General features: G+C 71.1%; 56 protein-coding genes and 1 pseudogene (2 of these 57 running past the window's edge). 24 read left to right on the top strand and 33 right to left on the bottom strand.

Going from position 1 to position 56,187, the window contains the following annotated elements; all coding sequences use genetic code 11:
* The 6 genes from IG99_RS29245 to IG99_RS29270 all read right to left on the bottom strand — a co-directional run.
* Positions 1-1,169, bottom strand: partial view of a cytochrome P450 gene (locus tag IG99_RS29245; RefSeq protein ID WP_037679001.1) — the 5' portion only. It extends 199 nt beyond the left edge of the window; only the first 1,169 of its 1,368 coding nucleotides appear in the window; its start codon is at positions 1,167-1,169; its stop codon lies beyond the left edge, outside the window.
* Positions 1,170-1,203: 34 nt separating this feature from the next.
* Complete coding sequence (locus IG99_RS29250; RefSeq protein ID WP_234311998.1) at positions 1,204-1,404, bottom strand: ferredoxin; 201 nt, start codon at positions 1,402-1,404, stop codon at positions 1,204-1,206.
* Between the two features lie 12 nt (positions 1,405-1,416).
* Positions 1,417-2,790, bottom strand: a complete 1,374-nt coding sequence (locus IG99_RS29255; RefSeq protein ID WP_037679002.1) for an ABC transporter substrate-binding protein — start codon at positions 2,788-2,790, stop codon at positions 1,417-1,419.
* Positions 2,791-2,890: 100 nt separating this feature from the next.
* On the bottom strand, positions 2,891-4,096 hold the full coding sequence (locus IG99_RS29260; protein WP_037679005.1) for a CaiB/BaiF CoA transferase family protein: 1,206 nt from the start codon (positions 4,094-4,096) through the stop codon (positions 2,891-2,893).
* Entirely contained in the window at positions 4,093-5,559 is a 1,467-nt protein-coding gene (locus tag IG99_RS29265; RefSeq protein WP_199815620.1) for an aldehyde dehydrogenase family protein, read from the bottom strand. The genes IG99_RS29260 and IG99_RS29265 overlap by 4 nt, the downstream gene beginning before the upstream one ends.
* Positions 5,556-6,287 (bottom strand): SDR family oxidoreductase, encoded by a 732-nt coding sequence (locus IG99_RS29270; protein WP_037679008.1) that lies wholly within the window; start codon positions 6,285-6,287, stop codon positions 5,556-5,558. Before IG99_RS29270 ends, IG99_RS29265 begins: the two co-directional genes overlap by 4 nt.
* Positions 6,288-6,467: 180 nt before the next feature.
* On the opposite strand from IG99_RS29270, the gene IG99_RS29275 reads away from it, so the two are divergent.
* The 4 genes from IG99_RS29275 to IG99_RS29290 are packed head-to-tail and all read left to right on the top strand — an operon-like array spanning position 6,468 to position 9,592.
* Entirely contained in the window at positions 6,468-7,274 is an 807-nt protein-coding gene (locus tag IG99_RS29275; RefSeq protein WP_037679011.1) for a TauD/TfdA dioxygenase family protein, read from the top strand.
* A complete protein-coding gene (locus tag IG99_RS29280) occupies positions 7,271-7,990 on the top strand; it encodes an SDR family NAD(P)-dependent oxidoreductase (RefSeq protein ID WP_037679013.1) in 720 nt (239 codons plus the stop codon). The genes IG99_RS29275 and IG99_RS29280 overlap by 4 nt, the downstream gene beginning before the upstream one ends.
* On the top strand, positions 7,987-8,523 hold the full coding sequence (locus tag IG99_RS29285) for a carboxymuconolactone decarboxylase family protein (RefSeq protein ID WP_037679016.1): 537 nt from the start codon (positions 7,987-7,989) through the stop codon (positions 8,521-8,523). The genes IG99_RS29280 and IG99_RS29285 overlap by 4 nt, the downstream gene beginning before the upstream one ends.
* 13 nt (positions 8,524-8,536) lie before the next feature.
* The gene (locus IG99_RS29290; RefSeq protein WP_107056050.1) at positions 8,537-9,592 is read left to right on the top strand and encodes an NAD(P)H-dependent amine dehydrogenase family protein; all 1,056 of its coding nucleotides are present in this window, start codon (positions 8,537-8,539) and stop codon (positions 9,590-9,592) included.
* A gap of 18 nt (positions 9,593-9,610) precedes the next feature.
* Here the strand turns inward: IG99_RS29290 and IG99_RS29295 are convergent, their stop codons facing one another.
* The 3 genes from IG99_RS29295 to IG99_RS29305 are packed head-to-tail and all read right to left on the bottom strand — an operon-like array spanning position 9,611 to position 12,464.
* Positions 9,611-10,402: an enoyl-CoA hydratase gene (locus tag IG99_RS29295; protein ID WP_037679021.1), complete on the bottom strand. Its 792-nt coding sequence runs from the start codon at positions 10,400-10,402 to the stop codon at positions 9,611-9,613.
* Positions 10,403-10,455: 53 nt separating this feature from the next.
* Complete coding sequence (locus IG99_RS29300; protein ID WP_037679024.1) at positions 10,456-11,613, bottom strand: acyl-CoA dehydrogenase family protein; 1,158 nt, start codon at positions 11,611-11,613, stop codon at positions 10,456-10,458.
* Positions 11,613-12,464, bottom strand: a complete 852-nt coding sequence (locus tag IG99_RS29305; RefSeq protein ID WP_037679026.1) for an acyl-CoA dehydrogenase family protein — start codon at positions 12,462-12,464, stop codon at positions 11,613-11,615. Before IG99_RS29305 ends, IG99_RS29300 begins: the two co-directional genes overlap by 1 nt.
* Before the next feature lie 166 nt (positions 12,465-12,630).
* On the opposite strand from IG99_RS29305, the gene IG99_RS29310 reads away from it, so the two are divergent.
* Positions 12,631-13,452 (top strand): TetR/AcrR family transcriptional regulator, encoded by an 822-nt coding sequence (locus IG99_RS29310; protein ID WP_037679029.1) that lies wholly within the window; start codon positions 12,631-12,633, stop codon positions 13,450-13,452.
* Between the two features lie 180 nt (positions 13,453-13,632).
* Here IG99_RS29310 and IG99_RS49040 read toward each other — a convergent pair whose 3' ends face one another.
* A complete protein-coding gene (locus tag IG99_RS49040; RefSeq protein WP_158973262.1) occupies positions 13,633-13,779 on the bottom strand; it encodes a hypothetical protein in 147 nt (48 codons plus the stop codon).
* A 307-nt stretch (positions 13,780-14,086) separates the two neighbouring features.
* On the opposite strand from IG99_RS49040, the gene IG99_RS29315 reads away from it, so the two are divergent.
* From IG99_RS29315 to IG99_RS29370, 12 genes are all read left to right on the top strand, one after another.
* Positions 14,087-15,253 (top strand): acyl-CoA dehydrogenase family protein, encoded by a 1,167-nt coding sequence (locus IG99_RS29315; protein ID WP_037679031.1) that lies wholly within the window; start codon positions 14,087-14,089, stop codon positions 15,251-15,253.
* Between the two features lie 10 nt (positions 15,254-15,263).
* Entirely contained in the window at positions 15,264-16,031 is a 768-nt protein-coding gene (locus IG99_RS29320) for an SDR family NAD(P)-dependent oxidoreductase (protein WP_037679032.1), read from the top strand.
* Between the two features lie 65 nt (positions 16,032-16,096).
* Entirely contained in the window at positions 16,097-16,864 is a 768-nt protein-coding gene (locus tag IG99_RS29325) for a FadR/GntR family transcriptional regulator (protein WP_051866035.1), read from the top strand.
* An 89-nt stretch (positions 16,865-16,953) separates the two neighbouring features.
* Complete coding sequence (locus IG99_RS29330) at positions 16,954-17,754, top strand: enoyl-CoA hydratase/isomerase family protein (RefSeq protein ID WP_037679034.1); 801 nt, start codon at positions 16,954-16,956, stop codon at positions 17,752-17,754.
* Between the two features lie 2 nt (positions 17,755-17,756).
* Positions 17,757-18,737, top strand: coding sequence for an acyl-CoA dehydrogenase family protein (locus tag IG99_RS29335; protein WP_037679036.1), 981 nt, complete (start codon positions 17,757-17,759; stop codon positions 18,735-18,737).
* Positions 18,734-19,882, top strand: a complete 1,149-nt coding sequence (locus IG99_RS29340) for an acyl-CoA dehydrogenase family protein (RefSeq protein WP_037679039.1) — start codon at positions 18,734-18,736, stop codon at positions 19,880-19,882. The genes IG99_RS29335 and IG99_RS29340 overlap by 4 nt, the downstream gene beginning before the upstream one ends.
* Before the next feature lie 14 nt (positions 19,883-19,896).
* Positions 19,897-21,471, top strand: a complete 1,575-nt coding sequence (locus IG99_RS29345) for a FadD3 family acyl-CoA ligase (protein WP_037679040.1) — start codon at positions 19,897-19,899, stop codon at positions 21,469-21,471.
* 4 nt (positions 21,472-21,475) lie between these two features.
* Positions 21,476-22,654, top strand: a complete 1,179-nt coding sequence (locus tag IG99_RS29350) for a CaiB/BaiF CoA transferase family protein (protein ID WP_037679043.1) — start codon at positions 21,476-21,478, stop codon at positions 22,652-22,654.
* On the top strand, positions 22,651-23,451 hold the full coding sequence (locus IG99_RS29355) for an enoyl-CoA hydratase/isomerase family protein (RefSeq protein ID WP_037679045.1): 801 nt from the start codon (positions 22,651-22,653) through the stop codon (positions 23,449-23,451). The genes IG99_RS29350 and IG99_RS29355 overlap by 4 nt, the downstream gene beginning before the upstream one ends.
* Positions 23,451-24,587, top strand: coding sequence for a thiolase family protein (locus tag IG99_RS29360; RefSeq protein WP_037679117.1), 1,137 nt, complete (start codon positions 23,451-23,453; stop codon positions 24,585-24,587). Before IG99_RS29355 ends, IG99_RS29360 begins: the two co-directional genes overlap by 1 nt.
* Positions 24,588-24,601: 14 nt before the next feature.
* The gene (locus tag IG99_RS29365; protein ID WP_037679047.1) at positions 24,602-25,750 is read left to right on the top strand and encodes an acyl-CoA dehydrogenase family protein; all 1,149 of its coding nucleotides are present in this window, start codon (positions 24,602-24,604) and stop codon (positions 25,748-25,750) included.
* Positions 25,751-25,759: 9 nt separating this feature from the next.
* A complete protein-coding gene (locus IG99_RS29370; protein WP_051866036.1) occupies positions 25,760-26,518 on the top strand; it encodes an SDR family NAD(P)-dependent oxidoreductase in 759 nt (252 codons plus the stop codon).
* Positions 26,519-26,586: 68 nt separating this feature from the next.
* On the opposite strand, the gene IG99_RS29375 is transcribed toward IG99_RS29370, so the two are convergent.
* Genes IG99_RS29375 through IG99_RS29385 form a run of 3 tightly spaced genes read right to left on the bottom strand, consistent with a single transcriptional unit; the run spans position 26,587 to position 30,886 of the window.
* Positions 26,587-28,605 carry a PKD domain-containing protein gene (locus IG99_RS29375; RefSeq protein ID WP_037679049.1) on the bottom strand — a complete coding sequence of 673 codons (2,019 nt, stop codon included), beginning with the start codon at positions 28,603-28,605 and terminating at the stop codon, positions 26,587-26,589.
* Positions 28,602-29,876 (bottom strand): amidohydrolase family protein, encoded by a 1,275-nt coding sequence (locus IG99_RS29380; RefSeq protein WP_037679119.1) that lies wholly within the window; start codon positions 29,874-29,876, stop codon positions 28,602-28,604. The genes IG99_RS29375 and IG99_RS29380 overlap by 4 nt, the downstream gene beginning before the upstream one ends.
* Entirely contained in the window at positions 29,870-30,886 is a 1,017-nt protein-coding gene (locus IG99_RS29385) for a CoA transferase (RefSeq protein ID WP_234311999.1), read from the bottom strand. The genes IG99_RS29380 and IG99_RS29385 overlap by 7 nt, the downstream gene beginning before the upstream one ends.
* 52 nt (positions 30,887-30,938) lie before the next feature.
* Between IG99_RS29385 and IG99_RS29390 the strand changes: the two genes are divergently transcribed.
* From IG99_RS29390 to IG99_RS29400, 3 genes are read left to right on the top strand one after another with little or no spacing between them, the layout of a single operon-like run.
* A complete protein-coding gene (locus IG99_RS29390) occupies positions 30,939-31,913 on the top strand; it encodes an enoyl-CoA hydratase/isomerase family protein (RefSeq protein WP_051866026.1) in 975 nt (324 codons plus the stop codon).
* A 54-nt stretch (positions 31,914-31,967) separates the two neighbouring features.
* The gene (locus tag IG99_RS29395) at positions 31,968-33,278 is read left to right on the top strand and encodes a cytochrome P450 (protein WP_037679052.1); all 1,311 of its coding nucleotides are present in this window, start codon (positions 31,968-31,970) and stop codon (positions 33,276-33,278) included.
* Positions 33,275-33,463 (top strand): ferredoxin, encoded by a 189-nt coding sequence (locus IG99_RS29400; protein ID WP_037679055.1) that lies wholly within the window; start codon positions 33,275-33,277, stop codon positions 33,461-33,463. The genes IG99_RS29395 and IG99_RS29400 overlap by 4 nt, the downstream gene beginning before the upstream one ends.
* A gap of 6 nt (positions 33,464-33,469) precedes the next feature.
* Here the strand turns inward: IG99_RS29400 and IG99_RS29405 are convergent, their stop codons facing one another.
* The gene (locus IG99_RS29405) at positions 33,470-33,781 is read right to left on the bottom strand and encodes a DUF1330 domain-containing protein (RefSeq protein WP_037679057.1); all 312 of its coding nucleotides are present in this window, start codon (positions 33,779-33,781) and stop codon (positions 33,470-33,472) included.
* Positions 33,782-33,947: 166 nt separating this feature from the next.
* Here IG99_RS29405 and IG99_RS29410 point away from each other — a divergent pair, with 166 nt between their 5' ends.
* Positions 33,948-34,934: an LLM class flavin-dependent oxidoreductase gene (locus IG99_RS29410; protein ID WP_037679060.1), complete on the top strand. Its 987-nt coding sequence runs from the start codon at positions 33,948-33,950 to the stop codon at positions 34,932-34,934.
* A gap of 54 nt (positions 34,935-34,988) precedes the next feature.
* Positions 34,989-35,825: a FadR/GntR family transcriptional regulator gene (locus IG99_RS46125; protein ID WP_234312000.1), complete on the top strand. Its 837-nt coding sequence runs from the start codon at positions 34,989-34,991 to the stop codon at positions 35,823-35,825.
* Between the two features lie 550 nt (positions 35,826-36,375).
* Here IG99_RS46125 and IG99_RS29420 read toward each other — a convergent pair.
* From IG99_RS29420 to IG99_RS29435, 4 genes are all read right to left on the bottom strand, one after another.
* Positions 36,376-37,941, bottom strand: coding sequence for a hypothetical protein (locus IG99_RS29420; protein ID WP_158973263.1), 1,566 nt, complete (start codon positions 37,939-37,941; stop codon positions 36,376-36,378).
* 316 nt (positions 37,942-38,257) lie between these two features.
* Positions 38,258-38,671, bottom strand: coding sequence for an ATP-binding cassette domain-containing protein (locus tag IG99_RS47920; RefSeq protein ID WP_051866027.1), 414 nt, complete (start codon positions 38,669-38,671; stop codon positions 38,258-38,260).
* Positions 38,658-39,188: an oligopeptide/dipeptide ABC transporter ATP-binding protein gene (locus IG99_RS44335; RefSeq protein WP_078947966.1), complete on the bottom strand. Its 531-nt coding sequence runs from the start codon at positions 39,186-39,188 to the stop codon at positions 38,658-38,660. Before IG99_RS44335 ends, IG99_RS47920 begins: the two co-directional genes overlap by 14 nt.
* A gap of 572 nt (positions 39,189-39,760) precedes the next feature.
* Complete coding sequence (locus IG99_RS29435; RefSeq protein WP_037679123.1) at positions 39,761-40,729, bottom strand: Lrp/AsnC family transcriptional regulator; 969 nt, start codon at positions 40,727-40,729, stop codon at positions 39,761-39,763.
* 141 nt (positions 40,730-40,870) lie between these two features.
* Between IG99_RS29435 and IG99_RS29440 the strand changes: the two genes are divergently transcribed.
* The gene (locus IG99_RS29440) at positions 40,871-42,490 is read left to right on the top strand and encodes an amidohydrolase (RefSeq protein ID WP_037679124.1); all 1,620 of its coding nucleotides are present in this window, start codon (positions 40,871-40,873) and stop codon (positions 42,488-42,490) included.
* A 215-nt stretch (positions 42,491-42,705) separates the two neighbouring features.
* Here the strand turns inward: IG99_RS29440 and IG99_RS51710 are convergent, their stop codons facing one another.
* Positions 42,706-43,422, bottom strand: coding sequence for an ArsR/SmtB family transcription factor (locus IG99_RS51710; RefSeq protein WP_324606141.1), 717 nt, complete (start codon positions 43,420-43,422; stop codon positions 42,706-42,708).
* 59 nt (positions 43,423-43,481) lie between these two features.
* Here IG99_RS51710 and IG99_RS51715 point away from each other — a divergent pair, with 59 nt between their 5' ends.
* The gene (locus IG99_RS51715) at positions 43,482-43,637 is read left to right on the top strand and encodes a hypothetical protein (protein ID WP_324606142.1); all 156 of its coding nucleotides are present in this window, start codon (positions 43,482-43,484) and stop codon (positions 43,635-43,637) included.
* Between the two features lie 23 nt (positions 43,638-43,660).
* Here the strand turns inward: IG99_RS51715 and IG99_RS51720 are convergent.
* The 14 genes and pseudogenes from IG99_RS51720 to IG99_RS29510 all read right to left on the bottom strand — a co-directional run.
* Positions 43,661-43,840: pseudogene (locus IG99_RS51720) on the bottom strand (DUF5937 family protein); the annotation flags it as partial.
* Positions 43,837-45,093 (bottom strand): PucR family transcriptional regulator, encoded by a 1,257-nt coding sequence (locus tag IG99_RS29450; protein WP_037679066.1) that lies wholly within the window; start codon positions 45,091-45,093, stop codon positions 43,837-43,839. The pseudogene IG99_RS51720 and the gene IG99_RS29450, both read right to left, overlap by 4 nt.
* 38 nt (positions 45,094-45,131) lie before the next feature.
* Entirely contained in the window at positions 45,132-46,175 is a 1,044-nt protein-coding gene (locus tag IG99_RS29455; RefSeq protein ID WP_234312001.1) for an amidohydrolase family protein, read from the bottom strand.
* 3 nt (positions 46,176-46,178) lie between these two features.
* On the bottom strand, positions 46,179-46,700 hold the full coding sequence (locus IG99_RS29460) for a 3-hydroxyanthranilate 3,4-dioxygenase (protein ID WP_037679069.1): 522 nt from the start codon (positions 46,698-46,700) through the stop codon (positions 46,179-46,181).
* 26 nt (positions 46,701-46,726) lie between these two features.
* Positions 46,727-47,155: a RidA family protein gene (locus IG99_RS29465; RefSeq protein WP_037679073.1), complete on the bottom strand. Its 429-nt coding sequence runs from the start codon at positions 47,153-47,155 to the stop codon at positions 46,727-46,729.
* Positions 47,155-47,916, bottom strand: a complete 762-nt coding sequence (locus tag IG99_RS29470) for a 2-keto-4-pentenoate hydratase (RefSeq protein ID WP_037679076.1) — start codon at positions 47,914-47,916, stop codon at positions 47,155-47,157. The genes IG99_RS29465 and IG99_RS29470 overlap by 1 nt, the downstream gene beginning before the upstream one ends.
* Positions 47,913-48,959 (bottom strand): 4-hydroxy-2-oxovalerate aldolase, encoded by a 1,047-nt coding sequence (dmpG, locus tag IG99_RS29475; RefSeq protein ID WP_051866038.1) that lies wholly within the window; start codon positions 48,957-48,959, stop codon positions 47,913-47,915. Before dmpG ends, IG99_RS29470 begins: the two co-directional genes overlap by 4 nt.
* On the bottom strand, positions 48,959-49,918 hold the full coding sequence (locus tag IG99_RS29480) for an acetaldehyde dehydrogenase (acetylating) (protein ID WP_037679079.1): 960 nt from the start codon (positions 49,916-49,918) through the stop codon (positions 48,959-48,961). Before IG99_RS29480 ends, dmpG begins: the two co-directional genes overlap by 1 nt.
* On the bottom strand, positions 49,915-50,760 hold the full coding sequence (locus IG99_RS29485) for a 2-keto-4-pentenoate hydratase (RefSeq protein WP_078947967.1): 846 nt from the start codon (positions 50,758-50,760) through the stop codon (positions 49,915-49,917). Before IG99_RS29485 ends, IG99_RS29480 begins: the two co-directional genes overlap by 4 nt.
* Positions 50,757-52,232: a 2-hydroxymuconic semialdehyde dehydrogenase gene (locus tag IG99_RS29490; protein WP_037679084.1), complete on the bottom strand. Its 1,476-nt coding sequence runs from the start codon at positions 52,230-52,232 to the stop codon at positions 50,757-50,759. Before IG99_RS29490 ends, IG99_RS29485 begins: the two co-directional genes overlap by 4 nt.
* 161 nt (positions 52,233-52,393) lie before the next feature.
* Positions 52,394-53,863, bottom strand: coding sequence for an amino acid permease (locus IG99_RS29495; RefSeq protein ID WP_051866030.1), 1,470 nt, complete (start codon positions 53,861-53,863; stop codon positions 52,394-52,396).
* Complete coding sequence (gene kynU / locus IG99_RS29500; protein ID WP_199815623.1) at positions 53,860-55,149, bottom strand: kynureninase; 1,290 nt, start codon at positions 55,147-55,149, stop codon at positions 53,860-53,862. The genes IG99_RS29495 and kynU overlap by 4 nt, the downstream gene beginning before the upstream one ends.
* Before the next feature lie 133 nt (positions 55,150-55,282).
* Positions 55,283-56,164, bottom strand: coding sequence for an alpha/beta hydrolase (locus IG99_RS29505; RefSeq protein ID WP_037679087.1), 882 nt, complete (start codon positions 56,162-56,164; stop codon positions 55,283-55,285).
* On the bottom strand, positions 56,161-56,187 hold the end of the coding sequence (locus IG99_RS29510) for an indoleamine 2,3-dioxygenase (protein WP_037679090.1). The gene runs 1,101 nt beyond the window's last position; the window shows 27 of its 1,128 coding nt (coding positions 1,102-1,128); its start codon lies off the right edge, out of view; it ends in the stop codon at positions 56,161-56,163. The genes IG99_RS29505 and IG99_RS29510 overlap by 4 nt, the downstream gene beginning before the upstream one ends.

Genomic DNA, 56,187 nt, shown 5'->3' on the forward strand with positions numbered 1-56,187 from the left:
ACGAAGTCGGGCATCCGGTCGAGGACCTGGAGGAGCATCCGTTTGAAGACGGTCCGCGCGACGTTGGAGCCGATGCAGCGGTGGATGCCCAGGCCGAAGGCGGTGTGGCGGTTGCCGCCTCGGGCCAGGTCGACCTGGTCGGGGTCGGTGAAGACCCGCGGGTCGCGGTTGGCCATCGCCCAGGACAGCCACAGCCGGTCGCCCTCCTTGAGCTCGGCGCCCGCGATCTCGCAGTCCTCGGCGACGGTGCGGCCGTCGCCGGGCGCGGGGGTGAAGTAGCGCAGGAACTCCTCCGTAGCGGTGTCCAGCAGGGTGTCGCGCTCCCGGCTCAGCCGGGTCCGCTCGCCGGGGTGCTGGGACAGCCACTCCAGGGAGTGGGCGGTGAGCGCGGTGGTGGTGTCGAAGCCGCCGCCGATGAGCAGGGCGAGGGCTCCGATCAGGTCCTCCTCGGGCGGTGCCTTGCCGTCGATCTGCAGACAGGCGAGTGCGTCGGCGAGGCCCGGCCGTGGGTGGGCGCGGACCTCCTGGAGCGTGGCGGCGATGTCCCGGATCATCGTCATGTGCCCCTCCACCACCCGTGCCATCTCCGGCGAGTCGGGCGGGGTGTAGACGCCTGCGTGGGCGGGTTCGTTGTACAGCTCCCACTTCTTCAGCGGGATGCCCATCATGGCGAGCGTGAAGACGGCCGGGACGATGTTGGCGAGGTCGTCGACGAAGTCGATCCGGCCCGTCTCGATCTTCTCGTCGATGCAGGCGCGGGCCACGTCGTCGATGAACGGGATCCACCGCTGGACGGCCGCCGGGGACAGGTAGGGGTTGAGGGCGGTGCGGTAGGCGCGCTGTTCGGGCGGGTCCATCTCCAGGAAACCGCCGCGCAGGCCCCGGCCGCGGGGCGGGGCCGGGATGCTGATCCCGCGGTAGCCGCGGCGCTCGCCGTGCACGTCGTGGTCGTTGGACAGCTTCTCACCGGCCCGGGCGAAGGCGAGCAGCTCACGGTTGCCGGCGGCCACCCAGTGGCCGTCGTAGGTGTCGGTCCAGGCGAGCGGGCAGCCCGAGTGGAACGCCCGGGTCTGCTCCTCGAACTGGTCGCGGTACTCCGGTGCGTGCCGGTCGAAGTGGACGCGGGGCTGTTTGCGGGCCTCGTCGCCGGTGGTGTCCGGTGCGGTCATGGGCTGTGCTTCCTCTCGGTCCGCCGGGTACGGCTCAGAACACGCCGATCGCGCGTTCGGGGCAGGAGCGGACGGCCTCGACCACGGCGTCCTCCTGGTCTCCGGGGACGTCCTCGGCGACCGGCGAGGAGTGTCCGTCGATCTCGCTGAGTTCGAAGACCTTGGGGGCGCGCATGGCGCACAGTGTGTGCCCCTGGCAGCGCTCGGGGTCGACGCGTACCTTCACGTCACTCACCTCCGGTTCATGTCAGGTCAGGTCGGCCAGGGACTTGCCGACGTCGGCGAGGGTGGCCGGTTTGCCGTAGTCGCCCTTGTACTTGTAGGTGGGGGCGTCACAGCGGTAGGCGCCGTGGTCGGGTTGGAAGTCGGCCGCCTGCCAGCCCTTGGCGGTCGCCTCGACGATGACGTAGCACTTGGGCGGCTCCTTCGAGGTGAGGTCGAAGGGGGCCTGCAGGCCACCGGCGGTGAAGGCGGTGTTCTTCATCGCGTTCTCGTACAGGCACTTGCGGGTGAGCTCGGCGCAGTCGCGGGCGGCGGTGGCGAACAGCAGCCAGGCGGAGAAGGCGCGCAGGGCCGGGTAGGTGACCTGCTTGCCGGGGGCGTACTTCTCGAACAGGTCGATCACCTGCTGGACGGCCGGGTTGTCCCCGGCGCTCTCCAGCGGGGCGGTGGCGAAGAGTTCGGCGTAGTTGTGCTGCTTGCCCAGGGCGGCGCCGGCCAGTTGCGGGAAGGCGGGGCCGTATGCGTTGCTGTTGGCGTCGATCCAGTCGGGGGTGTACCCGATGCCGGTGAGGGCCTGCTCCAGTTTGGCCAGGCTCGCGAAGTCGCCCAGGAAGACCAGCCCCTTGACGCCGTCCTTCTTGATCGACTGGGCGTAGGGCGTCCAGTCGGAGACTCCGGCCGCCGGGTACAGGTCGCTGTAGGAGACCGTGCCGCCGAGACCGGCGACGGCTTCCTTGAACTGGGCGGCCATGACCTTGGTGACGGGGGCGTCGCCCGCGATGACACCGACCTTGCTTGCCGAGTCCGGGTACTTGTCCTTCAGCAGCCAGGAGTAGTAGCCGGCGTACTGGAAGTACCCGGCGGTGGGTCCGGAGGCGAGGACCTGGAGGTCGGAGCCGATGGCGCCGATCTGGCTGGACTGGGCGGGGAAGTTGGGCAGCAGGCACTTCAGCCGGTCCTTGACACCGAGGCTGTCCAGTGCCGAGCCGCCGCCCACGAGCGCGAAGTCCGCCTTGCAGGCCTCCAGCACCCGCTGGCGGACCTCCATCAGCTTCGCGTCGCGGGTGACGGGGACGAGGTCGCGGCCGTTGATGCCACCCGCGTCGTTGCACCAGGACGTGAACGCCTTCGCTGCGTCCACGAACTCGGACCGTTTGGTGAAGCCGATGTCGGACATGACGCCGACCTGGATCTTGTCGTCGGTGACGCCCTGGACGGAGGAGGACTTGGCGGTGCCGGGGCCGCACACGTCCTTGAGCGTGCCGAAGTCGGAGCTCTTCTGGGCGGCGGGACTCGACCGCTGTGCGGAGTCGGTGCCGGGGCCGTCACCCGACCGGGTGGAGCAGCCGGCCAGCAGCAGCGCGACCACGGTGGCCGCGCCGATCAGCATCCTGCGCATGGTGCCTCCTCGGGGAGCTCGGACGCCGTCGTCCGAGGGAGGTGAGGGAGTGCGGGGGGGGTGGCGGGGGGTGGCGTGGGCCGGGCGCCCCGGCTGACGGTCAGGTGATCGCGCCGCTCGCCTTGAGGGCGAGGATGCGGTCCCAGTCGTAGCCGAGCTCGGCGAGGATCTCCTCGGTCTGGGCGGCGAACTCCGGGGCGGCTTGGAGGCGGGTGTCCTCGACGTCGAACTGGACGGGACTGGTGACCAGTTCGAGCTCGCCGGCCTGCCCGATGTAGCCGTTGGCGCGGACCTGCTGGTCGGCGGCGGCCTGGAGGGTGTCCTGGACGGGTGCCCAGGGTCCGTCGAGCGCGGCGAGGTCCTTGGACCACTCGGTCAGGGTGCGGCTCGCGATCACCTCGCGGAGGATCTTCACCGCGTCCTTCGTGTGTTCGGCGATGGCCTCGGCGGTGGCGAAGCGGGCGTCGTCGGCGAGTTCGGGCCGGCCGATGCAGCGGCACACGTCGGGCCAGAACTTGGCCGGCTGGAGCATGACGAAGGCGATGAACCGGTGGTCGGCGGTGCGGTAGAGCCCGGAGAGCGGGTTGGTGGGTGAGCCGTGGGCACTGGGCGTCACCCCCTCCCAGGGGCGGTCCAGGTGGACGGAGACGGCGATGGTGTGGCCGAGCGCCCACAGGCCGCTGCCGAGGAGGGAGACGTCCACGACGGGGGCCTCGCCGGTGCGCTCCCGGCGCAGCAGGGCGGCGGCGACGCCACCGGCGAGGTTGGTGCCGGAAACGGTGTCGCCGTAGGCGGGTCCGGGCGGGCTGATCATTCCGTCGCTGCCGGGCGGGGTGATGCTGGCGGCGGTGCCCGCGCGCGCCCAGAAGGCAGTCATGTCGTAGCCGCCCTTGTCCGCCTCGGGGCCGCGCGGGCCGAGGGCGGTGCCGCGGGCGTAGACGATGCGCGGGTTGACGGCGCGGATGTCGTCGACGTCGATGCCGAGGCGGGCGCGGGCGCCGGGCATGAGGCTGGTGAGGAAGACGTCGGAGTCCTTGACCAGTTCGTAGAGCACCTCGCGGCCCTCGGGCCGGGACATGTCCAGGCCCAGGGAGCGCTTGCCGCGGTTGGCGTGGGCGACGTTGGGGTTGGGGTCGCCCTCCACCCGGAACGAGCCGGTCTGGCGCAGTCCGCGCTGCGGGTCGCCGGTGACGGCGTGCTCGATCTTGACGACGTCGGCGCCCCAGTCGGCGAGCACGGCACCGGCCGAGGGCACGAAGCCGTACATGGCGACTTCGAGGACGCGGATGCCTTCGAGCGGCTTCATGCCACCTCCTCGGGCGGTACGACGCGGCCGAAGGCCTTCTCCTCCAGGAACTCCTCGAATCCGGCGCGCCCGCTCTCCCGGCCGATGCCGGACTGTTTGTATCCGCCGAACGGCACGTCGGCGGAGAAGTAGTTGCCGCCGTTGATCGAGAAGGTACCGGTGCGGATGCGGCGGGCGAGGCGGATGGCGCGCTCGTCGTCGGCGCTGTGGACGGCGCCGGACAGGCCGTACCTTGAGTGGTTGGCGATGCGGACGGCGTCGTCCTCGTCGTCGTAGGGGATGACCGCGAGGACGGGGCCGAAGACCTCCTCCTGGGCGATCTCGCTGTCGGGGTCGACACCGGCGAGGAGGGTGGGTTCGTAGAACCAGCCGGGATCGACGCGCTTGCCGCCGCGGACCAGTCTCGCCCCGGCCTCGACGGCGCGCCGCACCATGGCGTCGACCTTGTCGCGCTGCTGCTCGCTGATGAGCGGGCCCATGGCGGTCTCCGCGGCCCTCGGGTCGCCGACGCGGACGCGTTCCATGCCGGCCGCGACGAGCTGCACGATCCGGTCGTGGTCGGCCCGCGGGACGAGGAGGCGGGAGGTGAGGGCGCAGCCCTGGCCGGAGTGGGAGCAGATGGTGAAGGCGGCGAACATGGCGGCCTTGGTGTAGTCCGCGTCGTCCAGGACGATCATGGCGGACTTGCCGCCGAGTTCGAGGAAGACTCGTTTCACGGTGTCGGCCGCGGCGGCCATGATGGCCCGCCCGGTGGTGGTGGCGCCGGTGAAGGTGACCAGGTCCACGTCGGGGTGGGTGGTGAGCACCTCACCGGTCTCGGCGCGCGAGGAGCTGAGGATGTTGACGACGCCGGGCGGGATGTCGGTGTGCTCCGCGATGAGTTCGCCGAGCGCGAGGGTGGTCAGGGGCGTCTGCGGGGCGCCCTTGAGGACGACCGTGCAGCCGGCCGCGAGCGCGGGGGCCAGCTTGGCCAGAGCGAGCTGGTTGGGGAAGTTGTACGGCAGGATGGCGGCGACGACCCCCGCCGCCTCCTTCTCCACCCAGCGGTGGTGGCGCCGGCCGCGGCTTTCCTTCTCCCCGAGGTCCTCAGTGAACTCGTAGGTCTCCAGGAGGTCGGCGTAGTACGTCACAAGGCCGATGGGTTCGTCGAGCTGGGGACCGTGGGTGAGCTGGCGGGGTGCGCCGACCTCGGCGATGGTCAGCTCGCGCAGCTCCTCGCGGTGGTCGTCGAGTGCGGTGTGCAGCTGGCGCAGGCAGCGCAGTCGCAGTTCGGTGTCCGTGGCCCAGTCGGTGGTGTCGAAGGCGCGGCGGGCGGCGGCGATCGCGGCCTCGGCGTCGGCCTTCTTGGCGTCCGGAGCGTGTCCGAGCAGGTCACCGGTCGCGGGGTTGTACGAGGGGAACGTGCTGTCCGCGGCGACCAGCTTGCCGTCGATCAGCTGGGACTTGACGACGAGGCCGCTCACAGCCGCACCACCGATCCACCGTCGACGGCGATGACCTGTCCGGTGACCCAGGCGGCTTCGTCGGAGAGCAGGAACTTCAGGGCGCCCGCCTGGTCGGTGGGCGTGCCCATGCGCTTGAGGGCGAAGGACTGCACCATGGCAGTGCGGTACTCCTCGGGGATGATGCTGCGGGCCGCCTCGGTGTCCGTCGGGCCCGGCGCGATCGCGTTGACGCGGATGCCGCGCGGGCCGAGTTCGGCGGCCAGGGAGGCGGTGAGGTGGTTGATGCCGGCCTTAGCGAGCCCGTAGAAGCCGGTGGCCTGCCAGGCCGCGGTGGAGGACTGGTTGACGACGGCCGCGCCCTCCTGAAGGTGCGGCAGGGCAGCGCGGGTGACGTGCAGCGCGCCGAGCAGGTTCACCTTCAGGAAGCGGTCGAGGTAGTCGTAGTCGACGGTGACGATGCCCTCGCGGCGCATGCCGTGGAAGATCGCGGCATTGTTGACCAGGTGGTCGATCCGCCCGAACTCGCGCATCACGGTGTCGATGAGCGCTTCGGCGGAAGCGGGGTCGGCCACGTCGGTCCGCACGAACAGGGCGTCGCCGATCTCCTTGGCAACCCGCTGCCCCTGCTCCTCGTTCAGCTCCGCGACCACCACGCGCGAACCCTCGGCCGCCAGCGCCCGGGCGTACCCCTCGCCGATGCCCTGACCGGCCCCGGTGACGATGATCACCTTGTCCTTGAACCGCATCCCAGCCTCCTCGCTCGGTAGCTCGGAAACTACATTCTCTCTTTGCGCGAAGCAAGGATTCAGACATGAGAATCTAATGCTCACACAGGCCGGCTAACCGCCCAACACCCCCGCACGCACGGGGGTTTCCGCCCTTACCTATGCGAGAATAAGATTCTCGCATTCGGAAGGGATGTTTCCATGATCGAATCGAAAGCCTTGAGCCCGGCGCTCGGGGTCGAGTTCACCGGGGTCACGGACCCGCTCGACGACTCCTTCGTCCACCGCTGCGCGGAGGCCCTCAAGTGGCGGGGCGTCCTGCTGGTGCGCGGGCTGCACCTCGACGACGAGCGGCAGCTGGCGTTCAGCCGCCGTCTGGGCGAGGTGGTGGCACTGAACGGCCAGGAGATCTTCCCGATCTCCATCAATCCGGAGAAGAGCAGGACCGCCAAGTACCTCAAGGGGGCGTTCTTCTGGCACCTCGACGGCACCACCGACGACGTGCCGGTCATGGCGACCACGCTCACCGCCCGCGAGGTCGCCATGACCGGCGGCGGCACCGACTTCGCCAGTACCTACGCGGCGTACGAGGCCCTGCCGGAGAAGGACCGGGAGCGCTACGCGTCGCTGCGGGTGGTGCACAGCTTCGAGGCCGCCCAGCGGCTGGTGAACCCCGACCCCGGCGAGCAGGAGCTGGCCGCCTGGCGCACCCAGCCCACGCACGAGGTGTCCCTGGTGTGGCGGCGCCGCGACGGCCGCCGCTCCCTGGTCACCGGCGCCACCGCCGACCACGTCGTCGGCATGGACCCCGGCGACAGCCGCGCTCTGCTGGATGAACTGCTCGACTGGACCACGCAGGAGCGCTTCCGCCACACCCACGACTGGGCCGTCGGTGACCTGGTGGTCTGGGACAACACCGGCATCCTGCACCGGGCCCTGCCCTATGACGAGAACTCCGAGCGGCTGCTGCACCGCACGACCGTCGTCGGCGACGAGGCGTTCGCATGAGCGCCGCGCAGGCACCGACGGCCGTCGTGACCGGCGGGGCCTCCGGCATTGGCCGGGCGATCGCACAGCGGCTCATCGAGGACGGCCTGAACGTGGCCGTCCTCGACCTCTCCCCTGCCGAGGAGGGCTTCGGCCTGATCGTGGACGTCGCCGACCGCGCCCAGGTCGACAAGGCGATGGACGCGGTACGCGAGCGCTTCGGCCCCGTGGGCGTCCTGGTCAACGCGGCCGGCCAAGACGGCTTCACCCGCTTCGCGGACCTGCCCTTCGCCGACTGGCAGCGCGTGGTCGACATCAACCTCAACGGCGTCTTCCACTGCGTGCAGTCGGCCCTGCCGGACATGGTGCACGCCCGCTGGGGCCGGATCGTCAACATCTCCTCCTCCAGCACCCACTCCGGCCAGCCGTTCATGGCGCACTACGTAGCGGCCAAGTCCGCCGTGAACGGACTCACCAAGTCCCTGGCCCTCGAACTCGGGCCGAAGGGCATCACCGTGAACGCGATCCCCCCCGGCTTCATCGATACCCCCATGCTGCGCACCGCCGAGCGGGAGCAGCGGCTCGGCGGCACCATCGAGGACCACATCGCCCGCACGCCGGTCCGCCGGGTCGGCCGCCCCGAGGACATCGCCGCGACCTGCTCCTTCCTGGTAAGCGAGGAGGCCGGTTACATCACCGGGCAGATCATCGGTGTGAACGGGGGCCGCAACACATGACGAGACTGCGACCCGTCCCGTATGAGAAGTGGGACGGCGAGGTGCTGCGTCCGCTGACGGGCGGGCGCACTGTCCCGCCGTCCAACGCCCTCGGCCTGCTGCTGAACCACCCGCAGCTGGCCAAGGCGTTCCTGACCTTCAGTACCCATCTGCTGTACCGCAGCACACTGCCCGCCAGGACGCGCGAGCTGACGATCCTCAGGGTCGCCTGGCGTCACCGGTGCCGCTACGAGTGGGCCCACCACGTGCTGATCGCACGCGAGGCCGGCGTCACCGAGGAGGAGCTGGATGAGGTCCGCCAAGGCGCGGGCACGTTACTGAACCGGGCGGTGGACGAACTCGAGACCACCTCCTACCTGTCCTACGAGGTGTACGAGAGGCTGGCGAAGCAGATGGACGAACGGCAGCTGATGGACTTCGTGTTCACGGTCGGCGCGTACCGGATGCAGGCCCTGGCCTACAACACCTTCGAGGTGGAACCCGATCCGGGGATGGACGACGGGGGCATGAGCGACCGCGGACCGGCCGCGTAGCGGGGGGATGGACATGCCGCATTCCGTACACCCCGGCCAGCCACTTCGCGTCGTCCAGTGGGCCACGGGGACCATCGGCGCGCGATCGCTGCGCGCCGTTGTCGACCATCCGCACATGGTGCTGGCGGGAGTTCACGTCCACTCCCCCGGCAAGGCCGGCCGTGACGCCGGCGAGCTGTGCGGGAGTGGCCCCACGGGCGTCACTACCACCGACCGTCTCGACGACGTCCTCGCCCTGGGGGCCGACTGCGTGCTGTACATGCCGCGCACGGCCGACCTGGACGAGCTGTGCGCTCTGCTCGCGTCCGGCGCGAACGTCGTGGCGACGACCGGCGGGTTCCACCACCCGGCCGGCCTGGATCCCGCCGTCCGGTGCAGGGTCGAGGCGGCCTGCGAGCAAGGTGGCACCTCGCTCCACGACACCGGCAGCAGCCCCGGTTTCATCACCGAGGCCGTACCGCTCGTGCTGGCCTCGGTGCAGCGGCGGCTGGAGAACCTGACCATCCACGAGTACGCCGATCTGTCCGGGCGGGATTCGCCGGAACTGCTGTTCGACATCATGGGCTTCGGCCGGGCTCCTGCCACTGTGTTCGACGAACTCCGCCTGGTACACGTCGAGGGAAGTTTCGGGCCCTCGCTGCGCCTGGTGGCCGACGCCCTGGGACTGCCCCTGGACGCGGTGGAGGCTCATGGGAGGTTCGCCACGGCGGCCCGCACGACCCGCGTCGCCGCCGGTGTCCTGCGCGCCGGGACCGTGGCGGCGCAGGGGATGACGGTGTCCGGCCGGCGCGACGGCCGCACGCTCCTGGAGTTCAACGCGACCTGGTACTGCACCGACGACCTCGACCCGGCCTGGGACCTGCGTCCCACCGGGTGGCATCTGACGGTCGACGGCGACACGCCCCTCGACGTCACCATGAGGTTCCCGGTGCCGCTGGAGCGGCTGGCCGCGGTCTCCCCCGGCTACACCGCCCACCGAGCCGTCAACGCCGTTCCCGCCGTCTGCGCGGCGGCCCCGGGACTCCGGACCACGGCGGATCTTCCCCTGTTCACCGCGGTGCTCGGCTGAGCCGGGGCCGCCCAGGGCTCAGCCCTGCTTCAGATGCTGCTTCATCTCGTCGAGGCGGGTCAGGATCGGGAAGCCGTCCACGCTGAGCGCGTTGCCGTGCCCGGTCTGGTGGATGTCGAAGACGGCCTGGAGAGCGGTGTGGAAGCCCTGGACGTCGAGGGTCTGGTTGACGGCGCGCTTGGCCTGGCGCAGTCCGAACGGGGGCATCGCGGCGATCCGGTCGGCCAACTCGTAGGTGCCGCTGTCCAGTTCGTCGAGCGGCACCACTTTGTTCACCATGCCGACCTGCTCGGCCTCGCGGGCGGTCAGCGGCCGCCCGGTGAACAGGATCTCCTTGGCCTTGCGCGGCCCCAGCTCCCAGGTGTGGCCGTGGTACTCCACGCCGCCGATGCCCATGTGCACGACCGGGTCGGAGAACTCGGCGTTCTCGGCGGCCACGATCAGGTCGCACGGCCAGCACAGCATCAGCCCGGCGGCGATGCACTTGCCCTGGACGGCCGCGATGGTCGGCTTGGGGATGTTGCGCCACTTCAGCGAGTACTCCAGATAGTGGCGGGTCTCGGTGTCGTAGATCCACTCCAGGGTGATCTCGCCGGGGCCGGGCCAGCGGTCCTTCAGGTCGTGCCCGGCCGAGAAGTGCCGGCCGTTCGCTCTGAGGACGACGACTCGTACGTCCTGGTCCCGCGCGGCCCGGGTGTAGGCCGCGTCGAGGTCGTCGAGGAGTGCCATGGTCTGGGCGTTGGCTGCCTCGGGGCGGTTGAGGGTGATCGTGGCGATGCCGTTCTCGGCCTCGTACAGGATCTGGTCCATGGCGGGTGTCCTCTGTCCCTCTTCTATCGGCAGGGGTCTGTCGCGGCGGGCTTCTATCGCGGCAGGCCGAGGATGCGCTCGGCGATGATGTTGCGCTGGATCTCGCTGGTGCCGCCGGCGATGGTGCCGGCGAAGCTGCGGGCGTACCGCTCGAACCAACTGGAGATGAAATGCTCGTGGTGCATGTGGTGGTACGGCCCCGTGCGCGCCGGATGCTCCAGCCCCTCGGCGCCGTGGGCCTCCAGCGCGTGCAGGGAAGCAGACTGGACGGCCTCGGAGCCGAGCAGCTTGAGCACCGAGATCTCCGCCGGGTCGCGGTCCGGGCCGAGCTGGCGGTAACCGAGGAGCCGCAGCGCCGTCAGGTCCATGCGGAGGGTGGCGTACCACTCCTGACCGGCGCCCGCGTCGGCCGCGTCGCGCAGGAGGTCCTCCAGGCGTTCGGCGTACGACAGCCACAACAGGGTGCGCTCGTGGCCGAGGGAGCCGTTCGCCACCAGCCAGCCCTCACCCACGTTCCCGATGAGGTTCCCGCGGGGCACCCGGACGTCGGTGAGGAACACCTCGTTGAAGTCGAGGTCGCCCTCGGCGGCGATCGACCCGAACGGGCGGCGTACGACGCCATCGGTGGTGGTCGGGATCAGCAGGGCACTGATGCCCTTGTGCTTCGGCGCCTCCGGGTCGGTGCGGACGAAGGTGAGCAGGACGTCGGCGTCGTGGGCGCCGGAGGTCCAGATCTTCTGGCCGTTGACCACGAACGCGTCCCGGTCCGCCACGGCACGGGTACGCAGGGAGGCGAGGTCCGAGCCGGCCTCGGGTTCGCTCATGCCGAGCGCGGCGGTGATCTCGGCGCGCAGGATCGGCACGGCCCAGCGGCGCTTCTGCTCCTGGGTGCCGAAGGTGAGCAGAGAGGCGGCGATGATGCCGAGGCCCTGGGGGTTGAAGCTGTGGTAGATCCGGCGGCGGGCCAGCTCTTCCAGGTGGGCGAGTTGCTGGGGCAGGCCTGCGTTGCGGCCGCCGTACTCGGGCGGCTGGCCCGGCAGCAGCCAGCCCGCGTCGAACAGGGTGCGCTGCCAGCGGCGGGCCCATGCGGGGACGTGGGCGCTGGAGCCGGCGCGTTCGCGGGCCTCGGCCTCCTTGGGCAGGTGGGCGTCGAGGAAGGCGGCGAACTGTGCGCGGAACTCCTCCACCTCGGGGTCGTCGGCCAGCTTCATCACGCGAGCAGCGCCTTCCTGTGAACGGACGCGGTGCCGAGGAGCAGGTCGCAGGCCTGGGCACGTTTGAGGTGGTACTGCAGTTCGTTCTCCCAGGTGAAGCCCATGGCACCGGACAGTTGCAGCCCGTGCCGGAAGACCAGGCGCTGGCACTCGCCGGCCGCGGCCTTGGCCATGTGCGCGGCGTCGGCGCGGCGCGGGTCGTCCTCGGCGATGGTCAGGGCGCTGAAGTGGGTGAGGGCGCGGGCGCGTTCGATCGCCACGTGCATGTCGGCCGCCTTGTGCTTGACGGCCTGGAAGGAGCCGAGCGGCCGGCCGAACTGCACCCGCTGCTTCACATGGTCCAGGACGAGATCGAGGACGCGCCGACAGGCACCCACGCAGGTGGCGGCGAGTCCCACCAGGGCGAGATCGGGCACTGCGGCTGCGAGGTCCTCGGCGCCGACGTGTGCGGCGTGCAGGTGCGGGTCGAGCACGGGGACCCGTTCGGCGGCCAGCTGCGCTGCCGGAACGACGATGACGCCCCGGCGTGTGAGGAGCGCGACCTCATCGGCCCGGTCGGCGTCCAGGACGTAGCGCCCGACGCCGTCGAACACGGCTGTGCCGCTGCCCTCGGGGAGCCGGCCGGTCAGCGGTGCGAACCAGGTGGCGGTGGCCAGAAACGGAGTGGGGTCGGCGACGTATCCCAGTTCTTCGAGGATCAGGGCGAGCTCGAGCGGGGGCGCCTCCAGCCAGCCCAGTCGTAGGTACGTGTCCCACTGCTGGCCGGCGGGCCTGCTCCGCACCTTGGCGACTGTCTCGCGCACCGTGCGCCGCAGCAGCTGCTGCTCCTCGTCGAGTTCGAACTCCACGCCCGGCCCCCTCCGCCGTACCGGTGGCTGCACACCGGGCGCGGGCCCGGATCAGAATCGAGAATAGCATTCTCGCTAGTAGGGAGTAGGACTCTTGCTTTTGGCGGAGCGCGATTCGGTAGGGCGTAGGGCTCATCTTTTCGCCTGCGTGGAGTACCGTTCTTCCATGAGTGCCGTCCCCGCTGAATCCGTCGAGACCCCCGAGCCCGCCTGGCGGCAGCGTGCCGTCGAGCGCTCCACTCGGGCGGCGAAGCTGCGCGCCGAGCAGCGCGTGCAGCGCTTCCTGGACGCCGCCCAGGAGCTCATCGCCGACAAGGGCACCACCGACTTCACCGTGCAGGAGGTCGTGGAGCGCTCCCGCCAGTCGCTGCGCAGCTTCTACCAGCACTTCGACGGCAAGCACGAGCTGCTGCTCGCCCTGTTCGAGGACGCGCTGTCGAAGTCCGCTGCCGCCATCCGGGAGCAGGTCGCCGCGGGGCAGGATCCGCTGGAGCGTCTGAAGCTCGCGGTCGAGTTGCTCTACGACTCCTCCAGGCCCCGCGAGGGCCGGCAGTCCCCGCTCTTCACCGACTTCGCCGTCCAGCTGCTGGTCAGCCACCCAGAACAGGTGGCCAGCGCCCACCTGCCGCTGCTCGACTTCTTCACCGAGATGGTGGAAGAGGCCGTCGAGACCGGCCAGGCCGTGGCCCCGAAGCCGCGGCGCACCGCCTCCCTGATCATGCAGACGGCGATGTTCACGGCCCAGGCCCCCTCCGCCCGGGTCGGCGCCCATCCCTCGCCGATCACGGTGGAGGAGGTGTGGGCGTTCTGTCTGGGCGGCATCAGTGGCGGCCCGGTGTCCGACGGTACTCCGGCGACTGCACCGACGGTGAAGAAGACCGCGGCGAAGACCGGCGCGAAGAAGAAGGCGTCCGCCAAGAAGTCCGCCTCGGCCACGACCGCGGCCAGGAAGACGGGCGCGGCAGCCAGTCCGCCCAGGCGCGGCTGACGGTCCGCCGCTCAGGGTGACGACCGAGGGCGGGAGTCGCCCGGCCCTCGGCCCCTCCTCTCAGGCAGCTCCCGTGCCGCAGGGCCGCCCGGCAGTCAGGCCGTGCCCGAGGTTCAGGCGCCCGGGGACTCGACCGGCACCACCTTCATCCCACCCGCGGCCCTCCCAGCAGCGCCGACGTCACTTCGCCCGGCCCCGCCGGTGTCGCCCCGTCGGACAGCACCGCCAGAGCCGGCGTGACATCGAGCGGTAGACCTTCGGCCAGGCCACCTCGACGTCCGCCGCGCGGTCCAGCTTCGCCAGGTCGGGCACGCCGACGGCGAGCATGCGCCCGGTGCGTCGGCCGCCGCGGCGGCGGGCACGGCGGTCGCCGGCAAAGTCGGGCCGAAGCCGGCTGCGAGGGTGGCGAATGTGAGCCTGGTCGGCCCCGGCTGGACCCCGTGGCGGCTCTTTGAAGCAGTCATTGGACATTCCGAACGACGTCCGCACGTGTGGACCAGAACCTGCCCCCTCCCGGGGGCGGTCAGTCCGGCCGCAAATTGGCGAAGGACCGCAGATCCTTGACCCGCTATCGGTCTGACCTTTGATATGGTTCGCAACTCTCACCAGCCTCCCGACAGAGAGGTCCCCCGCTGTGGACTTCGAGCTGACCGAGGACCAGGAGACGATCCGCAAGGCCGTGGCCGGTCTCCTGCGTGACTTCGACGACCGGTACTGGATGGAGAAGGACCGGGACCACGCGTTCCCCGAGGAGTTCTACGCCGCCGTCGCCGATGGCGGCTGGCTCGGCATCACGATCCCGGAGGAGTACGGCGGCCACGGACTCGGCATCACCGAGGCGACGCTGCTGCTGGAGGAGGTCGCGCGTTCCGGCGGGGGCATGAACGCCGCCAGCGCGATCCACATGTCGATCTTCGGCATGCATCCGGTGGTCGTGCACGGCTCCGACGAGCTGAAGCGCCGCACCCTGCCGCGCATCGCACGCGGCGACCTGCACGTGTGCTTCGGGGTGACGGAACCGGGCGCCGGGCTCGACACGACGAGCATCACCACGTACGCCCGCCGGGCCGGCGACCACTACGTCGTCAGCGGACGCAAGGTGTGGATCTCCAAGGCCCTGGAGTCCGAGAAGATCCTTCTGCTGACGCGCACGGCCAAGCGTGACGAGGTCGAGAAGCCGACCGACGGCATGACGCTGTTCCTCACCGATCTGGACCGCGACCGGGTGGACATCCGCCCGATCCCGAAGATGGGCCGCAACGCCGTCTCCTCGAACGAGGTGTTCATCGACGACCTGCGGGTGCCGGTCGAGGACCGGGTCGGCGAGGAGGGCCAGGGGTTCCGCTACCTCCTCGACGGCCTCAACCCGGAGCGGATGCTGATCGCCGCCGAGGCCCTCGGCATCGGCCGGGTGGCCCTGGACCGGGCCGTGCGCTACGGACGCGAGCGGGAGGTGTTCGGGCGGCCCATCGGCATGAACCAGGGCATCCAGTTCCCGCTGGCCGACGCCCTCGCCCACCTCGACGCGGCGGAACTCGTGCTGCGCAAGGCGACCTGGCTGTACGACCAGGGCCGGCCGTGCGGGCGGGAGGCCAACACCGCCAAGTACCTGTGCGCGGACGCCGGGTTCACGGCCGCGGACCGGGCCCTTCAGACACACGGCGGGATGGGTTACTCCGAGGAGTATCCCGTGGCCCGCTTCTTCCGTGAGGCACGGCTGATGCTGATCGCGCCGGTCAGCCAGGAGATGGTCCTGAACTACCTGGGGTCCCACACCCTGGGCCTGCCGAGAAGCTACTGAGGAGCCGGTCATGACCGAGGGAACGGGACTGTTCGATCTCACCGGGCGTTCGGCGCTGGTGACCGGGGCGGCCGGCGGTATCGGCGCGGCGGTGGCCGGGGCGCTCGCCCGGGCCGGGGCCGCGGTGCTCGTCACCGACGTCGACGAGGCGGCGGCCACGGCCGTGGCAGGGAAACTGACCGCCCAGGGACTGCGTGCCGAGGGCGCCGCCCTGGATGTGGGGGACCGGGCGGCAGCCGACGCCGCGGCGTCCCGGGCCGCCGCCCCCACCGGCGGGACACTGCACGTCCTCGTCAACAACGCGGGCGTCACCGCGCCCGCGATGTTCGACAAGCTCGACGAGGAGTCGTTCCGGCGGCTCCTCGACATCCATGTGCTGGGAGCGTTCCACTGCGCCCAGGCCGCGCTGCCGTTCCTGCCGACGAACGGGACCGGCCGGATCATCAACGTGACGTCGTCGGCCGGCCTGACCGGCACCCTGGGCCAGGTGAACTACTCGGCGGCCAAGGCGGGCATCATCGGACTCACCAAATCACTGGCCCGTGAGCTGGCCCGGAAGAACATCCTGGTGAACGCGCTCGCACCACTGGCGGCGACGCCGATGACCGAGACCATCCGCACCGACCCGAAGTTCGCGGAGCGGATGCTCGCCCGGATCCCGCTGGGCCGCTGGGCGGAGCCGGAGGAGGTCGCGGGCGCGTTCGTCTTCCTCGCCTCCGACGCGGCCTCCTTCATCACCGGGCAGGTGCTGCCGGTGGACGGCGGACTGGTCATCTGACGGACCGCGGGGCGCAGTGTTGAATGGTCCGGCCGAAACGGATGCACGACGAGAGGCCTGAACCCGTGCCCAGCGCTCACTCCACGCCCCCCACCCCGCGCTTCGACACGCTCACCGTCCCCAAGGCCTCGGACGTGCTGGCGTCCGAGGTGCGTGAGCGCATCCTGTCCGGGGAGTTCGCGGAGGGCACACCCCTGCCGCCGGAACGACAACTGGTGGAGCAGACGGGACTGAGCCGGGCGACCGTGCGGGAGGCGTTGCGCATCCTGGAGGTCGAGCGGCTGGTGGAGATCCGGCCGGGACGCGGAGGCGGGGCTTTCGTGCACCGGCCGGGCCGAGAATCCCTGGCGAACACCGTGCAGTTGGTCATCCGCGGCCAGCAGATCCGGCTGGAGGCCCTGCACGAGACCCGTGAGGCGATCGAGCCCGCGTGCGCCGCGCTCGCGGCCGGCCGGCGCACCGAGCAGGATCTGGCCGACCTGGACGCCGCCCATGCCGAGCTGGTCGACGCCGGTGACGACATCCGCCGTTTCCTGCGGGCCAACGTCCGCTGGCACAACGCGGTGGCGAGGGCGGGCGGCAACGAACTGCTCATCGGGTTCCTCAGCGCGCTCTCGGAGTCGATCTACGCCGCCACGAACTTGGAACGGTTCATGGACACCCGTATCCGCGAGGTCACCGCCCAGGCACACGCGAAGATCACCGAGGCCATCCGGTCGGGTGACGCGGCGGCGGCCCGGAGACGGATGAGCCGCCATGTGTGCGGGTTCGCACGGGCCGCCGCCGAGGTGGACGGCCGGGAACGCGTCGAACTGACCGAGCCCGAAGACTGATCCGCCACCCCACAAGGACGAGAATAAGATTCTCGATTTCGCGCAACACCATTGACATCTTCAGCCTGACCTTTAATAGCATCAGCGGTATGACCGACGTGAGCCCCGTTCTGACCGTGGCCGCCGACGGAGATGTCCGCATCGTCACGCTGAACCGCCCCGACCGCCTCAACGGCGTCTCGGCGGAGCTCCACTTCCGGCTGTCCCAGGTCTGGCGCGAGCTCGCGGAGGACGCCGGAGCGCGGGCGGTCGTCCTCACCGGGGCGGGCCGGGCGTTCAGCGCGGGCGGCGACTTCGACCATCTGCTGCGCCATCACGACGACCCGGAGCTGCGCGAGCGGTCCATCCGGCTCGACCGGACCATCCAGACGGACATGATCCGCTTCCCGCTGCCCCTCGTCGCGGCCGTCAACGGCCCCGCGGTGGGCCTGGGCTGCTCTCTCGCGCTGGGGTGCGACCTCGTGCTCATGGCCGAGGACGCCTACCTCGCGGACCCGCACATCTCGGTGGGCCTGGTGGCGGGCGACGGCGGAGTGACCCTCTGGCCGCTGCTGACGAGCCTGCTGCGCGTGAAGGAGTACCTGTTCACCGGGGACCGCATCCCGGCCGCCACCGCCGTCGAACTCGGCCTGGCCAACCGGACCGTCCCGGGCCCCGATCTCATGGGCGAAGCCCTGGCACTGGCCCACCGGCTCGCCGCGCAGCCCCCGGAGGCGCTGCGCGCCACCAAGGCGGCGCTCGCGGCGGTGGTCGAGCAGGTCTCGCGGGGCGGCATGGAGGCGGCGCTGCTGGCCGAGCGCTCCACCATGACCAGCCCCGACCACATCCGCATCGTGAGCGGCCTCGCCGCCCGGGCGAGCCGCCGTCCCAGCGCCGCCGAGGAGGGCTGAGCGTGGAACGCGACGAGTTCACGCTGGTTCGCGACATGCTGCGGGCGTTCGCGACCCGCTTCCGCAGCGGCTCGGCCGACGACGTCAAGGCCCAGACTCGCACGGACGCACAGCGGGCCTTGGACGAGCTCGGCCTGTCCGGCCTCCGCCGCACCTCCCCGCCGGCCGCCACCGTGCAGGAGTGCGCCCTGCTCGCCGAGGAGCACGGCCGACAGCCCCTGACCACGTCCCTGCTCGGCACGGCGCTGCTCGCCCCCGAGCTGCTGCGTCTCCTCGACCTCGGCGAGCGGGCCGAGCCCGTCCACGGCGACCGCCCCACCGTCGCCCTCGCCGGCGACCTGCGCTTCCCGGACCGCGATGCGGTCGGCCTCGTCGCCTGGGACTGCGACGGCGCGGACACGGCGCTCTTCGTGCATGCCGAAGGCCGCGTGACCGAGCACGAGCTGGGGACCCCGGCACCGACCGCGGACCTGCTGCGCGGTGTGCGGCGGGCCTCGGCCGAGGGCCGCCCCGTCGGCCGGCTCACCCCGGGCGCGCACCAGCGCTGGCAGGCGTACGCCCTGGTCGTGGTGGCGAGCGAACTCGTGGGGGCGGCCCGTTCGTTCGTCGAGCAGAGCGTGGACTACGCCCGCGAACGCCACCAGTACGGACAGCCGATCGGCTCCTTCCAGGCCGTGCAGCACCAGCTCGCCGACGCCACCGTCCTCGTGGAGGCCTGTACCAGCGCCACCCGCTACGCCGCGTGGTGCCTGGACAGCGAAACGCCGGGCCGTGCGCTGACCGCGGCCCGCGTGGCCAAGGCGGAGGTCAACTCCTCGGCCGTGGAGGCCGTGTACGCCGGGATGCAGGTGTTCGGCGGGATCGCCCAGACCTGGGAGCACGTAGCCCACCTGTACCTGCGCCGGGTCCTCGTCGGAGCGACCACGCTCGCGACCACGGCCGACCTGCTGACCGTCCTGGCCGCACCGGAGGCGACGCGATGACGGACACTCCCCTGGACTTCGGCGACCCTGAGGACCTGGAACGCCTGCGCCACGACTTCCGCGCCTGGCTGGCCGGCCACCCGCTGCCCGAACGGCCCCCCGACGAGCCGCTCCCCGTGTTCCTGCACCGCTGGCACCGCCGGCTGTACTCCGGCGGCTGGGTCGGCCTCGACGTCCCGGAGCAGTACGGCGGCCGGGGTCTGACCGCGCTGCACCAGGTCACGGTCAGCGACGAACTGGGGGCGCGGGGTGCGCCCGGTGTCCCCCGCATCGGCTATCTCGCCCACGCCCTGCTGCGGTTCGGCTCCGAGCGGCAGCGCCGCCGGCTGCTGCCGCGCATGCTCTCCGGTGACGACGTGTGGTGCCAGGGCTTCAGCGAGCCCGGCGCCGGCTCGGACCTGGCCGGTATGAGCACCTACGCCGAGCGCCGCCCGGAGGGCCACTACGTCGTCAACGGCCAGAAACTCTGGACGAGTTACGCCCAGTACTCCGGCCTCTGCCTGCTCCTGGCCCGCACTGGTCGCGCCGCTCCGGCCCACACCTCCATCTCGGCCTTCGTGCTGCCTCTGGACCGCCCCGGCGTGACCGTACGGCCGCTGCGTGCGGCGAACGGCGACGACGAGTTCTGCGAACTGTTCCTCGACGAGGTGCGCCTGGAGGAGTCCGAACGGATCGGTGCCGAGGGCGACGGATGGCCGCTGGCGATGACGACGGTGGCGTACGAGCGCAACGCGCTGGACACCGGCCACCTGTCGAAGTACGGGCTGCTGATCGAACGGCTGCGCCGCGCCGCGCACGAGCGCCGCGGCACGCTCCCGGACGGACTGCTGTCGGACATCGGCCGCTGTGCCGTCGACTACCAGGTCCTTGTCGCCCACGCGCGGCGCCGCACCGCCGAGCGCCTCGCCGGGCAGAGCGCGGGACCGGAGTCCTCCGTGGACAAGCTGCTCATGACCCGCGCCGAACAGCGCCTGTACGAGACGGCGTTGAAGGTCTTCCCCGAGGAACTGTACGGGGAGGGCGGCGAGGTCCTGGGCGACTACTTCTACTCGCGAGCCGCGTCCGTGTACGGCGGCACGTCCCAGATCCAGCGGAACATCATCGCCAAGCGGCTGCTGGGCCTGCCCGTCGGCCCTCGTGCCTGATCGGAGCCCTCGTCATGCGACACGACCTGGAATTCCTCAGTATCCCGAACGTGGTGAGAGTCGCCGCCCGGCGGTTCGGCGACGCCCCGGCACTCGTCGACGGCGAACTGCGCCTCACCTTCCGGGGACTGGAGGCCCGGATGATCCACGCGGTGCGATCGGCGCTGGCACTCGGTATCGGGCCGGGTGACCGGGTCGGCCTGTGCGCACCGAACTCGGTCGAGTGGATCGTGACAGCCCTCGGCATCCAGGGCGCGGGAGGTGTCGTCGTACCGCTCAACACCCGTTTCAAGGCGACCGAGATCTCCTACATCCTGCGGAAGTCCGGCGCGAAGGCGCTGTTCGCCGCCGCGTCGTTCCTCGGCACCGACTACATCGCCGAGCTGAGACGAACCGACCCCGAAGTGCCCGCGCTGCGGACCGCGGTGTCGATGCCGGGTGGCGCGGAAGGCCTCTACTGGAGTCAGTTCCTCGCGCATGGCGAGGAGTGCCCCGAGGCTGCCGCCCAGGAGTCCATCGACCGGCTCACTCCGGATCACGTCTCCGACGTGATGTTCACCTCCGGCACAACCGGCCACCCCAAGGGCGTGATCCTCACCCACGGGCAGACACTGCGGGCGTACGGCTGGATGTCCACTGAGTACACCTTCGACGCCTCCGACAGCTTCCTGGTCATCCCGCCGTTCTTCCACTGCTTCGGCTACAAGGCGGGCTGGCTCGCCTCGCTGATGCACGGGGTGACCGTGATCCCCATGGCCGTCTTCGACGCGGGGCGCGCCCTCGAAATCGTTCAAGGAGAGCGGGTGAGCATCGTCCTCGGCCCGCCGACCATCTTCCACGACCTGCTGAACCATCCGCAGCGGTCCTCGTACGACCTGTCGTCCCTGCGGGTGTCGATGACGGGCGGCACGACCATCCCCGAGTCGCTGATCCGGGCGATGAAGAAGGACCTGTCCTTCGACATCGTGCTGAGCGCCTACGGGCTCACGGAGTCGACGGCGCTGGTCACCACGACCAGGGTCGGGGACAGCGAGGAGACGGTGGCCCGCACCACCGGGCGTCCGATCCCGGACGTCGAGGTCCGGATCGCCGACGAAACCGGGCAGGACGTGCCGGCGGGCGAGGAGGGGGAGGTCCTGGTTCGCGGCTACAACGTCACGCGCGGCTACTGGGACGACCCCGCGGCCACCGCCGAGACGATCGACTGCGACGGCTGGCTGCACACCGGCGACATCGGCCGCCTGGACCCTGACGGCAACCTGGCGATCGTCGACCGGAAGAAGGAGATGTTCATCGTGGGCGGCTTCAACGCCTACCCGGCCGAGATCGAGAAGCTGCTCCTCGGCTACGAGCCGATAGCGCAGGCGGCGGTGATCGGGGTTCCGGACGAGCGGCTCGGCGAGGTCGGCTGCGCCTTCGTCGTGCCGAGGCCGGGCGCGGACGTCACGGCGGAGGACGTGATCGCCTGGGCCCGGGACCACATGGCCAACTTCAAGGTGCCCCGCCGGGTGCGCTTCGTGGACCACCTGCCGCGCAATGCCAGCCAGAAGGTCCTCAAGCACGAGTTGCGCGCACGGCTGGGGAGCTGACCCGGTGACGAACGGCGGCCCCCTCGCGGGGATCACGGTGGTGGCACTGGAGCAGGCCGTCTCGGCCCCGATGTGCACGCGCACGCTCGGCGACTTCGGTGCCCGGGTGATCAAGGTGGAGAACCCGAAGGGCGGTGACTTCGCACGGCACTACGACGACGTGGTCGGCGGCCTCGCGGCCCACTTCGTCTGGGCCAACCGGGGCAAGGAGTCGGTGGCCCTGGACCTGAAGTCGGACGGCGGGCAGGCGGTCCTGCACCGGCTGCTGGAGCGCGCCGACGTCCTGGTCTCCAACCTGACCCCCGGCACGACGGCCAAGCTGGGCCTGGCCCCCGCCGACCTGGAGGTGCGCCACCCGGACCTGATCGCGGTGGAGATCGACGGGTACGGCCCCGGCGGGCCCCTCTCCCACAAACGCGCCTACGACCTGCTGGTCCAGGCGGAGTCGGGGGCCTGCTCGGTGACCGGCCGGGAGGGTGCTCCGGCCAAGCCGGGCCCTCCGGTCGCGGACGTGTGCAGTGGGCTGTACGCGGCGCTGTCGGTGCTGGCGCTGCTGTACGCCCGGCGGCCGGGGCAGGTGGCGGTGAGCCTGTTCGACACCATGGCCGAACTGATGGGCTACCCGCTGACCTACACCCGCCACTCGGGGGTCGAGCAGCAGCCGCTCGGCATGAGTTCGCCCGCCGTGTCCCCCTACGGCGCCTACCGCACGGCCGACGGGCAGACGGTCGTGCTCGGCACCACGAACGACCGCGAATGGCAGCGGCTGGCGAGGGAGTTGCTCGGCCGCCCGGACCTGGCGGACGACGAGCGGTTCCGCACGAACGCCGGACGGGTGGAGCACCGCGAGGTTCTCGACGCCGCGATCGGCGACTGGTGCGCGCGGTACGACCTGGGTCACGTCCAGGAGCGGGCCGACGCGGCCGGGATCGGCAACTCCCGCTACAACACGGTCACCGATGTTCTCGACCATCCCCATCTGGCCGCCCGCGACCGCTGGCGGAGGGTCGGCACACCGTCGGGGCCGGTGCCCGCGCTGCTGCCGCCGCCCGTGATCGCCGGGTTCGACCCGCCGATGGGCGCGGTCCCCGGGCTCGGCGAACACACGGACGCCCTGCTGGCCGAACTCGGCTACACACAGCCGGAGATCGCCGCCCTGCGGGCGCGGGGGGCGGTCCGGTGAGCGTGCTGCTGACGAGCGACGCCGACGGCGTGCGGACACTGACCCTGAACCGGCCGCACCGCAGGAACGCCATCGACGCCGAGCTGTGGGAGGCCCTGCGTGAAGCCCTCGCGGCGGCGGGCGGCGACCGGTCCGTCCGGGCGCTGGTCCTGACCGGGGCGGGCGGCGCGTTCTGCTCCGGTGCGGACATTCCCGAGCGGGTCAGCAGCGCCCACCCGCTGTACCGGATGCGGCCCCTGACCGAGGTGACGCTGCTGCTGCACGAACTGCCCGTGCCCACGGTCGCCAAGGTGACGGGGGCGGCGGTGGGAGCGGGCTGGAACCTGGCGCTCGGCTGCGATCTGGTGGTCGCCACGCCCCAGGCGCGCTTCTCGCAGATCTTCGCCCGACGCGGGCTGTCCCCGGACTGCGGCGGCTCCTGGCTGCTGCCGAGACTCGTCGGGTTGCAGCAGGCCAAGCGGCTCGCGCTGCTCGCGGAGACGATCGACGCCGAGGAGGCGAAGGCGCTGGGCCTGGTGACCTGGGTGACGGACACCGACGAGGTGGACACCTTCGTCGACGACCTGACCGCCCGGCTGGTGGCCGGCCCCCCGGTGGCCCACGCCCAGACCAAGGCCCTGCTGAACGAGGGCACCGACCGCACCTTGCGGGACGCCCTGGCGAACGAGGCGAAGGCACAGGCGGTGAACTTCGCGGGCGCGGACGTCCGCGAGGCGTACGCCGCGTTCGCCGCGCGACGCGAACCACTCTTCACGGGCCGCTGGGCCGTGCCGAGCCGACCGGAGGACGACACGTGATACGAGAAGCGGTGATCGCGGCAGCGGTCCGCACCGCGGTGGGAAAGCGCAACGGCGGGCTGGCCGGCATCCACCCGGCCGACCTGTCCGCTGCGGTGCTGAACGCGCTCGTCGAGCGGGCCGGGGTCGATCCGGAGTCCGTCGACGACGTGATCTGGGGGTGCGTCTCCCAGATCGGCGACCAGTCGAGCAACATCGGCCGCTACGCGGTGCTGGCCGCGGGCTGGCCCGAGAGCATCCCCGGGACGACGGTCAACCGGGCCTGCGGATCGAGCCAGCAGGCGCTGGAGTTCGCCGTGCAGGCGGTGCTGTCCGGGCAGCAGGACGTGGTCGTGGCGGGCGGGGTGGAGGTCATGAGCCGGGTCCCGCTGGGCTCGGCCAGGGCGAGCGGAATGCCGTACGGCCCTCAAGTCCTCGGCCGGTACCAGGACTTCTCCTTCAACCAGGGCATCTCGGCGGAGAAGATCGCACAGAAGTGGGGCTTCACCCGGCCCCGGCTCGACGCGTACGCTGCGCTGTCGCACGAGCGGGCCGCCGCCGCGCAGGACAGCGGGGTCTTCGAGGAGCAGATCGTGCCGGTGGTGTGGGTGACCGCCGACGAGGGCGTTCGCCGGGGCACCAGTGTGGAGACGCTCGCGAAGCTCAAGCCGTCCTTCCTGGAGGACGACGGCGTGATCCACGCCGGCAACTCCTCCCAGATCTCCGACGGTGCGGCGGCGCTGTTGGTCACCACCCCGGACAGAGCACGGGAGTTGGGACTGACGCCGCTCGTGCGCCACCGGGCGGGCGCGGTGGTCGGCTCGGACCCGGTGCTGATGCTGACCGGGCCGATCCCGGCCACCGAGAAGGTGCTGGGGAAGGCCGGGGTGGCGCTGTCGGAGGTCGGGGTCTTCGAGGTGAACGAGGCCTTCGCGCCCGTTCCGCTCGCCTGGCTCGCCGAGACGGGTGCCGACCCGGAGCTGGTCAACCCGCTCGGCGGCGCCATCGCGCTCGGCCATCCGCTCGGTGCCTCGGGAGCCGTCCTGATGACCCGCATGATCCACCACATGCGTGACCGCGGCATCCGCTACGGACTCCAGACCATGTGCGAGGGCGGCGGGACCGCGAACGCCACACTCGTCGAACTCGTCGGCTGACGGGGGGCGTTGACGTGCGTCGCGATGTCTTCACCGCCGACCACGAGGCGTTCCGGGAGCTGGTCCGGGACGTCGTGGCCAAGGAGGTGGTTCCGCACTACGCCGAGTGGGAGAAGGCCGGGCGGCTGCCCCGGTCGTTCTTCGAGCGGCTCGGCTCGCTCGGGCTGCTGGGCGTGGCCGTCCCGGAGGAGTACGGCGGAGGCGGGCAGCCCGACTACCGCTACAACGTCGTCCTCCAGGAGGAGGCCGCCCGCGCACTGGTCACACTGGGTACGGTCCGCACCCAACTCGACGTCATCCTGCCGTACTTCCTCGCCTATGCGAACGAGGAGCAGCGCCGGCGCTGGTTCCCCGGGCTGGCCTCCGGCCGGCTGCTGACCGCGATCGCGATGACCGAGCCCGGCACCGGCTCCGACCTCGCGGGAATCCGTACGACCGCCGTGCGCGACGGCGACCACTACATAGTGAGCGGGGCCAAGACCTTCATCACCGGAGGGCTGCTCGCCGACCTGGTGATCGTGGTGGCGCGCACGTCGACCGACCCGGACGACCGCCGGGCGGGGCTCACGCTGCTGGTCGTGGAGAACGGCATGCCGGGCTTCACGCGCGGCAGGGTGCTGGACAAGATGGGCATCAAGGTCCAGGACACCGTGGAGCTCGCCTTCGACGAGGTCCGGGTGCCCGTCGCCAACCGGCTCGGCGAGGAGGGCAGGGCCTTCGGCTACCTCGGGCACAACCTCACCCAGGAGCGGATGACCGTCGCCGTCGGTTCGGTCGCGCAGGCGCGGGCCGCGCTCGACACGACGATCGCGTACGTCAGGGAACGCAACGTGTTCGGGACGCCGGTCGCGTCGTTCCAGAACACCAAGTTCGAACTCGCCGCCGTCGACGCCGAGATCGAGGCCGCGCAGGCCGTGCTCGACCGGGCCGTGCTGGAGCTGGTCGACGGGCGGCTGTCCGGCGCGGACGCCGCGAGGGTCAAGCTGTTCTGCACCGAGATGCAGGCTCGCGCAGTCGACCGGTGTCTTCAACTCTTCGGCGGTTACGGCTACATGCTGGAGTACCCGATAGCCCGGCTGTACGCGGACGCCCGCATCACCCGTATCTACGCCGGGACGAGCGAGGTCATGAAGGTCATCATCGCCAAGTCCCTGGGGTTGTGACACATGTCCATGGAGGACTTCTCCGCCAGGCCGGGCACGGCCTTCGTGGCCGGTGGTACCGGTGGCATCGGCGCCGCGATCGCGAGGACGCTGGCCGAACGCGGCAGCGACGTCGTGTTCACCTACCGCTCCTCCCAGGGAGCCGCGGAGAACCTTGTCCGGGAGATGAAGAGCCACGGCCGTCAGGTCACCGCCGTCCGGTTGGACCTGACCGACGAGGCGGAGACGGCCCGGGTGGTGCGCGGATGCGGCGGTGTGCACACGCTGGTGTACGCGGCCGGGCCGCACGTGCCCATGACCCACCTGAGCAAGGTCACGCCCAGCCGGTACCGCGCCCAGCTGGAGGCCGACGCGGTGGCGTTCTTCAACCTCGTCCATCCCGCGCTGCCGCTGCTGCGGGAGAGCAGCGGCAGCATCGTCGCCGTCACCACCGTCGCCACGCGCCGCTACCCCGTCCGCGACGGGCTCTCCTCGGGCGCCAAGGGGGCGGTCGAGGCCGTCGCCCGTGCCCTGGCCGCGGAGGAGGGCCGCTACGGCGTCCGCGTCAACTGCGTCGCCCCGGGCATGCTCACGGACGGCATCGCGGGCCGGCTGATCGACACGGGCGAACTCGACGAGGACGCCCTCGCCGTCACCCGCCGCAACATCCCGCTGCGCCGGTTCGGACAGGCCCAGGACATCGCGGAGGCGGTCGCGTTCCTCGCCTCGGACCGGGCCCGGTTCGTCACGGGGCAGGCGCTGGGCGTCGACGGCGGGTACAGCGTCTGAAGCGGCGGGGCGAGGGCGCCGCCCCGCGGGCACTGCTGTGGGGGGACCGAGCCTCCACAGCAGTGCCGTCAGCTGGTGCGGCCCGCGTCGGAGCCGTCCGTGCGCGCGACGACCACGCGGACCCGGGCGATGTTGTCCACCCGCGTGAACAGGGCCGAGGCGTCGCCGTCGCGTTCGGAGCGGACGCGTACGGTCACGAAGCGGGTGCCGGGTGAGGAGAAGGCGTGGCGCCGCTCCACGCGGACCCGTTCGGCCGGCGTGACGTCCTCGGTCGCGGGGAACGTGCCGTCGCCGTCGAGATCCCACTGGACCGCGACCACCTTCCCGGCACCGGGCGGAACCTCGCCCACGGCACACAGGGTCACTACCTCCCCGGTCCGCACATCGGTACGGTCCGCGCCGTCCACGGTCAGCCGGACGACGGGCTGAACTCCCCGCCGCCCGGCGGCGGACGACGGCACCACGACCTGCCCGTCGGTCATCGTGCAACCCGTCGAGGCAGCGGGCGGGGTGCCCTGCTCCACCCACGCGCTCAGGTCACGCAGCGCCTGATGCAGGACTCCCAGGTAACTCACGGACCGGGTGGGATCCTCCTGGATCTCCTCGTCGCCGTGGAGGGCGTGGTCCACGTACCAGAGGCGGAAGTGCTCGTCGGTGGCGTCGCCGAGGTGCTGCCGGACGGCCGACCGGTACCAGTGGGCCTGCCAGGGGAACGCCTCCCGGTCCAGGAGGCAGGCGACCACGATCATCTTTCCGGAGAACTCCCCCGTCTGCACCGACCCGCCCGCGCCGAGGGAAAACAGCGGCCCCAACAGTTGGGGCCGCTGCGGCGGGATCGGCTTCCCGGCCGCGTCGCGGAACCGGTCCCAGACCGGGAACCCCTCGGGCGGCACCTGGTGGCGGTGGTAGGTCTGGGCCGCGAGGAAGTTGCTGTTGTCGATGTCCACGCGGTCCCCGGGACGCAGGGCCGTGACTGTAAACGGGTCGTTCCGCTCGTCCAGCAGCGCCAGATCGCCCCGCACTTCGCGCAGGACGAGGGACTGCCCCTCGGCCCGCCCGGAGCGGACGATGAGCTCCGTGCCCTGCGCGTCGCAGGGGGCGGGTACCGCGAGTCGGAGGGCGACGACCGAGCCCTCCTCCGCCGCAGGCCCCCGGAAGGCGTCGTCCACCCCACCCCGGGCGTCCGCCGCCCGCGACACGCCGAGGCCGAGCCGCGCCGCCTCCCGCGCTGTGATCACGGCGGAGATCCCGGAGGCGTGCCGCAGACGGTCGCGGTGGACCGAGGCCCCGGGATCGGCCCCGAGGTACCCGGGCAGCGTCCAGAAGTCCTCGAAGTAGCTGGGGTCCAGCAGGCGCATGCCTCCGTAGAGAGCGGTGAAGGCGTGCATGCCCATCGTGCGGTGGCCGAACCAGGCGCGTGGCGGGAAGCCCATGGCCGTGACCTCGGCGAGCGCCGCCCGCTCCTCGGCGTCGAGGCCCTCGTACGGGTCGCCGCTGCCGCCGGGCTCCAGTGCGTCGACGATGGCGTCGAGCCGGTGCCGGAGCACCCGCTGTGCGTGCATGCGCACGCTGAAGACGTTCGGTACCGCCATGGGACTGCCGATGACGTACGGCACGAAACCGTCCCAGACACCGTCGGTGTTCTCGGCGCCGGCGATGGTCCGGTACCCGCCGCCGCTGCCGCCGTACGCGTACCCGTGCACGCGGTGGGGCCCGTAGACCCACTGGGCGACGACGCGTGAGTGGCGGGCCGCCGCCGCGTTGGCGCGGAAGCCTGCGACGGTCGGGTCACCCGGGTCCGCGCCGCCGCCGTTGGTCTCCAGGAAGTACGCGCCGCTCGACACGGCGAAGGAGATCCTGTCCTCCTGCCCCCGGGCGGTCTGTGCCCGGTGCTCGCTGCCGGGGACGGGGGTGATGTGCTGGAAGAAGCGGCCCTGGTAGGCGTCGTCGGGCGGGAAGTAGATCGAGAACCGGGTGCCGTGGTCGGCGAAGCCACCGTGGACATAGCGGTGGCGCACCGGGGTGTCACGCCATTCGTCCACGTCCGCGTACGGCTTGCGGAAGTCCTCGTCGGGCGTCTCGTTCACTGCGCTCCTTCGTTGTCCGGCGCGGGCTCGGTGATCGGCCGGCCCCGTACGTAGGCGGCCCGTACGGTGTCGGCGGTGAGCGCGTCGAGCGCCTCCCGCAGGGGCACGTGGAGCAGGCACAGGTCGGCCGGCGAGCCGACCGCCACCCGTCGGGGGCGTTCCGGCCGGTGCGGGCCGCCCAGGAACAGTCCCAGTGCCGCGCGCGGGGTGAGGCGCTCTGCCGCGTGGCGTGCGACGGCGGCCCGCATGACGGCCCAGGGGTCATGGGTGCCGTACGGCGCGTCGGTTCCGGCAGCGACCGGGACGCCCGCTTCGGCGAGGCTCCGGCAGCGGTAGAGGTGCGGCCGGTCGTCGGGATGTACCTCGGCGGCGTAGGCCCGGGCCCGCTCGATCGGGAAGTGGGGCTGCGTCACCACGGTCACACCGAGTCGGCGAAGGCGTGGGAGAGCCTCGGCCGGGATCACGGACCCGTGCTCGATCCGGTCTCCCTCGGCCGGGCCCGCCTCCTCCAGGGCGAGGAGTGTGACGAGCAACTGCACGCGGGTGACGCAGTGCACGGCGATCGGCCGGGGCCTTATCGCGGCAACCGTGGCGGCCAGATCTGCGGGGGTGGGCAGGGTCGGGTCGTCGAGCATCAGCTTCACCGGCGGGTCGACGCCCATGACGACGAGCCGCTGGGGCAGGACGGACAGCGTCTGCGCGAGACCGTCGGCGGGGTGCGGGTCGGCGTTGGTGAACCCGGTGACGCCGAGGGCCGCGGCGCGGCGCCCGACGTCGGCCAGGTCGAGCGGCACGGGCGGGAGGAGGGCGCGCAGACGTCCGTCCTCACGCCACAGGCGCCCGTCGGCGCTCTCCAGCCCGGCCGCCCGCAGCGCCGCGCTGTTCAAGAACCACATGGCGCCGCCGCGGTGCTGCACCCGGACCGGCCGGTCCGGGACGAGGGCGTCCAGCGTCCACCGGTCCAGCTCCCCCGCGACGCTCTCGTGGTAGCCGACGGCCCGGACCCACTCCCCCGGCGCCCCGGCCCGCAAGCACTCGGCGAGTTCGTCGCGTCCGTGCACCTCGGCGGGCCCCACCCGCACCGAGGCCGCCTCCGCGGCCAGCGCCGTGAGATGGACGTGGTGGTCGTGGAGCCCGGGCAGCAGCGCCGCGCCACGTCCCTCGACCTGCGCGTCCCCGGCCAGTCGGCGCCCGATCCCGGCGACCCGGCCGCTCTCGACACGGACGTCCACCCGCCCCCGCCCCTCGACCTCCACGTCTCTGATCAGCATGTCGCCGCCGGTGTCTCGGCCTGTGCCGCGGCGCAGGCCGCCATGGACACGCACAGCAGTTCCCCGCCGCCCCGGGCCAGCGAGCGGGCGACGGCGTGGGCGGCGTACAGGCCGGTGACGGGATCGGCGAGCGCGTCGCCGAGGAACACCGGATCGCCGTGCCGGTCGCTGCCCGCCAGTCCGCCGGCGATGGCCGCGTCGTCGCCGAAGGCGATCCGGTCGTCGTCGCGGCCGTACCCGGTAATGCTCACCCACACTCGGCCGGGTCGGGCGGTGAGGAACTCCTCCGCGTGCACCCCGAGCCGCCGCAACGCCCGCGGCCGGGACGCCTCCACGACCACGTCGGCGTCCGCGAGCGCCCCGGCGAGTGCGCCGGAGGCGAAGTCCAGCACCAAGCTCGCGTGTCCCTCATGCAGGCGTCGGTAGAAGTCCGGGTGGCCGAAGCGGGCCCCGTCCGGCCGGGTGGTGCTCTCCACCTTCACGACCCGGGCGCCGGCCAGACCCAGCAGCCGTGCACACAGAGGGCCCGCCCACAGCGCGGACAGATCGACGACCTTCAGACCGGTGAGGTCGCGCGGGCGGGACTGCCCGTGCCGTTCGGCGCGCACCGGCGCGCGGTCGCCGCGCTCGGATCCGAGTGCCGCGGCGGCCATGCCCAGCATCTGGGCTGATCGCACCAGTTCAGTCGCGCCGGTCCGGCGCGCGGCGGTCCGCAGCCCGGCGCGGGGTGCGCCGAGGAGCGCGAGGAGGGCCGGGAGGGTGGCATGGTCGTCGGGGCGGGCCAGATTGACCGCGGCCCAGCCGTCGGCGGTGGCGAGGAGCTGGCAGGAGCCGCCTGCCGAAACCCTGGCCGGGAGGCGGAATCCGGCGAGCTCGGCCCGATCGAAGAGCGCACCGGCGAGGTCGACGGGTACGCCCGTCAGGGTGGCGAAGTCGTCGGCGACGGCGGTCAGGGACCCGAGTCTGCCCTCCACGGTTGCCATCCAGCGGGCGAGAGCGGCATTCTTCATCACGCAAACACCCTTCTCGTCAGAGGTGAAGCAAGGTTACACTGCGAGCGTCATGGAGCCACCCTTCCTCCTGGTCGACCTCGACGGCCCGACCTCCCACCCCTCACGGGAAACCTCCTGTGTGCGCGTCGCCGTGGCGGCAGAACCCGCGGAAACGGCCGGGGAGTTCGACCTGCTGCTCGCCGCATCGCCCGACCCGCCCCGGCCCTGGGTCGGGTGCGCCGATCCGTACGCAACCGCGCAGCGGCTCCGGGACATCGTCACCGCCCGCCCCGACGCCTGCCTGGCCCTCGTGCAGGTGCTCCGCATGGGTCCGAGCCTGCCGCCGCCCGACCGGCTGGTCGTGGAGTCCCTCGCCTACTCCACCCTTCAGGCAGGGACCTCCTTCCGCTCCTGGCTCGCCGGGAAACGCCCGCATGCCGCCCGTCCGTCCACCGAGCCGGTCCTCCTCGACCGCGACGGCGACAGGCTGACCATCACACTGAACCGCCCCCGGGTCCACAACGCCTTCGACGCCGCCACGCGGGACGCCCTGTGCGAGGCCCTGGAGGTCGCCGCGTCGGACTCGACGGTCACCCGCGTCGACCTACGCGGCAGCGGCCCCTCCTTCTGCAGCGGCGGCGACCTTGCCGAGTTCGGCTCCTCGACCGACCCGGCGCGGGCCCATCAGGTGCGCGTGCACCGCAGCCCCGCCGCCCTGCTCCAGCGGTGCGGGGCCGAGGTGACCGCGCATCTGCACGGCGCCTGTGTCGGCGCGGGCATCGAACTGGCTGCCTTCGCCGACCGGGTGACAGCTGCGCCGGACACGGTGATCCGGCTGCCCGAGATCGGCATGGGTCTGATCCCAGGGGCGGGCGGCACAGCGAGCCTGCCGACGCGGATCGGCCCCGAACGGACCGCCTACCTGGCAATGAGCGGTGCCACGCTCAGCGCGACGGAGGCCCGGCGCTGGGGTCTGGCCGACGAGATCGAGAGCGGCCACGCCGACTCGGGCGGGTCACTAGCCATATACGGCAGCGAGAATTAGATTCCCGCACACGAGAAGAATGCTTACACCTCCACTCACGAAGGAGACCGGCCAGTGGCCCACGACGAGCCGCCCGAAGACATCGACACGATCGACTTCTTCCGGGACGACACCACCGTGGCGGACCCGTACCCCTACTTCGACGCCCTGCGCGCACGCTGCCCCGTCACCCGGGAACCCCACCACGGCGTGATGATGGTGACCGGGTACGACGAGGCGGTCCAGATCGCCCAGGACCCGCAGACCTTCTCGTCCTGCCTGTCGGTGACGGGTCCCTTCCCCGGTTTGCCGGTCCCGCTGGAGGGTGACGACGTCAGCGAGCTCATCGAGCGGCACCGCGACGAGCTGCCGATGAGCGATCAGCTGCCGACTCTCGATCCGCCCGTACACACCGCGCACCGCGGGCTGCTGATGCGGCTGATCACCCCGAAGCGGCTCAAGGAGAACGAAGCGGCCGTACGGGAGATCGCCGACCGCATGCTCGACACCTTCCTGGCCCGGCCGGAGGGCGAGTTCATCAGCAAGTTCGCCGGACCGTTCACGCTGCTCGTCATCGCGGACCTGCTGGGCGTGCCCGAGGAGGACCGGGAGGAGTTCCTCGACAAGCTCCAACGCCGGCCGCGGGACGGGGGCGGCATCGGCGGCACCGGCGAGGACCCCCTCGCCCACTCGCCACTGGAGTTCCTGTACGGGCGGTTCTCGGACTACATCGAGGACCGGCGCCGGGAGCCGCGCGAGGACGTCCTGACCGGCCTGGCCACCGCCACGTTCCCCGACGGCTCCCTGCCGGAGGTCGCCGACGCCGTCCGGGTGGCCGCCAACCTGTTCTCGGCCGGGCAGGAGACCACGGTCCGCCTGCTCAGCTCCGCGTTCAAGGTGATCGCCGAACGCCCCGACATTCAGACGCTGTTGCGCACGGAGCCGGACCGCATCCCCAACTTCGTCGAGGAGACGCTCCGGATGGAGAGCCCAGTCAAGGGTGACTTCCGGCTCTCCCGCGTCCCGGTCGCGGTAGGCGGGGTGGAGATCCCGGCGGGCACCACGCTGATGGTGGTCAACGGCGCCGCGAACCGCGACCCGCGCCGCTTCGAGGACCCGGCGACCTTCGACCCCGCCCGCCCGAACGCCCGCCACCACATCGCCTTCGGCCGCGGCATCCACACCTGCCCCGGCGCACCGCTCGCCCGCACCGAGGCACGGGTCGGCATCGAGCGTCTCCTGGCCCGCACCGGCGTCATCCGGATCTCCGAGGGCGTGCACGGACCGGCCCACGCGCGCCGCTACCAATACCTCCCGACCTACATCCTGCGGGGCCTGACCCACCTCAACCTGGAGTTCACACCCGCCGAGGGGAGCACGCGATGAAGATCACCATCGACGAGGACCGCTGCCGCGGTCACGGCGTCTGCTGCACCGTCAGCCCCGAGGTGTTCGACCTGAACGACGACGGCTACGCCGTGACCGAACAGCCCGACGTGCCGCAGGAGTTCGAGCAGGCGGCACGCTCGGCGGCGATGAGCTGCCCCGAGCGTGCCATCACCTGTCACTGACGCGGTTCAGGCCGGCCGTGGTGGCATCTCGAACCCGGCGACCAGTACGGCGTTGGTCTCCGCCGCCGCGTGCCGCAGCGGCTTGGCCTTCGCGTACTCGGCCGACTCATACCACTCCCGTGCCGCCTCGACCGACTCGAATTCGAGGACGACCGTCCGGTCGCCGTGCCACTGACCCTCCAGCACCTCGGGCTCTCCTTCGACGGCGAGCACGCGGGCGCCTGCCTCGGCCATCGACCGGGCGGCAGCCCGGCTGTAGGCGTTCATCCCGGTCCGGTCGCGGATGGCCTCGGTCAGGATCACGTACCCCTTGGGCATGGGCATCTCCAATGCGCTACATATAACAACGAATGGGTGGTATACGTTTTATGAGCGTCATTCGCCTTATGCGGTATATGCGTTATAACACAACCCCGTTCAACTCGGATGCCTCGCACACGAGTTGGGTCCCCGCGGCCCTCGCTCCGGGCTCTGCGGGCGCCCGGTGAGTGTCCCCGAGTTGTCGTGCGGCCTCCCTCCCGGCCCCGACTTCGCCGATCTGGCCGTTCTCGCCGAGGAACTCGGCTACGCCCGGGTGTGGATCTACGACTCCGCGCCCTTGTGGGAGGACCCCTTCGTCCACCTGGCCCTGGCGGCCCGCCGGACGACCCGCATCGGTCTGGCCACCTCGGTGCTCGTGCCGGACGAGCGCTCAGTGATGTCCATGGCGTCCGGGATCGCCACCCTCGCCCGGCTGGCGCCCGGCCGCTTCCGGGCCTGTTTCGGCACCGGCTTCACGGCCCGACTGGCCCTGGGGCAGCGGCCGATGCGGCTCGACGCCTTCGCCGAGTACGTCCGCGCCGTGCGCGAGCTCCTGGCGGGTGACACCGTTTTGCTGGACGGCGAGCCGGCGCGCATGCTGCACGCCCCCGGGTTGACGGCGGCCCGCCCGCTGGACGTGCCGGTGTGGCTCAGCGTCTTCGGCCCCCGGGGCAGCGCCCTGGCCACAGGACTGGCCGACGGGATCATCGGTAGGCCACATCCCGGCCTCCCCACGGCGACCATCGTGTCCGGCACAGTCCTCGACGACGGCGAGGACGCCGGCAGCGCACGCGTGCGGGAGGCCATCGGGCCCTGGCGGGTCGTCGACTGGCACGAAGCCTACGCGCGCGGCGGAGCCGAGGCGGTCGACACAAGGCCGGGAGGGCGCGCCTGGCGGGAGGCGCTGGAGGAGGTCGCCGAGGCCGGGGAACACCGCCTGCTCACCTTCGAGGGGCACGTCACCGACCTGACGGACCGTGACCGGCTGCTGCTGGAACACATCGACACCGCGACCATGGTCGGCGATGCCGCCCGCATCGGCCGCAAGCTGACACGGCTTGGTGAGCTCGGCTTCCAGGAGGTCGTCTACACGCCGACCGGACCCGACGTCCGGCGGGAACTGCAGGCCTTCGCGGGGACCTGTGACACGGCGCCACGACCGACCTGGTAGCCGCCCGGCGTGCTCGGTAGCCCGATGGGCACGCTTGGTCCAGCCGCATGACCAATGCCGGGACTGCCGAGCCCGGAGAAACCGGAGGGCCAGCACAGTGGTTCACCAGATGGGGCGTCCCAGGCCGTCGGTCGGCCCCAGTTGTACGCCTCGGTCGTGGAGCAGATCCTGGCCGGCATCCGGTCCGGATTCTTCCCACCGGGCAGCGCGCTGTTGGCGGAACGGACGCCGGCGAGCCGGTTGCAGGTCAGCCGCGGCTCCCCTCCGGCAAGCGGTGCGCGTGCTGGAACACGCAGGGGTCCTGGACATCCGGACCGGCAGTGGCACATACGTCGCGACCGAGGGCGGTTCGAGCGCCACGTTCCTGCGTGCCCAGGCCGCTGCCCTCGGCGAGCACAGTCCGCTCGACGTGATCGTCGCCGTGCGGCGATCGAACCGGTCTGCGCGGAGCAGGCTGCCCTGGCGCACCACCCCACCCATCTCGCCGCCCTGGAGACGGTTTTCGAGGAACAGGCACGGGCGACCCGGGCGGACGAGGACGTGGCGGAGCCCGACTTCGCCTTCCACCTGGCCGTCGCCGCCGCGTCCCGCAACAGCGTGCTGCTGGCGCTGGAGAGGACGCTCATCGACCTGATGCACGAGCAGACCTGGAGCGAGCTGAAGTACCGCTCCCACAGCCGCGAGCATGCCGCGGAGGAGTACCTGAAACACCACCGGCTGGTGCTGCAGGCCATCAGACAGCGCGACGCCCGGCGCGCCCACCAGTTGATGGCGATGCACATGAGCGCCGTCGAGACGGTGCTGGTCGCGGAGCTGGAACACCGAGGCGGCACCGGGTTGACCCTCGGGGCGGAGGGCGAGCCGGATACCGGACCCGCGCCGTCCGGGTGAAGGAGCCGGCCGGCCTGCGCCGGCCCGGCCTCCCCCCCTCAGGTCCGGGACACGGCGCGCTCCGCGTCCCGGACGAAGGAGGGGACGAGCTCGACGCCCCATCCCGGAGCGCTCGGCACCTCGACCCGGCCGTCGACGACCTCCAGCATCGGCTCGTACTTCTCGGCTGCCGGTGCGCGAACCTGATCGCGGTCGGGCGAGGCCCCGTTCGTGGCGTCGGCTGTGTGCGCGCTTGGTTCCGGAAGCGAGGGACGGATGGCGAACCGGCAGCATTGCACGGTCCGGTACCCGGGCGGGACCGCACGTCCGGGCTCCGAGTCCGTCGTGCCCGTGCCCGCTCCGGCCGGACGCCGGGGGCCGGACTTGGATCACGGGGGCCGGCTTCGCCGGGCATGGCGGCCCGGACGATGCCGAGGTGGCTGTGTGCGCTGCCGTACGGCAGCGCCGCTGAACCGGTACGTGCCGAGGGTGATCCTCGACTGCGGATGCGGTGCCGCCCCGTGACCGTCGGCACGGGCGGCACCCTCCGAGGACGGCACCGCCCTCGGGCTCAGGCACGCTCCAGGACGATGAGGTAGATCGCGTTGGGCGCGAGATCGACGGTGGCGGTGTGGGTCCTGCCTGGCCTGACGATCTTCCGGTCGACCAGCTGGAGGCCGGCCTTGGCCGGGTCGGAGAAGTAGTTGCTGGTGTTCTGGTCGATCCGGTACATGAGCTGGCGGACGGGACGGTTCCTGAGCTCGGACGGCATCCGGGACATGTCGATGGTGGCTCGATAACTGCGGTCGCCCACATGCTGCCAGTTCCAGACCATCAGCGACGCGCCAGACCGGTCCTTCGACGCCATCGCGTAGACGCCGTTGTCCCCTTCGAGCGCGCCCGATACGCCGGCGGACACCCTGGTGTCCTTCATCCGGGACTGCATCAGCATCTCATTGCCGTAGGGAGTGAACGTGTCGTTGACCGGCCCGTTCGGGGTGCGGGTCACGAGCTGGTCCTTGCGCTCCTCGACCCGGTGCCGGACGCACCAGTTGAACATGTAGGTGTCCGGCTGGTTCGCGAAGTAGTAGGCGTAGGTGGCCATGCCGGCCGCCTGGCGGACATAGTCCTTCTTGGGGTCGGTGTCGTCGTAGGCCGGACCGGGGTAGATGCCCGTCTCGGTGACGTAGCTCGGGATGCGCTGGTGGATGCGGCGTTCGTTCAGCCAACCGAGCAGGGTTTCCCGCTGCGATGCCACCACCCTCAGGTCGTCCTTGTACGTCGTCGGGGTCTTGTACGTGTCGTCATCCCAGGCGAGGTACGCATGGTAGGCGAGGAAGTCCAGACGCTTGTGCGGATTCTCGTCGGCGGCGAAGTCGTCAAGGAAAGGCTTCACCCACTTCGGGTCCAGCCACGACAGTGCCGGCCCGCCGAGCTCGATGCGGTCCGCGCGCCTGAGGCCCTTGTTGACCGCGTTGACCGCCGCGTAGTACGGCTTGTAGAAGCGGTACAGGTCACCCGGCTGCAGCGTCGTCTTCTCCGGCGGGATTCCCTGCCTGCGCTGCTGACCGTAGAACTGCCAGTCCGGCTCGTTGAAGGCTTCCACATACTTGACGCGCGGGTACTTCGCCTTGACGCTCCGCACGATCAGTTCGAGCATCGGCTCGAGGTCCTTCATGGGCCGCTTGCCCTCGACGAAGTCCGTCGGGTTGAGGTTGATCAGCACCGAGTCGGACACCGTGCTCGCCTCGGTGAGGTAGGCGTCCAGTTTGGACAAATCACACCGCTGGGTCTTCAGGTCGCACAGGTTGAACACGTCCTGACCGTCCGCCGCGTTCGGGCTGCTCAGCCAGATGCGGTAGACGTCGCCGTGCAGGCCCTGCTTGTTCAGGAACTTCACGTCACCGGCGCGCTGGTCGGGCCACGCCGTCACGTTGCCGAAGTTGTTCAGCCTTTCTGAGTGCGGCAGTTGGCCCTCACGCGAGCCGAAGTCGACCGAGACCTCAGCCGGGGAGAGCGAGGCGGGAGGTTCGGCGGCCTGAGCAGCGACGGGCTGGACGGACGTCACGGCCAGCAGCGAGGCGGCCGCTCCGGCCAGCAATCCTCGCCGGGTGAGGAGTCTCGTACTCGTGCGCATAAGGGAGAACCTCGCTTCCATGAAGCAATGGCAGCCGCTTGTCGCGGGCGGGTGTGCGGGGATGGCCGACGGCGAGGTTCAGCATAGGGACCCTCTCTCTGACTGAGAACCCCCGTATCAACTTTGGAGAATGCTATTCTGATCCGGCCGGGAAGTGGCAGGCACTCGGGATGTGCGCCGGTTCCCAGCTCGGGTCTCTCGGTGGCGCAGATGTCCCGCGCCTTGGGGCACCGGGTGCGGTAGGGGCAGCCCACCGTCCCGGAAGGGCCGGGGGCCTCCCCCCCCAACGGGTCCGGGGAGGACATCGTCGGCGAGGTCAACGTCGGGGGCACGGCCGGGCGAGGCGCTCAGCAGTGCCCGGATGTAGGGGTGTGCCGGGTTTCCGTACAGCTCCTCGGTCGTTCTGGAGGTTGCGGCGCTCCTCGCGCATCTCCCGGCCGGAGAGCGCCAGCAGGTCGCGGCCCTTGTACAGCACCGAGCCGCCGGTCGGCTCGACAAGGCGCATCAACGCCCGGGCCAGGGTGGACTTGCCCGACCCGGACTCGCCGACCACCGCGAGGCACTCCCCCGCGCCGACGTCGAAGGTGACACCGTCCACCGCGCGCAGGACCTTACGGTTCCGGGGCGGCCCGGTGACGAAGTGCCGGTGCAGGTTCTCGACGCGCAGCAGGGGCGGGTCAGCCCCCTCCGCAGCCCCCTCGGGCCGTGTGTCGGGCTCAGTGCGCGGCATCGAGGACCTCCTCCGCGTGGTGGCAGCGGCTCAGCCGGTCCGCGCTGAGGGCGCGCAGGTCAGGTTCCTCGGTGGTGCACCGGTCTGTGGCGAGCGGGCACCGCGGGTGGAAGGCGCAGCCCGGGACGATGTCGGCCTTGTCCGGTGGGCTGCCGGCGACCGGGCGCAGATCGCTCCAGTTGCGGGCGGTGTCGGGCTGCGACGCGAGCAGCGCCCGGGTATGGGGATGTGCCGGGCGCCGGTAGATGTCGTCGATGCCGCCCCGCTCGACGATCCCGCCGGCGTACATCACGGCCACCTCGGAGGCCACCAGCCGTGCGACGGCGAGGTCGTGCGTCACGAAGATGAGGGCCATCCCTGTCTCCCGCTGCAACTGCCGGACGAGCCGCAGGATCCCTTCCTGCACGGAGACGTCGAGTGCCGTGGTCGGCTCGTCCACGATGAGCAGCCGAGGGCGCAGGGCGATGGCGAGCGCGATGCACATGCGCTGCCGCATGCCGCATGCCGCATGCCGCATGCCGCATGCCGCATGCCGCCGGAGAACTGGTGGAGGTAGTCCTTCAGGCGTTCCTCAACCGCCGGGATGCCGACCTGCCGCATCAGCGCCACCGCGTGTTCCCGCGCGGCTCGCCGGTCCAGACCCTGGCGTACCCGCAGCAGTTCGGTGACCTGCGAGCCCACGGAGTAGACGGGGTTGAGGCTGTCGAGCGAGTCCTGGAACACCATCGAAATGCCCTGGCCGCGGACGGTGTTCAGCCGCGCCTCGTCCCACCCGACGATGTTCTCGCCCTCGAACTCGATGGCGCCGCGGCACGGGTCGCCTTTCTTCTCGGCATGGGTGAGGACCGCGGGGGCGCTCAGCGTCCGAGCTTCACCTCGGCGGCATGGAGCTCGATGCCGGTCAGGCCGTTCGGTGTAGTCCACGCCCTTGTACCGCTTGCTGATGTCCCATGTGGCTCCAGGTCATCAAGGGGAAGCCTCAGTACGCCCTCATCCCCCATACCTCACACACCACGGGATACGGCCCCCTCTGGGCCCATCAGGGAGTTCAAGTAAGTTCACCCTGACGAGCTGAAGTCAGTACTTTCGTCAGTGTCGGATCAGACCCGTGCGTTTGACGGTCGCCAGCAGCGGGGTGGTGTCGATGGCGGTGACCGCTTCCAAGGGGCCGACGGCGTCGGTGAGGAAGGTGTACAGGGCGTCGAGGTTCGCGGTGGCGACGGCGACGACCAGGTTGGCGGGCCCGGTGGTGGCGGCGCAGAACCGGACGTGCGGGTGGGCGCTCAGGGGCCGCGCGGCCTCCTGTAGCGCGCCCGGCCGCACCGAGATCCACAGCAGTGCCTCGGTCTGCGCGCCGAGCAGTGCGAGATCGAGCTCGGTGGCCAGGCGCAGCGCCTGGCTCTCCAGGAGGGCTTCGAGCCGTCGGCGGGCCGTGAGTGCGGTGGTGCCGGCGCGGCGGGCCAGGTCCGTGTAGGTGGCCCGGCCGTCCTCGGTCAGCCCGGCGATCAGCGCGGTGTCGACGTCGGCAGGCGCGTACGACGGTGCCGAGGCCGTCGGTTGCGCGGGGCCGGGGACGAGTTCGGCCAGTTCTTCCGGTGAGAGGAGGCCGGCGGTCCAGCGGAAGGCGGTGGGGAAGACACGCAGCAAGGTGTGGGCGGTCCAGGAGCCGACGGCGTCGGTGGCGGGCAGGTCGCGCAACAGCAGGTTGTTGCGGGCTTCCGGACCTTCCAGGAAGAAGATCGTGGAGATCTCGTCGCCGCCGCCGAGGATGTCCACCCAGACGGTGTCGGGGCGGCGGGCCAGCGCCTGGGCGACCTGCCGGATCTTGTTGGGGCGGCAGCAGATGCGCAGGGCGACGGGGATCAGGTGCGGGAAGCGGGCCGGGTTGCGTACCACGGTCGCGCGCAGGGTGCCGTCGGCGTACAGCAGGGCGACCCGGCGTACGACGGTGCGCTCGGACAGCCCCAGACAGCGGGCCACCTCACGCCAGGAGGCACGCGGCGCGGCGACCAGGGCCGCCGCGATCCGCCGATCGGTTTCATCGAGCACCTGTCGCATGATCCGCATGCTAGGCCCAGGTGCTGGCGTACTTTCTGGGCAGGAGTCATCAGCTTGGCGGTGAATTCCCGCATCTCTCTTACAACGGTCTCCTCACCGAACGACGTGTTCGGGATCCGGCATGAGATGAGGGAGAAGACGATGACTGAGCACGGAGCCGACCTCCTGATCCGCGCCGGGGCGGTGCACACCCTGGTGCCCGGTCAGGCGGTGCAGCGGGCGGTGGCCGTGCGCGGCGACCGTATCGCGGCCGTGTCCGCCGTCCCGAACGGTCTCGATCACCTGGTGAGCGCGGAGACACAGGTCCATGACCTGCCCGGTGCCACCGTACTGCCCGCCTTCGACGACACCCACACCCACCTGATCTTCGCGGCGCTCGGTGCCCATGACGTCCCTGTGCACCAGGCCGGCAACATCCCCGAGTTCCTCGACCTGATCCGGCAGCGGGCCGCCGTCACCCCCGAGGGCGAGTGGATCCGCACCACCACCAACTGGCAGGAACTCAACCTGACCGAGCGCCGCATGCCCACCGCAGCCGAACTCGACCAAGCCACCGACCGGCACCCGGTCCTCGTCAAGCGCGGCGGCCACAACGACGTCGTCAACCACTATGCGCTGCGGCTGGCGGGCATCACCGAGGACACCCCCGCACCGCCGGGCGGCACCGTCGGCCGCAGCGCCGACGGTAAGCTGGACGGCCGGCTGATCGACAACGCCCTGCACCTGGTGGAGCACCTGGTCCCGGCCCCGGACCGGGCCGAGCGCATCGACGGACTGCGCCTGGCCACCCGCGACTACGCCGCCACCGGCATCGGGACCGTACGCGACTGCGCGGTCACCCCCGAGGACTACGCGGTGCTCCTGGCCGCTCGCGAGGCGGGGGCGCTCAGCACCCGGGTGCGGGCGCTGATCTCCGCCCTCGGGCTGACCAGCGCCACCCAGGTGGAGGACCTGCTCGACGTCATGGAGGAGTGGCGTGACAAATCCGACCCCTGGCTGTCGGTGTGGGGTGTGAAGTTCGGCCTCGACGGCGGTCTGGAGGCTGGGGCCACCGAGGAGCCGTACGCCTGCGACCACGCCTTCTCCGGAATGCTGATCTGGGAGCCGGACGCGCTGGTCGAGGCCGTCGAGGCTGTGGTCCGGCGCGGCTGGCGAGTCGGCACCCACGCTTACGGCGACCGCGCGGTGCGCACCCTGCTGGACGTCTACGAGCGCGTCCTCGAGCGCAATCCTGGGCTGCCCGCCGGCACGCTGGTAATGGAGCACGGCGGCCTGGCCGGACCCGAACAGCAGGCCCGCGCCGTCGCGTTGCGCATCCCGGTCACCATCCAGCAGCCGCTGCTGCACGACACCGCCGAGGTCGAGGAAGGCTTCTGGGGACCCGAACGCGTCGCCCGGCTGTTCCCCGCCCGCGGCTGGATCGACCTGGGCGCCGAGGTCAGCGCCGGATCCGACTTCCCCGTCGGCCAGTTCGGCGCGATGCGCTCCATCTGGGGCATGACCACCCGGCAGACCGTCATTGGGGTCAAGGGCCCCGAGCACGCCATCACCTACGACGAAGCCCTCACCCTGCACACCGCGGGCGCCGCCCGCCTGACCGGCGAGGCGCACCTGCGCGGCACCCTCACCCCGGGCCGCCTCGCCGACCTCACCGTCTGGGACCAGGATCCCGCCCAGGGCACGGGCGACGCGCTGCGTGATCTCCGCCCCACGCACACCTTCGTCGGCGGCCTCCTGGTCACCCGGACCGACACGCGGTAATCAGTCCACTGAGCCGTGACTGGCTCTGTCCTGGTGGCGTGAGCGGCCGTTGAGATGGACCTCCTGGCGGCGGGACTTGTAGAAAACCTCAACTGGCTGCGTCCCGACGCCCCCACCAGCCCGGAGTTGCTGTTCTGCCACGTCTACGGGCGGGGTTTCGGTCGTTGAGAAGCGGCATGCCGCAACTGTGTGCGTCGGTGAATTCACTGTTCAACTTATTCGTCGAAACGCTGATCAAGCGTCGGCGGGGCGCTGTTCCCGCCGAGAAAGCCTTCCAGGCTGGGCGCGAGTTCGGCCACTTTCCGGGGCACGAGCCGGTACAGGACGTAGTAGCCCTGTCGGCTGCGTTCCAGCAGGCCCGCCTCGGCGAGCACCCGCAGGTGTTTGGACAGGGCGGCCTCGCTGACTCCGACGAGCAGGGCGAGTTCCTGGGTGCTGCGGGGCCGCTCGGCGATCAGGCGCAGCGCCCGCAGGCGGGTGTCGTCCGCCAACGCTCTCAGGACGCCGACCAGTTGGGCCGGGGGGATGCGCGGACGGGCCTCCCGCACGATGGAGGAGGCGGGGAAGACCAGCCCGAGAGGCCAAGGGCCGTCGCAGTTGACGCGGATGTGCGGCCATACGAAGGCGCTGGGCACCAGGGCGAGTTGTTCGTGCGGGCCGATGGCGACCTGATGGTCGTGCGGCCGCTCCAGCCAGAATCTTCCGGCCGCGGGATCACATCGCACCTCGGGCCACAGCGCGCGCAGCATGCCGTACAGGCCGTGCTCGGCGATCTGCCGGCCGGCCTCCGTGACGCTGTCGGCGAGTTCCGGCTCGATTCTGCGCCACTCGTGGCGAACGCCTCCTCCCAGTAGCCTTCCAGCAGCCGCAGGAAGCGCTCCAGAAGGGCACCCGGGTCGTCGAGCAGCAGCGTGGCCAGCGTCTCTCCGCAGACGGCTGCCGCCTGTTCGGACAGCCGGCGGCGCACGGCCGGCTCAGAGAGCACGTCGGGGTGCCTGACCGGGCGGTCCGCCGGCCAGGGGGTGAGCAGGGGCAGGGCGAACTCCAGACGGGTGAGGTCCGGGTCGATCCTCCGCACGCGCTCCAGTTCATCGGCGAAGTCGAGCAACTCGCCCGTCGGCGGGGGAAGAAGAACTCCGGGAAGTAGGACCGGAAAGCGAACGAGAACGCGTCGATCTCGCGTTTCAGCGCCGGCGGGAGTCGGTGCATCGCCCTCACCCACGGGTGCTGGACCGGGTGGTGTTTGGGTTCCACGAGGACATGCAGGCTCAGTACCGCCTCCAGGGCAGGCGAATAGGAGAAGCCCACCAGTTCCGTGGCGGTGGCCGGGACCCGGAACTCGATCGTCATGGTGCGCCCGTCCGATCCAGGTCGCGCAGGCGCAGGTGCAGCTCCGCCAGGAAACGCGTCTGCGCGTCGCGCGGGTCGAAACCGCTGAGCTCACGGATGCGTTGCAGGCGGTAGCGGAAGGTGTTCGGGTGCAGATGCAGTTGCGCGGCCGCGGCGTTGGTGTCGCCGAAATGGTCCAGGTAGCAGCGCAGGGTCGCCAGGAGCTGGGTGCGGTGCTGCCGGTCGTGGCGTTCCAGGAGGGATACGGCGCCGCCCAGGATCTCATCGTCCTGGCGGAGGGCTCCGCGCAGACGGGAGAGCGCGTACAGAAGCTGGACATCCTCGAAGGAGGCCACACGGGGAGCTGCCGGGTACTGCTGTTGCAGTCCGGTGACGCGGTCGGCCTGGGACCGGGCGGCCGGGATCCGGCCGGGATCCCCGACGCTGGTACTGACGGCCAGCACGATGCGCTCGCGTAGTGCCGCGCGGTCCCACAGGTCCCGGGCGATCTTCAGGGAGCGGCCCATGGCTTCGGCGTCGTCCGTGGACTCCGGCCACAGCAGCACCGCGTAGGTGGCGTGATCGTGCCGTGCGATGAAGGAGCGAGGGTGCGCTGTCGTCAGGTACAGACGCAGGACGTCCGACGGGATCTCGGCGAACGCCGCATCGTGCGCCGGCCGGCACGACGCGGCGGCGAGCACGGTGACCTTGGCGGCCGGCAGACCCAGCCGGCCGGCGGCCTGTTCGGCGGCCTCGGTACCGAGCAGGACGGCCCGCAGGTCATCCTGCTCGGTGGCGCCCTGGCCGCCCGAGCGGCTCATACGGACGGCGATCGCCTGTGCGGCGGCGCGAAAGTGGGCCGCCTGCCGCGAGTCGAAGGGAGTCTCCGTACTGGCCCACAGATAGCCCAGATGCGGACCGTCGTGCTGGACCCGGCAGGCCATCCGGGGCTTGGCCTGGTCGGAGGCCGGCTCCAGGAAGACGGGTTCCGGGGAGCTGATCAGGCGGGCGATGTCCCCCCGCGAGCGCAGCACCTCGACGAGCCAGGGCTGGGCCTGCCGCTCGAGGATCCCGGAGACCCTTTCCTCGTCGGCGGCGTGTTGCCCTCTCGACCAGGCCAGGACACGGAAGTCGGTGTCCTCCAGGACGATGGGCACGTGAAGGAGTTCCCCGGCCGCGTCGATGATCGAGAAAAGGTCTTCCCGCTGACCGGCGGCCGCGGTCTCGGGTTCCGGCTGGAACATCACACCCACCTCCCCGGCTCCGACAGCCATGCTAGGCGGCACCTGCGCGGCACCGTGTGTGGCTCTGGTCAGCCGACGAGCCCGAGGAAGCGCTCGGCGTTGCCCCGGCGGATCAGCGCCTTCTCCTCGAGGGTGAGAAAGGCACTGTCGCGCACCACCTGGCCGACGGGCCGTTCCCCCAGCGGGTAGGGATAGTCACTGCCGACCATGACCTGCCGCGGGCCGTAGGTGTCCACCAGCAGGCGCAGGGCGCGGGGGTCGAACACGACGGAGTCGACATGGAACCGGCCGGAGTAGTGCGAGGGCGGGTGCTGGGAGGTGCCGACCACGTCGGGGCGGCCCCGCCAGGCGTTGTCCATGCGGCCGAGCCAGAAGGCGAAGGATCCCCCGCCGTGCGCGAAGCAGATCCTCAGCCGGTCGTCGATGCGGTCGAAGACCCCGCCGAGGACCATCGCCAGCAGCGACAGATGGGTCTCGGCGGGCATGGCGGTCAGCCATCGCGCCATCCAGCGGCGCAGGCGCGGTGAGTCGTCCATGTCCCAGGGGTGGACGAAGACCGGGACCTCCAGCTGTGCGCAGTGCTGCAGGAAGGTGACGATGCCCTCGCTGTCCAGGTCGTGGTCACCGACGTGGTTGCCGATCTCCACTCCGCGGTGTCCGTTGGCCAGGCAGCGCTCCAGTTCGCGGCAGGCCGCGTCGGTGTCCTGCAGGGGCACCTGGCAGAAGGGGATGAGGCGGTCGGGTGCCGGGGCGACGATGTCCAGGGCCAGGTCGTTGAAGATCCGTGCGATGCGGGCCGCCTCCGCGCCGCTGCGGCCGTAGTGGAAGAAGGCCGGCGTCGGTGAGACGACCTGCCTGTCGATGCCGTCGGCGTCCATGTCCTTCAGGCGGGTCTCCGCGTTCCAGCACTGCGTACCGATCCGGCGGAACTCCTGCGACCCAAGCATGATCATCGCGTCGGTCTCCGACTCGATGCGCAGCCAGGGGGCGAGGGGGCCGGCGTCCGCGCGGAGGTCGGGCCATCCCTGGGGGACGTAGTGGGTGTGGATGTCGATGGTGTCGTACCCGGCCTCGCGCTGTATCGGGTCCGCTGTCGGGTCGTGGTCGTGCACCGGTCATCCCTTCCCGGGGTGCTCGGTCCCGCAGGCGCCGCAGACGCGCGCCTGCGGGTCGTCGAAGAAGGCGCCGAAGACCGGAGGCAGGTCGGCCACGATGTCGGTCACCTGGAGTTCCACCTCGTGAATGAGGGCGTGGCACTGGGGGCAGTACCACTGGAACTTCTCCAGGGTGCCCGGCTCACGGACGCGTTCGATGACCAGGCCGATGCTGTCGGCTTCCGGGCGCTGCGGGGAGTGCGGGAGGTTCCCGGGCAGCAGCCAGGTCTCTCCCTCCCGGATGTGCACGGCGTGCGGCCCGTCCTCGGTCATGATGTCGACGTACATGCTGCCGCGCAGCTGGTGGAACCACTCCTCGTACGGGTCGACGTGGTAGTCGGTGCGCTGGTTGGGGCCCCCGACGACCTGCACGATGAAGTCCGTGCCCAGGGCCATGGTGCGGTTGTTGACGGGCGGCTTGAGCAGGTGGGCGTGGTCAGCGATCCACTTCTGGAAGTGGATGACCTCGGGGATGGCGGTCATGACGGTGTCCTTCTGGGATGAACGGGTCAGTGGCCCTGGCGGTGACGGGTGAGGGTGGCGATGGCCTGCATCTCGATGAGCAGGTGCGGGTGCGGCAGCTGGTGGACGGCCACCGTGGTGCGGGTGGGGCCGTCGACGTCGAAGTACTCGGCGAAGACCTCGTTGTAGCCGCCGAAGTCGTTCATGGAGACCAGGTAGGTCGTGATCTGGGCGATGTCCTCCAGGCCGGCGCCCACGGACTTGAGGATGGCCCGCAGGTTCCCGATGACGGCGCGGGTCTGGGCACGGATGTCCAGGGTGGTCGTGCCCAGGGCGTCGGCCTCGGCGCCCTCGAAGGTGTTGTCCGGCCTGCGGGAACTGGTGCCGGAGACGAAGACGAGGTCACCGACGACCTTGACGTGAGGGAAGCGCCCCCGGGGGGTGGCCAGTCCGTCGACGACGTGTGCGGTGTTCATCAGCGGCCTTTCAGCGTGACGGTGCCGAGCCCCGCGATGTGGCACGCTGTGACGCCGGCGGTGAGCGGCAGGGCGGCGGTGGCGGCGCCGGCCAGGACGATCTGCCCGGGTGCGAGAGGGATGCGGCGCTTGCGGCAGATGGCGAGCAGGGCGTGCAGGGCGGCCAGGGGCGCTCCGAGGATCGCAGCGGTGGATCCGACGGCCTCCCGCTGTGGGGTGCGCAGCCGCACCGCCTTGTTCGCCACATCGCCCAGCGGACGCCAGGCGCCGACGGCGTAGGCGGCGGCCGAGGTGTTGTCGGCGACGACGTCGGTGACGGTGAAGCGGAAGTCCTGGTACCGGGAGTCGATGACCTCCAGGGCCGGGGCCACCGCGTCCACGCACGATTCGATGTCGGTCGTGGGATCGTCGGGATCGACGTGCTCGCTCAGCCGGAAAGCCACCTCCGGCTCGACCCGGGGATGGATGAGGTCCGACAGCTCCAGCTCCGCGCCGTCGCCGATCCGCATGGCGTCGGTCAGACGTCCCACGATGACCTCGCAGACGCCCATCTGCGCCATCTTCGCCTTGCTGGTGAAGCCCAGTTTCACGCCGGTGAGCCGCTCCCCCCTGGCCTGCCGCAGGCCGACCAGGGCCTCCTGCACGGCGTAGGCGTCGTCGACGGCGAGGGGATGGGTGTCGGCGATGCCGGGGATGGGGCTCCGGTCGTTCCGGGCAGTGTCCAGACGATGGGCGAGTTGCAGATGGCTGGGGTTGGTCATGCCGCGCCTCCTGCCGTGACGCACTGGTCCGTGGCCGTGGTGGAGGCCCGGACCAGGTCCAGGGCGATGTCGGTGAGCAGGTCCTCCTGGCCGCCGACCAGGCCGCGGCGGCCGACTTCCTGCAGCAGATGACGGGAGTCGATCCCGTGCCGCGCCGCGACCCGGGCCGCGTGCAGCAGGAAGCTGGAGTACACGCCCGCCCGGCCGAGCGTCAGGGTGTCGCGGTCGACCTGGACGGGCCGTTCCCGCAGGGGCCGGACGAGGTCCTCGGCGGCGTCCTGGAGGGCGAGCAGATCGCAGCCGTGGTGCCAGCCCATCAGGTCCGCCACGGCGACGAACGGCTCCGCGGGGCAGTTCCCGGCCCCGGCTCCCTGCCCGGCAAGGGCGACGTCCACGCGCAGCGCCCCGTGCCCGACGGCCGTGACGCTGTTGGCGACCGACAGCGACAGGTTCTCGTGGGCGTGGATGCCGATCTGCGTGTCCTCGGCGAGGACCTGGCGCAGGGCGTCGACGCGTTCGGCGACCTCGGTCATGGTCAGCCGCCCGGCGGAGTCGGTGACGTAGACGCAGTGGGCGCCGTAGGACTCCATCAGCCGTGCCTGCTCGGCGAGCCGGGCCGGAGTGGCCATGTGACTCATCATCAGGAAGCCACAGACGTCCATCCCGTTCTCGCGTGCCCAGGCGATGTGCTGCGCGCTGATGTCGGCCTCGGTGCAGTGGGTGGCCACGCGCACGCTGCCCACCCCGAGGTCCCTGGCGCGGCGCAGGTCGGCGATGGTGCCGATGCCCGGCAGCAGCAGAGTGGTCAGGGTGGCGTTTTCGATCACCTCGGCCGCGGCCCGGATCCATTCGTCGTCGGTGTGGGCCCCGAACCCGTAGGTGGCGCTGGAGCCGCCGAGACCGTCGCCGTGAGCGACCTCGATGGCGTCGACCCCGGCGCGGTCGAGGGCGGCCACGATGTCACGGACCTGGGCGGTGGTGTAGCGGTGTCCGACGGCGTGCATGCCGTCCCGCAGGGTCACGTCCTGTACGTAGATGTGCATCAGCTCACCCATCCTCGGAGTTCGGCCATGCGCTCGGCCGTCCGCAGGGCGGCGGAGGTCATGATGTCGAGATTGCCGGCGTATTCCGGCAGGTAGTGGCCCGCGCCGCGGACCTGCAGGAAGCAGGTGACCTGCGTGCCCGTCACATGACGGCCCAGGTGCGGCATCCACACTTCGTGCAGGGCGTCGAACTGCACGTCCTGCACGAGTTCGTAGCCGGGCACGTACTCCTGGACGTCCCGCACGGTCTGCCGCACCGAGTCCTCGATGGCCCCGAGGGTGCCGGCCGTGGCGTCCTCGACGACGCAGAAGACGGTGTTGCGCATCACCACCGGCGGATCGGCCGGGTTGAGCACGATGACGGCCTTGGCCGTGTCGGCACCCGCGACCTCACGCAGCGCCAGGCTGGTGGTCTCGGTGAACTCGTCGATGTTGGCACGGGTGCCGGGGCCGGCGGAACGAGAGGAGAGGGAGGCCACGATCTCGGCGTAGGCCACCGGGACCACCCGGGAGACGGCCGCGGCGATGGGTACGGTGGCCTGCCCGCCGCAGGTGACCATGTTGACGTCGTCGGCGGCGAGGTGCTTCTCCAGGTTCACCGACGGGACCGTGAGGGGCCCCGACGCGGCCGGAGTGAGGTCGATGATCAGCTTGCCGTGTTCGCGGCAGACTTCGGCATGGCGGGTGTGGGCGCCGGCCGACGTCGCGTCGAACACGATGCGGACATCGGCGAACTCGTCCATCGCGGCGAGACCGTCGATCCCCTCGTGGGTGGTGGCCACCTGAAGGCGCCGGGCGCGGGCCAGGCCCTCGGAGGCCGGGTCGATACCCGCCATGGCCGCCGTCCGCAGGATCTCCGACTGCCGGAGCACCTTGATCATCAGGTCGGTGCCGATGTTTCCCGAGCCCAGGATGGCGACCCCGACGCCGCCGCCCGCCGTAGCGGCTTCGGTGCTCATACGTTCTCCTCGATCCGCGACTCGACACTGCCGAGTCCATCCAGTTCCAGGCGGTACCGGCCACCGCAGGTGATCTCCACCATCGGGCCCAGGGCACCGGACATCACCACGTCACCGGCGCGCAGGGGCTGCCCCCGTCGGGTCAGCTCGCGGGCCAGCCAGGTGACGGCGACGACCGGAGAACCGAGGCAGGCGTGGCCCGCGCCGAAGGAGACGGGTTCCTCGTCCCGGTACAGCGTCATCCCGACCTGGGCCAGGTCGAGGCCGTTCAAGGTGTGCGGGACGGTACCCAGCACGACGGCGCCGCTGGAGGCGTTGTCGGCGACGGTGTCGGCGATGGTCAGGTCCCACCGGCTGATGCGGGAGTCCACGATCTCGATGGCCGGCAGGACGAAGGCGGTGGCCCGCAGGACGTCCGCGACAGTGGCGCCCGGCAGGTCCACGTCGCTGCCGAGGACGAAGGCGATCTCTCCTTCGGCGCGCGGCTGCAGGAAGCGGTCCAGCGCCACGGGCTCACCGTGGGCGAACACCATGTCGTCGAAGAGCATCCCGAAGTCGGGTTCGAAGACGCCGAACTGCTCCTGTACGGCGGGCGCGGTCAGGCCGATCTTGGCGCCGACGCGGCGTGCTCCCGCGGCCGTCCGCGCGGCGGCCAGGCGGCGCTGCACCTCGTACGCGGCGTCGATGCCGGTGTCGCCGAGCAGGTCACGTACGGGTGCGCAGGGCGTTCGGGTGGCCGCAGCGCCGGTCAGGCGCGACACGACGGCCTCGACCGCGTCGCCGGGGCCGTCTCCGGCCCGCGGGCCGGAGGCGTCGGGGTGGGTGTCGATGTCGGTCGTCACAGCTGCACGCACACATTCGTCGGCTCGGTGTAGAAGTGGAGAGAGGAGGCTCCGCCCTCCCGGCCGATACCGGACAGCCCGGCACCGCCGAACGGCGAGCGCAGATCGCGCAGGAACCAGGTGTTGATCCAGGCCATGCCCACGTCCATGCGCCCGGCGACCCGGTGACCGCGGCGCAGGTCGTTGGTCCACACCGCGGCGGCGAGACCGTAGTCGGTGTCGTTGGCCAGGGCGACGGCCTCCTCCTCGGTGTCGAAGGGGATGAGGGCGGCGACGGGTCCGAAGATCTCCTCGCGTACGGGGCGGTCGGCGTTGGTCAAACCGGTCCACAGGGTGGGTTCGATCCACGCGCCGCCGTCGAGGTCCGGCCCGAGGTGCGGTGCCCCGCCCCCGGCGACCACCTTGGCGCCGGCGGCTTCGGCCAGGTCGAAGTAGCGCAGCACCTTGCGCCGGTGCTCGTGGGAGATCAGCGGGCCGGTGGTCGTGTGGGTGCTGAGCGGGTCGCCGAGCCGCAGCCGGGTGGCTCGCTCGGCCAGGCCGTCGACGATGTCAGCGAACACAGACCGGTGGACGTAGAGCCGCTCGGTGCACAGGCACACCTGACCCGTGTTGGTGAACACCGACCGGGACAGGCCGTCGAGTGCCTCCTCGACGTCGACGTCGTCGAAGACGATCGCGGCGTTCTTGCCGCCGAGTTCGAAGGACACCGGGCGAACGCCGGGCGCCGCCGCCCGCATCACCTCGGTTCCGGTGGTGGACGATCCGGTGAACGTGATGCCGTCCACGCCCGGGTGGGTCACCAGGAACTCGCCCGCGGAGCCGGGGCCGAAGCCTTGCACGACGTTGTAGGCCCCGGCGGGCAGACCGGCGTCGGCCAGCACCTCGGCCAGCAGGGTGGCGGTGGTCGGGGTTTCCTCACTGGGTTTGACGACCACCGCGTTGCCGCAGGCGAGCGCGGGGGCGACCTTCCAGGTGAGCAGCAGCAGCGGCAGATTCCACGGCACGATCACGGCCACCACGCCCAGCGGCTTGCGCACCGCGTAGTTCAGGGCGCGGCGCCCGTCCGGCAGGTCGGTGAGGTACGAGTCCTGGCCGGCGGCGGCCACGATGTCGGCGAACGCGCGGAAGTTGGCGACAGCACGGGCGACGTCGAGTTCACGGGCCTGCGTCACGGGCTTGCCCGTGTCGCCGACCTCCGCGGCCACGAAGTCCTCGAAACGCTCCTCGATCAGATCGGCGGCCCGGCGCAGCAGCGCCGTGCGCTCCCGGACGGGAGTGTCGGCCCAGCCCTCCTCCAGTGCGCCACGGGCCGAACGGACCGCGCGGTCCACCAGGGCCCGGTCCGCCTCGTGCACGGTGGCCAGGGGCGTGCCGGTGGCCGGGTTGGTCTTGGTGAAGCAGCGTTCGGGGTCGGCTTCGGCGAAGGTGCCGCCGACGAAGTTGCGGATGACGGGCACGGTTTCAGTGGGCATGGGGTGTCTCCAGCGGGGCGGGCGCCGCGGTGGTCCGGCGGGAGCCGGATGCGTGATCGAGCCGCATCGGCCTGCGGTGGCCGGTCGTCGGCGGTGAGTGCGGGGTGCTGCCTCCGGCGGCTGTCCTGTCTGTCCGGGGCTCCGGTGGGAGGAACGGCTGATCACGCATCGACGGCCTCCTCGCTCTGCGCGGCCGTCGTGTGGCGGTCCACCACGTGGCGCACCTTGAGGGCGTACACCAGCAGCAGGGCGAGGGTGAAGCCGGTGCCGACCCAGGCGGCCTGCGCCATCACGGGCACCACCGCGGCGGTCGCGGCCACCGCCAGCACACCCGCGATACCGGCCCAGGCCGTCCACGCCCCGCCCCACACCCGCAGGCCCTGCCCCGTCGCCGGGGCGTCGGAGCGACGGAAGGCGAGATAGGAGGCGAGGATCAGCAGCCACACCAGGAGGACGGAGAAGATGGCGACGGAGACCAGCACGTTGAAGACGCCGTCGACCCCGAATGCGGCGAGCAGGGCTGCCGCGACGATGCCGGCGGCGGAGACCACCAGGGCCCGCACCGGTACTCCGCGGGTGTCCACACGGGCCAGCACGGCGGGGGCGCATCTGTCGTGGCCGAGCGAGTGCAGGAAGCGGCTGGCCGCGTAGAGCTGGGCGTTGGCCGAGGAGATCGCCGCGATCAGGACGATGGCGTTGGTCAGTGAGGCGGCGGCAGGAATGCCGATCTGGCTGAAGACGCGGACGAACGGGCTGCCGGTGATGGTCCCGTCGCCGCCTGCGGTGTCCCGCCACGGCACCAGGGTGACGATGATGCCGATGGACAGGATGTAGAACAGTCCGAGGCGCCAGACGAGCGCGCGCATCGCGGTGCGGATGGACCGCGTGGGGTCGGTCGTCTCCGCCGCCGAGATGGAGGTGGTCTCAAAGCCCACGAAGGCGAACATCACGACGGACAGGGCCGCCCAGACGGCCTGAGGTCCGTGCGGGAAGAAGCCGCCGTGGGAAGTGAGGTTTCCCAGTCCGGCGGCCGGTGTATGCGGCAGCCCGACGAACACCAGCAGCAGACCCGCGGCGATGAACACCACCACCGCGGTCACCTTCACGCTCGAGAGCCAGAACTCCGCGAAGCCGAAGGACCTGACGCTGACGATGTTGAGCCCCAGCACCAGGGCGGCCACGGCCGCGATGAGCAGGAGCATCGGGGCCTGCGGCCACCAGTAGCGGATGTAGATCGCCGCCGCCACCACCTCGCCGCCGATGGCCACCGTCGTCCCGGCCCAGAACAGCCATCGGACGAGGAAGCCCGCCCACGGGCCGAGGTAGAGCTGGGCGATGGTCCCGAAGGTGCCGCGCACGGGATGGACGATGGTCATCGCGCCCAGCACCCGGGCGATGATGGCGACGAGTACCGCGCCGGCGATGTAGGACAGGATCACGGCGGGACCGGCTGTGCCGATGGCCGAGCCGGATCCCAGGAAGAGGCCGGTGCCCAGGGCACAGCCCAGGCCGATCATGGTGGTCTGGCGGTGGGTGAGTGAACGGGTGAGCTCGCCCGTGGGCTGCCGGTCACCGTGTGAGGTGGGGGGCGGTCCCTGCGGGATGGGCGTCACTTTGACTGTGCGGGTCATGTCGCCTCCGGTACGGCGTGGGCCAGCGCGTCGGCCACCCGCCAGCAGTCGTGGAAGGTTGAGTACAGCGGCACAGGAGCCAGCCGGATGATGTCCGGCTCGCGGGCGTCGGCGATGACTCCGTGCTCGTGGCGCAGCGTCCGGGCGAGATCGCCTGCCGTCGTACCGCCGACGCGCAGCGACAGCTGGGAGCCTCGGCGCCGCGGGTCCCTGGGGGTGATCACCGTCAGCGGACGGGTCGCGGTGACCTCGTCGAGCAGCCCCTCCAGGTATCCGGTCAGCTTCTCGCTGCGCTTGCGCAGCGCCACCATGCCGACGGTGTCGAAGATGTCCAGGGAGGTGCGCACGGGTCCCATGGCGAGGACCGGCGGGTTGGAGATGGCCCACGCGTCGGCCGTGGCGGGCGGGCTGGAGACCGGCTCCATCAGGAACCGGGTGGTGGCGTCGGTGCTCCACCACCCCTCGAAGCGGTGCAGGGTGCGGTCGGTAACATGCCGTTGGTGGATGAAGACCCCGGACAGGGCCCCCGGGCCGGCGTTGAGGTACTTGTAGGAGCACCAGGCGGCGAAGTCGACGTTCCAGTCATGCAGATGGAGCGGGACGTTGCCGGCCGCATGGGCCAGGTCCCAGCCGACCGTCGCACCCGCGGAGTGCCCGGCGGCGGTGATGGCGGCGATGTCCATCAGCTCGCCCGTGAGGTAGTTGACGCCGCCCAGCAGCACCAGCGCCACGGTGTGTCCCTGGCGGTCGAGGAAGTCGACGACGTCCTCCGCGCGCAAGCACTCCTCTCCCGGGCGCGGACGCACCCTGATGACCGCCTCGTCCGGGTCGAGCCCGTGGATCCGTACGTGGCTGCGCACGGCGTAGCTGTCGGAGGGGAAAGCGCTGTCCTCGATCACGATGTGTGTGCGCTCGCCCCGGGGGCGGTAAAAGGAGACCATCAGCAGATGCAGGTTCACCGTCAGGGAGTTCATGACGACGGTCTCTTCGGGCAGCGCCCCGACCAGACGTGCGGCCGGCTCGGTCAGCAGCCGGTGGTAGCCGAACCACGGGCGGTCGGCGTCGTGGTGCCCCTCGACGCCGAAGCGGCTCCAGTCCGCCAGGTCTTCGACCAGTTCGGTCCGGGTGGCCTTCGGCTGCAGGCCGAGGGAGTTGCCCGCGAAGTACGCCGTCTCGGGGTATCTGCCGCCGTCGGCGGGCGGTATGTGGAACAACTCCCGGTGGCCCGGCAGGGCTTCGTCGAGTTGGCGGGCCTCGCCTTCCGAGGCGGTCAGGTGAGTGAGCAAGGTATGCACTTCCTCAGATGTCTAGCCGGTGGACCGGCGCGGCCGGACCGGACGGTGTGGCCGTTCGCGTGGACTGCGGGCCGACGCGAACGGCGGATCTGGATGGACGGCTGAGCCAGGTGGGCGGCAGGCCTTACGTGGACTGCAGGCCCAGCAACCGGCGCATCTCGGCGTGCACCCGGGTAGAGGGCGTGCCGAGTTCCATGGGTGAGTCGAAGTGGTTGCGTCCGGGCTGCTCGAACGCGGTGACGTGGCACCCCTGCCGGCGCAGATGCGCCGCGTACACAGAGGACTGCCGCTTGAACTCGTCCGTCTCACGCTCTCCCCAGGCGATCACCACGGGGCAGCGCACGCCGGTCAGGAACAGGGGGCTGTAGTCCCGAACTTCGCCGGCGTCGATGCGGACGACGTCGTTGACGTAGGTCTGTCGCACCGGGGCCAGGTCGTAGATGCCGCCGAACAGCACGGCACCCGCGATGGGGGCAGCGGGCAGACCCCACTGCCGCCAGGGCGTGGCGAGCAGCATGGCGGCCAGATGGGCCCCGGCCGACGACCCGGCGACCACGATCCGCCCGGGGTCGATACCGTGGTCGGCCGCTCGGTGCCACAACCAGGCGAAGGCCCTGCGTACCTGGTCGACGATGTCCGAGAGCCTGGCCCGCGGGGCCAGCGTGTAGTCCGGGGTCGCGTAGACAGCGCCCGCCTCCACCAAAGCGGGAGCCGGGAACGCGGAGTCCTCCTTCGACAACTGCTGCCAGTACCCGCCGTGCACGAAGAACAGGGCGGGCCGGCTGTCCTTGCCCGATCCCGAGGGACCGTAGACATCCAGCAGGTCGTCGGGGCCCGGCCCGAAACGAAGGTCTCGGCGGGCCGCGGGGGCCAGCTCGTGCTGAGCCAGACGACTGCTCTCGGCGTAGTCGTCCAGGAACGGCTGGATGTCGCCCACCAGACTGCTGGGGGAGTACTGGGCGTCCAACTGCGCCTGGTCGAAGTCCCCGTACACCCGTGCCGTCATGGCAGCAGCCGTTCGGTGGTCTC

The sequence above is a fragment of the Streptomyces griseus subsp. griseus genome, from assembly GCF_000720255.1.
In the GTDB taxonomy this organism is placed as follows: Bacteria; Actinomycetota; Actinomycetes; order Streptomycetales; family Streptomycetaceae; genus Streptomyces; species Streptomyces griseus_I.

Coding starts and splice junctions, on each gene's coding strand:
- IG99_RS49040 (WP_158973262.1), bottom strand. CDS start 13,779: ATGCTCGCCGTCGGCGTGCCCGACCTGGCGAAGCTGGACCGCGCGGCG.
- IG99_RS29290 (WP_107056050.1), top strand. CDS start 8,537: ATGCCGCATTCCGTACACCCCGGCCAGCCACTTCGCGTCGTCCAGTGG.
- IG99_RS29370 (WP_051866036.1), top strand. CDS start 25,760: ATGGAGGACTTCTCCGCCAGGCCGGGCACGGCCTTCGTGGCCGGTGGT.
- IG99_RS29495 (WP_051866030.1), bottom strand. CDS start 53,863: ATGACCCGCACAGTCAAAGTGACGCCCATCCCGCAGGGACCGCCCCCC.
- IG99_RS29380 (WP_037679119.1), bottom strand. CDS start 29,876: ATGCTGATCAGAGACGTGGAGGTCGAGGGGCGGGGGCGGGTGGACGTC.
- IG99_RS29255 (WP_037679002.1), bottom strand. CDS start 2,790: ATGCGCAGGATGCTGATCGGCGCGGCCACCGTGGTCGCGCTGCTGCTG.
- dmpG (WP_051866038.1), bottom strand. CDS start 48,959: ATGCACATCTACGTACAGGACGTGACCCTGCGGGACGGCATGCACGCC.
- IG99_RS29480 (WP_037679079.1), bottom strand. CDS start 49,918: ATGAGCACCGAAGCCGCTACGGCGGGCGGCGGCGTCGGGGTCGCCATC.
- IG99_RS29340 (WP_037679039.1), top strand. CDS start 18,734: ATGACGGACACTCCCCTGGACTTCGGCGACCCTGAGGACCTGGAACGC.
- IG99_RS29320 (WP_037679032.1), top strand. CDS start 15,264: ATGACCGAGGGAACGGGACTGTTCGATCTCACCGGGCGTTCGGCGCTG.
- IG99_RS29505 (WP_037679087.1), bottom strand. CDS start 56,164: ATGACGGCACGGGTGTACGGGGACTTCGACCAGGCGCAGTTGGACGCC.
- IG99_RS29300 (WP_037679024.1), bottom strand. CDS start 11,613: ATGAAGCTGGCCGACGACCCCGAGGTGGAGGAGTTCCGCGCACAGTTC.
- IG99_RS29295 (WP_037679021.1), bottom strand. CDS start 10,402: ATGGACCAGATCCTGTACGAGGCCGAGAACGGCATCGCCACGATCACC.
- IG99_RS29330 (WP_037679034.1), top strand. CDS start 16,954: ATGACCGACGTGAGCCCCGTTCTGACCGTGGCCGCCGACGGAGATGTC.
- IG99_RS29260 (WP_037679005.1), bottom strand. CDS start 4,096: ATGAAGCCGCTCGAAGGCATCCGCGTCCTCGAAGTCGCCATGTACGGC.
- IG99_RS29280 (WP_037679013.1), top strand. CDS start 7,271: ATGAGCGCCGCGCAGGCACCGACGGCCGTCGTGACCGGCGGGGCCTCC.
- IG99_RS47920 (WP_051866027.1), bottom strand. CDS start 38,671: ATGCCGCGCACTGAGCCCGACACACGGCCCGAGGGGGCTGCGGAGGGG.
- IG99_RS29400 (WP_037679055.1), top strand. CDS start 33,275: ATGAAGATCACCATCGACGAGGACCGCTGCCGCGGTCACGGCGTCTGC.
- IG99_RS29420 (WP_158973263.1), bottom strand. CDS start 37,941: ATGCGCACGAGTACGAGACTCCTCACCCGGCGAGGATTGCTGGCCGGA.
- IG99_RS44335 (WP_078947966.1), bottom strand. CDS start 39,188: ATGCGGCATGCGGCATGCGGCATGCGGCAGCGCATGTGCATCGCGCTC.
- IG99_RS29470 (WP_037679076.1), bottom strand. CDS start 47,916: ATGACCAACCCCAGCCATCTGCAACTCGCCCATCGTCTGGACACTGCC.
- IG99_RS29490 (WP_037679084.1), bottom strand. CDS start 52,232: ATGCCCACTGAAACCGTGCCCGTCATCCGCAACTTCGTCGGCGGCACC.
- IG99_RS29285 (WP_037679016.1), top strand. CDS start 7,987: ATGACGAGACTGCGACCCGTCCCGTATGAGAAGTGGGACGGCGAGGTG.
- IG99_RS29435 (WP_037679123.1), bottom strand. CDS start 40,729: ATGCGACAGGTGCTCGATGAAACCGATCGGCGGATCGCGGCGGCCCTG.
- IG99_RS29450 (WP_037679066.1), bottom strand. CDS start 45,093: ATGGCTGTCGGAGCCGGGGAGGTGGGTGTGATGTTCCAGCCGGAACCC.
- IG99_RS29460 (WP_037679069.1), bottom strand. CDS start 46,700: ATGACCGCCATCCCCGAGGTCATCCACTTCCAGAAGTGGATCGCTGAC.
- IG99_RS29275 (WP_037679011.1), top strand. CDS start 6,468: ATGATCGAATCGAAAGCCTTGAGCCCGGCGCTCGGGGTCGAGTTCACC.
- IG99_RS29270 (WP_037679008.1), bottom strand. CDS start 6,287: ATGCGGTTCAAGGACAAGGTGATCATCGTCACCGGGGCCGGTCAGGGC.
- IG99_RS29310 (WP_037679029.1), top strand. CDS start 12,631: ATGAGTGCCGTCCCCGCTGAATCCGTCGAGACCCCCGAGCCCGCCTGG.
- IG99_RS46125 (WP_234312000.1), top strand. CDS start 34,989: ATGCCGGGACTGCCGAGCCCGGAGAAACCGGAGGGCCAGCACAGTGGT.
- IG99_RS29390 (WP_051866026.1), top strand. CDS start 30,939: ATGGAGCCACCCTTCCTCCTGGTCGACCTCGACGGCCCGACCTCCCAC.
- IG99_RS29405 (WP_037679057.1), bottom strand. CDS start 33,781: ATGCCCAAGGGGTACGTGATCCTGACCGAGGCCATCCGCGACCGGACC.
- IG99_RS29385 (WP_234311999.1), bottom strand. CDS start 30,886: ATGAAGAATGCCGCTCTCGCCCGCTGGATGGCAACCGTGGAGGGCAGA.
- IG99_RS29345 (WP_037679040.1), top strand. CDS start 19,897: ATGCGACACGACCTGGAATTCCTCAGTATCCCGAACGTGGTGAGAGTC.
- IG99_RS29440 (WP_037679124.1), top strand. CDS start 40,871: ATGACTGAGCACGGAGCCGACCTCCTGATCCGCGCCGGGGCGGTGCAC.
- IG99_RS29465 (WP_037679073.1), bottom strand. CDS start 47,155: ATGAACACCGCACACGTCGTCGACGGACTGGCCACCCCCCGGGGGCGC.